The organism is Desulfopila inferna, from assembly GCF_016919005.1.
Classification (GTDB): domain Bacteria; phylum Desulfobacterota; class Desulfobulbia; order Desulfobulbales; family Desulfocapsaceae; genus Desulfopila_A; species Desulfopila_A inferna.
This window is the reverse complement of the sequence record NZ_JAFFQE010000009.1, coordinates 1-57,671: the sequence shown is the minus strand read 5'-3', so window position 1 is coordinate 57,671 and position 57,671 is coordinate 1. Positions and strand designations below refer to the sequence as shown.

Sequence of the window (57,671 nt, the reverse complement as noted above, 5' to 3'; positions counted from 1 at the left end):
TCCCGGGCAAAAAAAGCAGTTCCGTGATAAAATCGACATGATCGGACATGAGGCTGTCGATTATCTCCTCGAGAGCGACTTCTTTCTTAAAGATAATCGAGTTATAACGGTAGAGGCCACTTTCGCCAAACTGGACACGGGGGAATCTGCAGGCACTTACCTGATGACTGCCAGAGACATTACCGAAAAAAAGAAGATCGAGGCTCAGGCAAAGATGCAGCAGGAGCAGATGATGCAGGCAGACAAAATGGTATCTCTCGGAACGCTTGTCTCCGGAGTTGCCCATGAGATAAATAATCCCATATCCTCGATCATGCTCAACATCAAAGTCTTCGACAAATTCTGGCAGGCCGCCCAGCCGATACTCGACAGTCATTATCAGGAAAAAGGAGAACTTGACGTGGGCACTATGTCCTATCCGCAGTTGCGGGAGAGAATGCCCCGGCTGCTCTCCTTTTCGCACGAGGGGGTAGAGAGGGTTAAACGAATAGTCGGAGACCTGAAGGATTTTTCCGGCCAGAAACCTGCCGATCTCAGAGAAACCGTAAATCTCAATGAAGTTGTCGAGAAGGCGATAGGACTCATGTTCAGCCTTATCAAAAAGGCAACCCACGATTTCAGGATTGAATATTACGAAAACCTTCCCACCCTGCAGGGAAACAGCCAGCGTCTCGGGCAGGTGGTAATCAACCTTCTCGTCAACGGCTGCCAGGCGCTCACCGGGCCTCATCAGGGGCTCTACCTCAAAACCGGTTATCTGGAGGAATCTGAAGAAATCTTTCTGGAAGTCAAGGACTTTGGCGAAGGAATGGAGCCGGACGTACTCGAGCGCATTAAAGATCCTTTTTTTACCACTAAAAGAGACAGCAACGGCACGGGCCTGGGGCTTTCCATCTCCGATACTATAGTACGGAATCATGGAGGATGGCTGGATTTCAACTCGGAAGTCATGCAGGGAACGACAGCCGTTGTTTTATTGCCGCGGTACAGCCCGGATGAAGTGATAGGGAGGATGATATGAGCCGCAGACCATACCCGACACATCCGATTCTTGTTGTCGATGACGAGGAGGGCATCCTTTTCTCCATCGATACCACCCTGCAGCTGGCAGGCATCAACAATGTTCTTACCTGTTCGGACAGCCGGCAGGTCATGTCGATAGTCCAGCGCCGTGCTCCAAGCGTTGTTCTGCTTGATCTGAATATGCCGCATGTGGATGGTGAAGCCATTCTCGATCGAATAGCCGTTCGCTATCCGGAAATTCCGGTCATTATTATTACCGGCCGCATCGATGCGGAAACGGCGGTAGATTGCATGAAGACCGGAGCCTTTGATTATATCGTCAAGCCCGTGGATGAAAGCAGGCTGCTGGCAACGGTCAGAAAAAGTCTGCAGTTCGGGGAACTTCACCAGGAGAATCTGGCCTTAAACGATAAACTGCGCGAAGGTACTCTGAAGCATCCCGAGGCGTTTGCCGAAATGATAACCAGCTCTCCGAAAATGATGCTGCTGTTCAACTATGTGGAATCGGTAGCCGCCACCTCCCATCCCGTTCTGGTAAGTGGTGAGACAGGTACCGGCAAAGAGCTAATGGCCAGGGCCATACACCGGCTCAGCGGCAATCCCGGAGAATTTGTGGCCACCAATGTGGCCGGACTCGATGATAACGTCTTTTCGGATACGCTTTTCGGCCATGTCAGGGGAGCCTTCACCGGAGCTGAGGCCGAGCGTTCGGGCTTAATTGAAAGGGCCGCGGACGGCACCCTCTTTCTTGATGAAATAGGTGATCTGAGCTCGGGGTCTCAAATCAAACTTCTGCGCTTGCTTCAGGAAAGGGAATATATGCCGCTCGGCCAGGACGCCACCCGCAAGAGCAGTGCCCGTATTATTGCCTCGACCCATGTTGATCTCTGGGAGCTTCAGCAAAAGGAGCTTTTCCGGCAGGACCTCCATTATCGGCTGCGCACTCACCGTATTGTCATTCCTCCCCTGCGGGAGCGTAAAGAGGATGTTGCCGCTCTGGTGGAGCATTTTGTTCATAGTGCTTCAGCCTCTCTGGATAAGCCTGAGCCGCGTATTCCCCAGGAGCTTATGGTGGTGCTGGAAAACTATACGTTTCCCGGGAATATCCGTGAGCTGCAAGCCATGGTCTTCGATGCGGTTGCCTTAAGTGAAGGCGGCAGCCTCCCTCTCAGGGTCTTCCGGGAGCACATCGCCCAGGCACGGCAGGCTGAATGTCGGCATCACACAAGGGACAGCGCTGAAGGAATTCCCCTCAATTTCACCGACCCTCTGCCAACTATCAAGCAGGCAACACGGATGCTGGTCGAGGAGGCCATGTTTCGTTCGGGCAATAACCAGACTGCCGCGGCTTCGATGCTGGGAATCTCTCAGCAGGCGTTGAGCAAGAGACTGCGTCAGTGGAAAACAAGGAAATAGGCCTACAACCTTTGTTGTATTCACAACTTTTGTTGTCGGCGAGCTATGTCTTGGTGTGCCTGGCTTTTCCGCCATCTTCTCTCTTTTTCACAACTATGGTTGTAGTCGTATAGCGTGATTATGTTGCTCGTATGTCTTTGGAATACAACGTGTTGTTCGCTTTTCTGTATATGGCATGGGCTTTGCTTCTACCTTCAGTATCGATTTCGGATGATATTCAACAATCAACGGAAAATATTGGAGGAGACACAATGGCAGATACACAGACACCAACAGGCAACCCCGCAGTAGTAGGACTGGCAGGTTTTGGTCTTACCACCCTCATTCTTCAGTTTCACAACCTCGGACTTTGCGGTTTGGGACCGGTCATTGCCTGCGGCATTATTTTCGGAGGAATGGCCCAGCTTATTGCAGGCTTTCAGGAATTCAAGGCCGGCAATAATTTCGGGTACAGCGCCTTTGTCTCCTACGGGTCCTTCTGGATGGCGCTGAGTGTCATCCTAATGTTCAATAAATATGGAATCTATACCTCCAGCCCTACTGATATCGGCTACTTTCTTGTGGTCTGGACCTTGTACACCATAATAATGTGGGTAGCCGCAATGAGGGTTCATGGTGCGATGGCCTCGACCTTTACCCTGCTGGTGGCCGGTTTCATCCTCCTTGATTTGGCCCATTTCGGATATCCGGCCATGACCAAGGTGGCGGCGTATGTTTTGATCCTCTGTGCCCTCAATGCCTGGTATATGATGGCGCATGTGATTTTCATGCAGGTTTTCGGACGGGATGTGCTTCCGGTGGGCAAGCCCTGGATTCAGGCAAGAACCGTATCGCAGACGCAGTCGGTGAGAGTTCGTAACTGATAATTCTATTAAGCAACAAAGCGACAGGGGTGAAAGGCTTCATCGAAGATAAGATGCGGCAGGCAACCAACACTAGACTCCACACTCCCACAGAGTTGCTGCTGCTCTCTGTAAAGCCAAGATAATACAATTGCCGTATTAAACCTTCGATGAAGCCTTTGACATTGCCGCAGGCAGGTAGTGCTCTCAAAAAATGAAAGAGAATGGAGCCGCAATCCGAAGAAACCTCCGGATTGCGGCTTTTTGTTATCAGGGACTACAAAAAGGAGTCGCTCTGGTTGCGGAAGTTCTTTTTGGGGGTAATTTCCGTCAAAAAACCCATAATAAATGCGGTTTGTTTTTCTATATACTGCTCTATGGTAAAGACCGTGGTGAAATACCACCGGCGGAAGGCCCAGGCATGACCGATTATGGAAATATTATGGCCGATAAGGCTAATGGTTTCATCGTCCAGCGCCAATTTTCCCTCATGCTTCAGGAGCATCATCGCATCAATAAATAGATTGGTGATCTGTAGTTCCGCGGCAAGAACCTTTTTCTGCCATTTTTTGGGGAGGAAGTGGGTAACCTGATACATCAGCAGGACATGATCGCTCATGCGGTCGCAGACGAGCAGATGTCCGCGGATTATCTCCCTGAGAGCCTCCCGCCCTTCAAGCTTGCGGGACATGGCCTTCTTGAGACCATGCTCGACTTCTTCATGGATGGCAATACATACCAGGTAGAGCACATCTTCTTTAGTGGAGACATATTCGTAGAGTGATCCAATGGAGAGCCCCGTCTCCTTGGCTAGCGTTCTTGTGGTTGTCTTATGATAGCCGTATTTGATGAAAAGTTTTACCGCCCCATCGACAATCTGCCGTCTCCTTTCCTCCACCAGTTTCTTATTTTTAATTTGAGTGGCTACATCATGCGTATCCATTGCCCTTTTGCTCATCCGTATTGTGCTCCTTACTGTGCTGAAAATTTGCCCTGAACGTAGAGGATAATATTCGGGAATAGTACCATATTTCCCATATCGATAAACCTGTGATGTGTATCTTTCTCACATTCTTTTCGGAAAAACGGGAAAAGATGACCCTGGGTGCCTCAATTTTAATGATTTGTCTTGCTTCAGGCAAAAAAAACTGCATGAACCCGCAGCATCCTTTTAGGGAAAATTTGCTTGAGATAATTAATTGTTGGAGCGGATCGATCAATAACGTTTGAGCTTTCGTTCAAAAAACTTTATAGTTAATCAGGGTATGAATGAAGAGACTGATACAGTCTGGTGATGCCGTCAAATGATAATAAGAGGCATGGCAATGGATAGAAACTCCCTCGTTTTCTATATTGTGGTTGGAATTGGTCTTCTGTTCTTGATTCCGGTAGTAGAATCGGTTGATCAGAGCCTTGTCCCGATAGCGTCATTTCTGGTCATCGGATACTGGGGCGGAATGGGTTTTTGTTTTTTTCTCTATTTACTGAAAAAACTTTGTGCCGAATACGAGGTCGGCTTCATGCTCTATAATCTGTGGTTGTTTTTATCATTAATGTGTGTTGCAGTGGGGATCCTGGCAATTATCGATGACGGCGTCGACCAGGCCCGCTGGGGAGTACTGCTGATCTTTTATGGGAGCATTGTCGGCTATTACAACAGGAAGGAGTTGTGAAGGAATTAGCCCGGATGAGTCTCAAGTTTCCAAATCCCGATTTTTAATACATTTTTGAGTTTTCTTGCTATGGTGGTTTTTAATAGCCATCCATACGGAACCGTATATCTCCCGAACGAAAGATTACTCCCTTTGGAGTAATCTCTTCCAGGATATAATCTTTGGCAACAACGTCTTTTTCCCTGACGATCCTGTTATTGATAAGAATCAGACGCAGGGCCGGATCATTGGCATAGACATGACCGGCGAGTTTAAACTCGGGTACCGACTCCCGAAAAGGTGACTCCAGTTCATCCAGGTAGGGAACGGAGGAAAACTGCTCCGATGAGGGGAGTGAAGGCAGGGAGGCCCGTGAAACTCCCAGAGGAGCAGGCTCGAAAACATCACCACTTTCGACTGCAGATCCTGGATATTTCTTGTTGTTTACCGGGCGAAGCTCTGGAATGGTGCCGCTCTGTTCGACTTCAGCTGCATCTGCTGCCGGAATCTCCGGTTCTTTCTCCTGAAGATCGGCTCCAGCTGTTTCGGCAATGGTCGTATCGACATTCCGGCTATATTGCATAGTGAAGTGAGTATACAGAGGGTAGCTCAGCGGGAAGGCAATAATGATCAACCAAAAAAGAATCCAGAGCCGTGACCAGGTCCGTTTCGGAACCGCGGCAGGCGGTGAGGGGTGGGACTGCAGCTGAAAAGGAGCCTGCTTCTCCGCCCGTTTTACCTCCGATTTTTTAAGTGCATCCAGGATGTAGGACATGGGGTGGCCGGTCTCTTGATTTCCATTATTGATGGCGTCGCGAACGCAGATTTTGAGAAAGCCCGCTCTTCTGCGCCCTGTATATCGAAATTTTTATCTAGTGCCTGTCCATAAATGGCACTTTCGAAGTCTGTGCAATCTGTCCTGACTCGTGGTTGCTTTCAAAATTTAATCCTCTTTGTCGCGGCCTTACGATAAAATCATTCTTGTCCGGTATAAATGGAATCAGCGGAGAGAGCGTTATAATTTTTCCACCTGCTCCAGCTGGGCGGCGGCCGGTTTGGATCCATCGTTACTCTCGGATTGCCCCGCCTTCGTCGGAATCACATTGCTCCTAACGGAATCCATATTCAGAGAGTCCCGGCTGTTCTCTCGGGTGGCGGATATATTTTCAATAATTTGTTTGAATGGATTAGTTCTTTCGGAGAGCAGTAAATAGGCTGTTGTTCCCAAGGAAAGCAGGACCAGGCTGAAGATTACGGCTCTATAGGGAATACGTACAGGCCACTGACGCTTTTCAGGCGGTAATGGTGCCTCTCCCAATACCTCACAGCCGGACTTCAGCATGATCCTTTCAGTCACCTGGTCCTTTTCTTCCACGTATGCTCCCAGTAATGCGCGATCGCAGAGTATATTGATCAGTCGCGGTATGCCATTACTGAGCTGGTAGGCCTGCAGCAGGGCTTTATCTGTAAAGAACTGCATTCTGCCGCCGCCGGCAATAATGAGCCTGTGCTTGATAAAGCGAATGGCATCGTTCTTGCTCAGGGGCGCCAGGTGATATCTGCTGGTAATCCTCTGGTTAATCTGGGAAACTTCGGGGCTTTTCAGCTTTTCCTGAAGCTCCGTCTGGCCAATGAGCACAATTTTTAAGAGTTTGGCGGTGTCGGTTTCCAGATTGGTCAACAGCCGGAGCTGTTCCAACACATCCATGTCGAGATTTTGTGCTTCATCGATGATGAGCACCGTTGTTTTGCCCAGGGTATGTGAGGTGAGCAGGTGATTGTTGATGCCGTCGATGTAGGATTTGAGAGAGCTGCTGCTTTTACTGAAAGGTATCTCCAGTTCCTCGCAGATAGTTTCCAGAAGCTCCTGAACGCTCAGCTTTGGATTAACGATGATGGCCGTTTCGGTATTTTCAGGAAGAAGGGATAGAAGGCTCCTGCAAACTGTGGTTTTACCGGTTCCCACATCTCCGGTGAGAAGAATCAGGCAACCGTCACTGGAAATGCCGTAGAGCAGATGCGCCAGTGCCTCCCTGTGATGTTCGCTCATGTAAAGATAACGGGGATCAGGTGAAATGGTAAATGGCTTTTCTTGTAATCCGAAATATTCCGTATACATAGCGCGGCGCGGTTGAGGGAGATGTTTTATCGCATCCGTGAATTGTTTTTTCTGATTACCCCTGAAACTCAGCATTTTCTGGCCCAGGCCGGGACTGCTCTTTTCATCGGGACGCCATAAACCCGTCCAAGGGGGCTTCGCTGCAGCCGTCCGGGATTGCAGAGACCCGTGAAAAGAGCAGTCCCGACCTTGAGCTGAGGATTAGGGGCAATCAGGTTGTTTTTTTGTTGGACTCGGCAACTTCAAAGACATTTTACGAGATCATTTTTTTTACTATAAAGGAATTTTTTCTTATTTTCCATTTTTCTTTGTTTCTCGTTGTATTTCTATCGTAAGTTTCATAAAATGTACGATTCCCGTTAAAAGGTGTATCTATGCCCGTATATGAATATAAAGCCCTTGATAAGAATGGAAAAAGCCGCAAAGGCATTGTCGATGCCGACAGTTCGAGCACTGCCAGAAAAAAATTGCGCTCCGGCGGCAACTATCCGATTTATATAAAAGAGAGTTCTGCAAAAGCACAAAAAAAAGCAGGCGGCAGGGCCATTTCCCTGAGCCTCTTTGATCGCATCACCACTAAGGAGCTGCACATTTTCACCCGCCAGCTGGCGACGCTGTTGGGAGCCAAAATTCCGTTGGTACCTTCTCTATCCTCCCTTATTTCCCAGACAACCAATCCGGCTTTCAAGAAAATAATTGCTCAGATTAAGGAATCGGTCAATGAGGGTAATACCCTGACCAATGCCATATCCGAACACCCGAAGATATTTTCCAATATTTATATAAATATGATTCGGGCAGGCGAAGCTTCGGGATCGTTGGATATCGTCTTGGAACGACTAGCTGATTTTGGCGAGAAACAGGAGGTACTTAAGGGAAAGCTGACCGCTGCGCTCATCTATCCACTGGTTATGGCTTTGATTTGTGTCGGTGTCCTGATTATACTTATCACCTATATTATACCGAATATAACCCAGGTCTTTGTCGAGATGGACAAGGTATTGCCTCTGCCTACCCGAATTCTGATCGGGATGAGCGATTTTCTCAAGGACTATTGGTTCATTGTTGTTTTTCTGATGGCCGCGCTTGGCATCTCCCTGAAGATTTTTATTCAAAGTAAATACGGTCGCCCTCTCTGGGATTATATACTCTTGAAGATTCCTGTTATCGGCACTGTCTTGCAGAAAATTATTCTGGCCCGGTTTTCCTCGACGTTGAGCAGCCTGCTGGAGAGCGGCGTCGGCCTGATAGCTTCAATGGAAATAGTTAAGACCATAATGAATAATTCGCAGATTTCCCAAGTTGTCGACGATGCCATTGTGCAAATCAGAGAAGGCAAGAGTATGACGGTCTCGCTCGGTAATTCCCCCTGGTTTCCGCCGATGTTTGTGCAGATGGTCGGAGTGGGTGAGCAGGCAGGCACCCTGGAAAAAATGTTGAAGAAGGTGGCGGATGCCTACGAGCGGGAGGTGGAATCTGCAGTTGTAGGCATGACATCACTGATAGAGCCGATCATGATAGTAGGTATGGGAGGGGTTGTCGGGGCTATTATTCTTTCCATTCTTCTGCCGATATTTGAAATGAATCAGATGATCGGCTAGCATTAATTAAAAGACGTTTTACTATACGATTGACAATTGTGCTACTAACAAACCCAGCTGGGCTGGGTAAGAACCTTGAGACAGATAATCTTGCAAAAAAAAACAAGAAAACAGTCTACAGGGTTCCAACCTCCAATGAGGACAAAAAAATGAAGGACACAAAGTGCAGACTTGAATCTTTCTTTCCGGCGGTCCTGGGGATGATGCTTCTTTTATTGCCGGGCCAGAGCATGGGCGGCTATATACTCGACCCTGATTTTAATAATGGAGGAATCAAGGTAGACGATATCGCCAACGGCAATGACCAGGCAAACGCCGTCCTCCTCCTTGAAGACGGCAGGATTGTGGTGGCCGGTACCAGCGAGGTCGATCCTGCCGTTGAAGTGGCGGTGGTTCGCTATAACAGCAACGGCACCCTCGATACCACTTTTGCCAGTGACGGCAAGGCCACCTTTACGCTGGGCAGTGGTGATGACGGGGCCAACGATCTGGCGATTACGGAGAATGGCAATATAGTGGTTGCCGGCTACCTCAGGGAGACCATCGGAGGAGAAAAGAAATTCGCCCTGTTCCGCATCACACCCTCGGGAATTCTCGATATCGACTTCGGCATCTCCGGGATCGTTACCCTGCGGCAGGAAGAATATGACGGCGAAGCCTTTAGCGTTGTAATCGATTCGGAAAATCGCATAGTGGTCGGCGGGGTATTGCGCTCCGAGGCTCGGAACTGGGCGGTGGCTGCCAGATTTCTTGAAGATGGCACCCTCGATACCTCTTTTGGCGACGGCGGCTTTCGCCGCATAGTGACGGAGGAGTTCAATACCACGGCAAATTTTATTGCCCAGAATGATGACGGCAGCTTAATACTCGGCGGCGTCAAAGAAAGTGACGAATCACCGGCAACGGCTATTCTCTTTCGTCTCACCGAGAACGGCGACATTGATACTGCTTTCGGCAGCAATGGCGAGGCCGTCGGCGATCTTGGCGAGAATTCGCAGTTTTTTTCAGGCGTATTCCTTGAGGATTTCTCTCTTGTCGCCGCTGGATTTACCACAGTGGATGAGCGTCAAAGTATAACCACCGCCAAATTTTCCGCCGACGGTAAGCTCGACTCTTCCTACGGCACCAACGGTATAGCCGTCAATGACCTGGGTCCGGGAAATGCCGGAATTGCCCATTCCATAACCGCACTTGACGACGGTTCCCTTCTGGTTATTGGTGAAGGAGAAAACGGCGACAATACGGATATTGTCCTGGTTCATCTCGATGCCACCGGGTCTTTGATGAAAAGTACGGTTTTGAAGGTATCAGGCGAGAACGGCGACGAAACCGAAGATCCTGCAGAGATCGACAGCAGCCTCAGCCTGATGGAATCGGAACTGATCGCCGCCAGAGAGGGGAGTGAGCCTGTGCTTACCGACATCGATGGTGGAAATGATATCGGCCGTGGTGTCGTTGTTACCGAAAACGGCAGGGTGCTGGTGGCTGGCTTCACCAATGACGGTGCCGACGATGATATGGCCTTGGTGGCTTTTACCAGCGACGTTCCTCCGCCGGAGACACCGGGAGTATCAGATCTCTCCGAGATGCCTTATTTGATTGCCACCATGTCGCCGATCAATGTGACCCGCAACGGGGCATTATCAGGAGGCGCAATTAAAGAAAATAAAGAATTTGACTGCGAATCCTCAGATGTGGAAGATTGCCCTCTTTCAGTGACGGCCCGCGGCGTTGTCTTCGGTGTAGCCCCGTATCCCTCTGTCACTACGGCTGAAGATACCGATGACGGCAGTGCCATAGCCAACGGTGACGGTGATGCGGCAACATCAGTCTTTCCGGCCTGGGTGGAGGAAAAATCAAATAATTATGGTAGTGTACGCAGGGGACAGACCTCCGACGGCAGCGGTACAGGTGAGTTCGGCAGTGATATAACCGGAATCACTCCCGACACCTTCTATTTCGTGCGCGCCTATGCCGTTCTCTCCAACGATATGATAGTTTATGGTCCTCAGAAGACATTCAAAACGGATGATGCCTGTTTTATCGCTACCGCTGCCTATGGCTCTCTGCTGGAATCTCAGGTATCGGTATTGCGTCAGTTCCGTGATCGATATCTGAAAACAAATGAGGCTGGCCGGAGCTTCGTGCGTATATACTACCACTGGTCACCCGAACTTGCTGATTTTATCAGTCAAAGTTCGCTTTTGAAATTTGCGGCGAGATTAGTCATGCTGCCATTGGTTGCGTTCAGCTACTTTATGGTGTATTTCTCCCTGCAGATGAAGATTATGCTTCTTCTTCTGCTGCTGGCCGGTGTCGCATATTTAACTCACCCAGCTGGCCGGAAAAGAAACCCAGGACAGATTATTTGCCTGCAAAAAAAGACAGAGAGCAATCTGTAAAGTTCTAATTTATACTCTCAAGGAGTAATAACGATACAAATGAAGCATTGCAGAAAACCCAATACCATTCTCAGAAGAAACTCAGCCGAGCACGGCTTCACCCTCATTGAGCTTTTGGTGGTCCTTATCATCATCGGAATACTTGCGGGGTATGTCGGCCCCAAAATCATGGGACGACCGGAAGAGGCCAAAAGAACGAAAGCGGCCATGCAGATAAAAGGGCTGGAGACCGCCCTGCATCTCTATAAACTTGATAATGGCACCTACCCCTCCACCGAACAGGGGCTGCAGGCCCTAGTTCAGGCACCGGAAAGCGGTAGGCTCCCTCCAAAATGGAGAGAGGGAGGATACCTGGAAAAAGCAAGTGTTCCGAAAGATCCCTGGTCCAATGAGTTTGTCTATTTTAGTCCCGGTGTCAACGCCGACTTTGATCTCAGCTCTTACGGACCGGACGGCGAGTCAGGCGGTGAAGAGGAAAACGCAGATATCAATAGCTGGGAAATTGAGTAAGCAGGACAATACTCGGGTTGCTCTCCGCTGCGAACGCCGAGCGGTTTTTCCCGGCGGAGAGTCTGGTTTTACTTTGATGGAACTGATTATTGTCTGTATTCTGTCAGCACTCTTTCTCTCGGTAAGCATTCCAACATTAAGGAACAATCTGTTCACCAATGAACTGGATTCCACGGCACGGAAAATTATCGGCACGGTTCAGGAACTACGAAATCTTGCCGTTCGGGAAAATGCAGCCTACCTTCTCCATTTCGATATGGATGAAAACAGGCTCTGGTATGAACTCGATGGCACTCTGAACGTTTTTGACGACGAGCCGAAAACAGGCTTCCGGCTGCCGGAGAGTGTCCGTTTGAGCGATGTCCAGCCCTCTTCCCAGGATAAGGAAAATCGAGACACGATTACTCTGTGGATCAGTAAACAGGGATATATGGATCAGACCGTTGTTCATTTACGTGATCAAGGCGGAGAAGTCCTTTCCCTGTTCTTTTCACCCTTTTCCGGTTCGGCGAGAGTATATGAAGAATACCTTGAAGTCGAATAAGGCAGGAGAAAAAAAGATAAACTCCGAATCGGGCTTTACTTTGCTGGAGGTGATGATTGCCGTTGCCATACTGGCGATAACACTGACGGTGCTTTTCGGCTCGCAATCTCAGAGTCTGTCTTTGGCGACGGAGGCAAAGTTTAACACCAGAGCCACTTTCCTTCTGGAAGAGAAGCTTGCCGAACTGGAAGGAGGGATTCTGGAAGTGTACGATGCTGAAGGCGATTTCAGTGACTATCCTCAATTTAGCTGGAAAATTGAAATTGACGATGCCTTTCTGACGGAATCGCAGATCCTCGAGAGCCTGGAAAGGCCTCTCAAACGGGTGACGCTGACGGTCCTTTGGGATGACAGCCCCTTCACTCATAGTGTCGATTACTATATCCTGGAAAGGAATGCATTTTGAAGAGTTTCAGGTCGCTGAGTAATGGCCCTGCAGGGTTTACCCTGGCTGAGTTGCTTATTGCCATTGTGATTTTCTCTGTGGTAATCAGCCTGACCTATGCAGCGTACAACTCGACGTTCAAGGTTATCAGCAATGCCGGCGCAAGCTCCAAATACGGGGAACGTGCCCGCATAACCCTGGAGAGATTCAGCCGGGACCTGGGCTCCTTTTACCTGGGAAGCAGCGGTGAGCTGATCGGAGAAACCAATACCTTTGGCCAATATCGGGGAGACACGCTGCGTTTCACCTCAAGAGCTCATCTGGTGTTTAACAAGGATGAAGCTCCCCGAGGGTTTGCTCTGATTTCCTATTCCGTGGCGGAAGAAGAGGATTCCAGTCGCCTGCGCCTCTTTCGGACTGATATTCCGGTATTGCCGGGTGTAGCGGTTGATGAAGAGGAGCAGGGTTTTCTTCTCAGCGATGGGCTGCGTGAGGTACGTTTCACCTATATTGACCAGGAAGGCAATGAATCAGATACCTGGTCCACCCAGGAAAGGCAGGCCAACGGTAACGGCGATGCACCGCTGCCGGCCGTGGTAAAGCTAAAAATAGGCTTTGCCGCTGAGGATGCTGAAGACGATGAAGACCTGATTTATTTTTCAACGGCAGTCGCCATCCCCGGGGCAGGTAAAATATGAGGCGCAGTATCTGGGGCATACCGCTTAATAACAGGGGAGTCGCCCTGTTGCTGGCCGTGACGGTGATCAGCCTTCTGATAGCCGTGACTGTGCAGTTCAGCAAGGATATGCGGCAGGAACTCATCAGCTCCGCAAATCTGCGGGAATCGGGAAAACTGGGAGTAATGGTGAAATCCGGTTATAATCTTGCTGTGGCCGTGCTGCAACAGGATAGTGAAGAAAACGAATTTGATTCCTTCCATGACGGCTGGGCGGTCATGGGAACCGCTGATCTGGCCCAGCTTTATGGCGACGGAAAACTTGATATAATCATCAGCGATCTCAGCGGCAGACTGCAGATTAACAGCCTGGTTCAGGAAGGAGATGTTGGAGCAAAAAGTGAGCAAATCCTCAAGGCGCTGCTGGACTCCGGCAATTTGGGCGAGTTCAGTGAAGAAGAAACCAGCCTGATCATTAATGCCATTGTCGACTGGATAGATAAAAATGATGAAGAAAGCGGACCCGAAGAGACTGAGAGCAGCTATTACCTCTACAGGGAACCGGCCTATTCCGCTCGAAACGGTCCAATGGAATTTATAGAAGAACTCCTGCTGATCCGAGGCGTTACCTCGGAATTGTTTTACGGCAATGAGGAATCTCCGGGACTGAAAGATCTGCTTACCGTGCATGGCGAAGACGGCAGAATAAATATCAATACGGCCCCGATTCCAATCCTCAAGGCATTGAGCGAGGTGAATGGTGGAACGCCTATGAACGATGAAATTGCCGAAACCCTTATAACATATAGACAGAACAGCGAAAATCAAGATATGCTGCAGGAGGTTGCCTGGTATAAGAACATTCCTCTCGGAGGTGTAACTTTTGACGAAAAGACATTAACCACCTCGAGCAGCTTTTTTCATGTGCTGAGCAGAGCGGAACACAATACTATGGCAAAATCTCTTGAGGCTGTCGTGCAACGGCAGCAGGGAGAGGATATTGCCATGCTCAGCAGAAAGGTAGAATAATAGAATGGCACAGAAACTTGTATCCATAGATATCCGTGAAGATGTTGTCTGCGGGGTGCTGCTATCTGCAGGAGGCAATGCGGCAACCGTCGTCGGCTGCGGTATGGCCGTGCGCAGCGAGGAGAACTCTCTAGGTGAATCGATTGCCGAAGTACTCAATCACCTGGGGTATAGTAACGAACCCTGCAGGGTGTCCCTTGGTGCTGAAAATTTCTTTTACCGGAATCTTTCATTTCCCTTTCACGATAAGAGAAAAATTGACAGGATTCTTCCGATTGAGCTTGAAGATACTGCCGTCGTAAACATGGGAAATGTGTTGGTAGACAGTCTGGTTACCGGCAAGAAAGGAACACATTCTGCGGTGGTGGCGGCAATGATCGACAGAAATCTGCTGCAGCGGTATCTGGCGGAGCTGGCAGAGCTGCAGCTTGACCCGGAGATTGTTGCCATCTCCAATGTGCAGACGGCTTTACAGCTTTCCAAAAATCAGCCCAGATCACGATTCGTCCTGCTCGACGCCGGTTGTAGGAGGACAACCTTGTATGTCATGGCCGATGGGCGTATGCGGCTTATTCGCACCATGGTTTTTGAAAACGGCGACGGGGCGAATTTTCGGATAGACAGGAATTCCCAGCAGGTGTTTGCCAAAAAGCCCGAAAAAATTGGGCAGACCTTCGGCATGTTGTGCAAAGAAATACGGCATACACTCTACACCCTTGATGATATCGACTCCGATACCCCGCTTTTTCTCACAGGGGCCCTTGCTGATGTCCCGGAGAGCAGCCGTCGTATCGGCGAGAATCTCGGGTGTGAGGTGCTGCCCTGTGATCTTATCCGTCCGCCTGTCGGTTTAAGCCGGGAGTGTGGGGTGTGGAGAGGAGAGCTGATGACGGCTGCCCTTGCCCTGGGGATCCGCTCAGGAAGGAAGCAGGCGGGTTTTAATTTTCGCAAAGATGTATTTTCCAGAAAAGCGTCATACCGGAAATATCGTAAGCTTGTTCCGCGTCTGGGGCTCCCCCTGCTGGTCATCGTGCTGGTTGCGATAGGATATCTCTGGAACGATTATAATCTGCGGGAGAAAAGGTTGCTGGACCTGAAGGAACGTGGAGAAGAAATATTTGCAGCAAGCATGCCGGAGGTTACCCGAATCGTTGACCCGGTCAGGCAGCTCCAGGTTGAAATCACGGAAATGAAGAAAGGAATGCTGGGAGACGCCAAACTTGAGTCTGATTTGAAAGTGCTTGACCTGATGGCGGAAATATCAGTCCGTATTCCACAATCCACTAATGTACATGTGGTAAGAATGGTCGCCGACGGCAACAGTGTTCTGCTGCGCGGTCTGACCGACAATTTTAACAGTGTGGATAGCTTGAAAAGAGTACTCGAGAGATCAAGCTATTTTAGCAGCGTCACCATCAATTCAGCCAATCTGGCAGCCCAGAGCTCGGATATTCGCTTTGAGCTCAGGCTGGAGTTGAGGAGGGGCTGATATGATAGGGAAATATATTGGTGGATTGCGGGATAAATCAGGTTTTGACAAACTTGAGAGGCGGGAGAGGCTGGTAATAGTCATCGGTCTTGTCTTTCTGATCTCTTTTGTTGTGCTTCAATTCGGTGTCGGGCCTTATCTTGAGGCCTCCAGGCAGCTCGATACTTCAATAGAGAAAAGGCGCTCGGATATCGCCGAACTCCAGGTTCTGCAGCAGGAATACCGCAAGCTGCAGGCTGAAGCCGGAGGCATCAAAGAGCAGTTGAGCAAGAGAGCACCGGATTTTTCTTTGTTCTCTTTTCTGGACAGACAGGCAACAGAGGCAGGGGTAAAAGAATTCATCGCCTACATGAAACCATCGACCTCGGAAGAAGAAGGCGAATTGATCGAGTCGCTGGTGGAGATGAAGCTGCAACAGATTTCTCTGGAAAAGCTTGTTACTTTTTTAGAGTTGGTTGAATCACCCGAACAGGTTGTTTCAATTAAAAGGATTTCGATCCAGGAGAGTGGTAGGGAGAGTGGGCTTCTCGATGTTATAATCCAGATAGTGACCTTTGTGGATAATGGTTAATATGACGAGTTCGAAGAAAGAGATAGCATATTGGTTGTCGCTGGTTCTCTATGGCATACTCCTTGTCGGTCTGCTTCTCTATTTGCGTTTTCCCGGAGGGAAATTCCGGCAGTTCAGCTGCGATTTGATAGAAAAGAGAATTCCCGGTGTGACCTGTTCCATCGGAAGCACCGGTTATGGCTTTCCCCTGAAGATCCGGTTCGGGAATGTGCAGCTGAGTGACGCAGTAAATTCCGAGGTGAAGTTTTTTGAAGATTCGCTCCTGGTAATCGAGCCGGTCTGGCGAAATCCGACCCGCGCCATCTCTCTGCAAAGCAATGCCTTTGGCGGCAGTCACAGTGGCTTGGTGCTGATTGAAGACGAGAACGACACCATTGAATTGAGAGATCTGCGAATAAACAATCTTGATTTAGGAAAACTGCAGTTTTTGCAGGGAAAGCTGGATAGAAACCTTACAGGATTGCTTGAGGCGCAGGTTTCATCTGTCCTCGAAGCACAAGATTTTACCATTGTGACAGCCCAGGGAAGCATTGGTGTCAGCGAAGGAACCCTGGAATTGAAAAAACCGATATTGGAACTTACCACATTTGAAATTCAACAGAGTTCCTTCGATTTCGATATGAAAGGGAAAGAACTGAAGATTTCCAATGGGGAAGTTACAAACCCGAAACTTAAGGTAAATTTTGCCGGTGAAATGACTCTGGCCGAGCCGATACTTGCAGGAGCGATCAGTCTTCGGGGTGGCATAACTCCGCAGGCCCATTTATTTCAGGGCAAGAGAGAACTGAAAACAATCGTTACCCGAATGCAAAGACGTTATGGTGATGTATCGCTTCCCTTCAGGATTGACGGGACAATAGGCAGGCCGACATTTGTGTTTGAAAGATGAGCAGCCCCGGAACTATATAGGAAATGCTAAAAAATATTACAAGAATACTCCCGTTTTTTATTGTAACTCTGCTGAGCATTGGCGCTGTAGAGCTTTTCTACGGGGTGGTGGAGCATTATCTGCTTCCTACGGATAGAAAAACCGCACAGAGAGCTATTGAGCAAGACATAGCGGCACAACCCGCGGAAAAACTGGAAAAACATACCAATTACGACGTCATTCTGCAGAGAAATCTTTTCCAGTCCTATGCTCCGGAAGAGGAGGAGCCGGCTCCTGTTACGGAAAATCCCCTGGAAGGGCTTGAAGCCACCAGCCTTGAACTGGTGCTTATGGGGACGGTAAGCGGAACCGACAATAGCGGCAGAGCTATCATCCTGAACAAAAAAAACAACGAGCAGGATATTTACTATAGGGGTGATGTCGTCGAGGACGCAGAAATTAAGGAAATTCTTCGCGGCAAGGTAATATTGAGCTATCAGGGAAAGGATGAGGTACTGGATATGAGCGAAGCGGCCAGTATGAGGCCGCCGGCTGCTGTTGCTCCCACTCCGGAGAGGAGACGGATTGTGATGCCGCAGGATTCTTCATCTCCCCGTAGAAGGGTGGTGCCCTCTGATTTGCAAAGCGGGGATTTTGCAACCGATCAAAACAGTGAGGAAGAAATGAATGGCGGACCCGAGGATTTCGGAGGTGAAATCCCCGAAGAAACCGGGATCGGCCAACCTGATGAGAGCGTGATGGAAACAGGGAATCAGCAGGATATACCCGAGCCAGCTGATGGTGCAGAACAGGTATATGAAGAAAGCAACCCCGATACGTTAGTAGAAGATCCGGTTAACTGAGCTGAATAGTCTACACCGAAGTTGTTTCTCCCTAAAAACGCAGGAAAAAATTTTCTGGAACCACTTGCGTGGTAAACAACAATGTGAGACAATGGAGCCGACACATAGTATTTTCCATGGTGAGAAGATCTTCTGTGCCCGGCACTGGCACCCAAGAATCGCTTACCTCTTTGAGGGCGTAATTTCCAAGCCCATCGCACGGACCATTTACACGATTTATTATAGAGGATTCTAAACGAGATGCAGATAAGACCGTCTGGTAGAATATTGATCTTGCTTGTCCTGATTTTGCCGCTGCTGTTATATAGCAGGGCGGGGGCTGCCCCCGAGGAATCCGCCGAGAGAGGCCAGAGGTTTATCACAATAGATTTCGAAAACGTTGACATCAATTTATTCATAAAATATATCAGCGAGTTAACCGGGAAGAACTTTATCGTCGACAAGACCGTAAAGGGGAATGTCACCATAATTTCTCCCACAAAAATTTCGGAAGACGAAGCTTACAGGGTTTTTGAATCGGTTCTTGACGTTCATGGCTATACAACCGTGCAGTCGGGGCCGGTCATCAAGATCATTCCTGCGGTCAGGGCACGCTCTGAAAATATCCGGACATTCCGTTCCGGCGAAGCACAATTCCCAGAAGATCAGATAGTAACGCAACTGATACCGCTCAAGCATACATCGCCCAATGAAATTAAACAGATACTGGCTCCACTGGTCTCCAAGACCTCGGTAATGATTGCACATACCCAATCCGGTATTCTTATCGTTACCGAAACGCTTTCCAATATACAGCGCCTCATCGCTATCATTGAGGCAATCGATGTAGCCTACACCGGTGAGGACATAGCTGTTCTGCCGCTGCAATATGCTTCTTCCGAAGCGGTAAGCCAAGTGCTGAATTCGTTGTTTCAGCAGCAGGCCCGGTCGGCACAGCAGCAAGGCGCAAGAGTGGAGATACCTATCAAGATTGTTCCCTATGATCGGATAAATGCGATCATTGTGGTGGCAACGCCTTCCGATATAGAGCGTGTCAACCGCCTGGTAAAGACTCTTGATTCAGAGATGCAGAGAGACAGCGGCAATATTCACGTTCACTATCTTCAGCATGCCAATGCGGAGGAAATGACCACTGTCCTTAATTTTCTGCCGACTGCGGCAGCCACCGAGGATGGACAGGGCCGGGCTCCGGCAATTTCCGGAGATGTCAAGATCATGCCTGATGTAGCGACGAACTCTCTTATTATCAATGCTTCGCGCAGCGAGTACAATACCCTCTCCGAGGTTATCGGCAAGCTCGATATTCCCAGACGCATGGTCTATCTGGAAGCCCTTATCCTTGAAGTGAACACCACTAAAAACTTTGAAGTTGGTGTGGAGTGGGCTCTGGGAGGAAATTTCTCCGATGAGACCGGTACCGTGGTCAGTGGATTCAGCAGTAGTCCTCCCTTTGGTCTGCTCGGTGGAGTTGGTGAGTCATCTCCACCTAGCGCCACAGGGCTCACATTTGGTCTGATTAAGCAGGGAATCAAAATAGGCGGTATTACCTTTCCCAATATCGGTGCCGTCCTGCGGGCATATAGAAATGATTCTGATATCAACATAGTTTCCACTCCGCAAATTTTGACAACGGACAATACCGAAGCGAAAATAAGTGTTGGTGAAAACCGACCCTATATCACCAGCAGGAATACCACGGAAAGTCAGCAGGATTATACCAACTATGAATACCGTGACGTTTCGACGACCTTGACTATTACCCCGCAAATCAATCAAGCGGAAACACTTCGTCTGGAAATTGCCACGGAAGTGATCAAGCTGCAATCTGCTGAAGATGATACCCCCACCACATTTAAGCGCACTGCCAATACCACTGTCATAGTTAAAAATAATGAAACTGTGGTGATAGGCGGCATTATCGGAGAGGACAGCACCAACTCCGCCACCAAGGTGCCTCTTCTGGGCGATATTCCTTTGCTGGGTCGATTGTTTCGCAGCAATACCGATTCAGGGACGCGCACCAATATGTTCATCTTCATTACTCCACGCATTATCAAGAATCCGGCGGATCTGGCAGGTGTGACCTTGAAGAAGGAAGAGCAGATGGGTGATGTCATGCCGCAGTTAAAGAAAGAACTCTTCCGCGAGGCGAATGCTACCCATGCCGTTCGGCTAGCTGAATTAGGCTTTGAAAAGATGAAGGCCGGGTTGAATACCGAGGCCAGGCAATATTTCCTTGAGGCGCTTGATATCGATCCGAATCATCCTTACGCTCTGTACAATCTTGGTGTGATCAACGAGCAGGAGGGCAACGAGCAGGAAGCTGCCAAGAATTATCAAAAAGTCATATTGACGGGAACCAGCATGACCGCAGTCAATGCTACGGACCCGAGTAAGGTCGGAGTTCCACTGATTCAGCTTGCCCGGGAAAGGCTCGAGGAAATGCGGAAAATCAAGACCGAACCGGAATCGTTATTCGAAGAGAACCAAGGAAGATAGAAAGTATATATGATACGACCTGAAGAAATAGCAATAGAGGAAAAAGTCAGTCATCCGCCAATCAAAACTCTTGCGGATATCCTCATAGAACAGGTGGGTCTCACTCCCGCCCAGATCGCCGGGGCTGCCGAAGTTCAGGAGGAAACCGGCGAAGATCTCGGCCAGATCCTGTTGAAGCAGAAGGTCATCGATGAAATTGAATTGCTCAGAGCCCAGGGGGCGCTGTTCGGTCTGGATGTCAAAACATCCCTGCCCGCGGATATACATACCGAATTCACTTCGGATGTGTCCATAGGGTTTCTCAAGGCCAACCGGATAGTGCCGGTTCAGACAGAGGAAGATCTCTTTTTTGCAGTTAACGATCCCTATGTCTTTCAACCTCTCGACGATCTTCGCAAGGTATTATCCCTGGAAACGGCGCGTTGTGTGCTCTGTCCCAATGCAGCGATTGTCAGCGCCATAAATTTTGCCTACGATATGACCAGGGACAGTGCCGAAGAGGTGATGCAGGGTATGGATGAGGAAGATGCCGAGGCTCTGTTCTCCGAGATCGAAGAGACCGGCGACCTGCTGGACGATACCAGTGATGCGCCGGTCATCAGATTGGTGAACCTGATGTTTGCCCAGGCTGTGCGGGATAATGCCTCAGATATTCATATCGAGCCCTACCAGAACAGCCTGAAGATCCGGCAGCGGCTTGATGGTATCCTTTATGATATGCTTTCTCCGCCAAAGCATGTGCAGTCGGCCCTTATATCCCGCATCAAGATCATGGCGAAATTGAATATTGCCGAAAAGCGCCTTCCCCAGGATGGCAGGATAGAGTTGAAAATCGCCAATAAGGAAATTGATGTCCGTGTGTCAACCCTGCCCACCGCCTTTGGTGAACGGGTGGTGCTGCGGCTTCTCGATAAATCATCCATTCTCATCAGCCTGACTGATCTCGGCATGCCCAGGGACAGGCTGGATAAATTCTCCTCCGAGATAAGGGCGGCCAACGGCATCATTCTGGTAACCGGGCCGACAGGCTCGGGAAAGACAACCACACTATATGCGGCGCTCACAACCATCAACAGCACCGATGTCAATATTATCACCGTCGAAGATCCTGTGGAATATCGGATCAGCGGGATCGGGCAGGTCCAGATCAATCCCAAGATAAACCTGACCTTTGCCTCGGGACTTCGGTCCATTGTTCGTCAGGATCCCGATGTCATTCTGGTTGGTGAGATCCGTGATACCGAGACCGCCGAAATTGCCATCCAGTCGGCACTGACGGGACATCTGGTTTTTTCCACTCTGCATACCAACGATTCCGCAAGCGCCGTCACCCGGCTTCGGGATATGGGAATCGAGCCTTTTCTCATCTCTTCATCGGTCAACGCCATTCTGGCCCAGCGGCTGGTTAGAATCATCTGCAGCGATTGCCGGGAAGAGTATATCCCGGAGGCAGAAGAGCTGAAAAAGCTCGGTATCGCTCCCGAGGAGGCAGTTGGTAAAAAGGTTTACCGTGGACGAGGCTGCGGCAAATGTCATCATACCGGTTACCGCGGCAGGTGCGGTATCTTCGAATTGATGCTGCTCGACAAGGAGATGAAAAATACCATTCTCAAAACCTCCGATTCCAATACCATCAAAAGACTCGCCGTGGAAAAAGGCATGACTACCCTGCGCCAGGATGGAGTCCAGAAAATATTCGACGGAGTGACCACCATCGAGGAAGTATATCGGGTGGCCCACGAGTAACCTTCCAGATACCTCCAGAGCTTCAGACTAATCTGCTAATCCGCCACGGTATGACGATAGAGCTTTTACCACTGCGGAGCGTGTGAATATATGAAATATATACTAGTAAATTCTGTCAGTTCCATGCTGATTATCTGCTGCCTTCCGTTGTACTCTTTTGCCACAGATTCACTGGAAAAACTCTCCCCGGAGTCATGCCTTGCTGAAATGATTCTCACCGCCCCTGACGATATGACGGCAGGTGAGATGCGTTCACGCTGTCAGGAGCAGGCGGCGGGTACCGATGCCGCAGTCGGTGATGAAGATGCCGGAGAGATAAATGCCGTTGAGCGCAGGTTGTCCGTGGATGAGCGCAACATCTTAAGGCCTTTCACGATCATGGCCCATCGGCAGAATTATTTTCTTCTGGCCGGCCATAATTTTCAAGGATACTCCGAAGCAGGGTATCCTAATGCGGGCGATGAGGATCTCTCTTTCAAAAATACGGAAACACATTTTCAGCTGAGTATTAAAACACCGCTTGCTGCAGATCTTTTCGACAGGAATGTTAATGTCTTTGCCGCTTATACCTTACGCTCGTTCTGGCAGCTTTATAATGGAGACGCCTCTTCACCCTTCAGGGAAACCAATCATGAACCGGAATTGTGGCTGCAGGCCCATCCCGATTTCGAGATATTCGGGTTCAGCAACACCGCAGACGTCTTCGGTATTGTGCATCAGTCTAATGGGCAGTCGGGGAGACTTTCCCGCAGCTGGAATAGAATTTATGCCGATTTTATATTCCACAGAGGTGATTTCGTCGTTTCAATAAAGCCCTGGATCAGACTTGAAGAAGATGAAGATGATGACGATAATCCTGATATTACCGATTATCTCGGGCATGGAGAACTGAGACTTGCCTATCGGCTAAATGACCAAACCTTCACGCTGATGAGCAGAAATAACCTCGAGTCCGGTTTCTCTAAAGGATCTTTGCAGTTGGGCTGGAGTTTTCCCCTGTTAGACTACCCCTACATCAGAGGCTATGTCCAATACTTTTCCGGATATGGTGAAAGCCTGATCGATTACGATAATTACGTCAACAGGATAGGTGTCGGCGTCCTGCTCACCGATCTTCTCTGAAATGCTTGATTTTCTCTGCCTCCTCACGGCGGTTATGCAGCAGGATCATTCCTGAGGCAGCAAGCGAAATGAGAAAAACCGCGCAGCTGGCAACGGTATACGCAAATACGATGCCCCATATGTCCATACTGACCCCGGAAATCACGGCACCCGTGAATACGCCGATACTCATGGCAAAGCTGAAGACACCCATCATGGTGCCATGTCCGTAATTTTCCTTGGCCTCGATTGAGGCATAGGCGCCAAGGACGGCCCAGACGGCGGCCTCTTCGGCACCGAGAAGAAGATACAGGAGGAGCATTTTGGGAAAGGTGTCCATCCAGGGAATGAATAGAACCGTCAACGCCAGACAGCAGCTGCCGACAACTAGAATGATGAGTTTGTTGAATCGATCGGAAAGCTTGCCGAAGGGCACCTGCAGCAGGGCGTTTATCAGAGTTCTTGCGGCGATGACAATGCCTATCTGCAAGCCGCTGCTGTTGCCCCACCCGGCCATGAGCAGAGGGAGAAAGGCCATGGTGGGTACCATGATAATCATGGTGCCGTAGCGGGCCAGAAGAATTCCGCCGGTTTTTAAACTGCCTGCCATTTTTTTGAAGCTCTGCAGCATTCCCGCAACATGGCGTGTGTCTGAAGGAACATGCGGGGGCATGTAGGAAAGAACCAGAAGAAAAGCCATAAGACTCAGGACCGCCATGAGGTGAAACACCGCGGGGAATCCCGCGGCATCGTAAATCAGACCACCTATAATGGGACCGCAGCCGATTCCGGAGAAAATCGCTATGTTGAGATAACTCATATAGCGTCCCTCTTCGCCGCGGGGGGCGAGCAGGCTGAGGTAGGCCATTGCTATGGGAACTATCATGGCGGAACCGACGCCGTGAAAACTGCGGATGGTAATGAGCTGACCGATATTCTCGGCCTGCGGAATCAAGAGTCCGACGATTCCATAGATGAGGAGTCCGGTGGCGAGAAAACTTTTTCGGCCCCAGCGGTCCGAGAGATTGCCCACCAGCGGAAGCAGCAAACCCCGGGTCATTGAAAATGCCGCTATTATCATGCCCAGGGAGAATCCGCCGGCCCCGAGTTCTCCAGCAAATACCGGCATTATGGGAACAATGATGCCGATACCGAGAAAAGCGATAAAAACCGAGAGCAGCAGGGTGATGAGGGTATTGTTTTTCATCCGCACTGCGCTACAGTTCTTCTGGATATTAACGGTTCGGCAGGAAGAGTCATCTCGGGATAAAGGCTATAGGGAATTTTCAAAATACAAATCTGTCTTGGTTTTCTTTTCAGATACACCATAAGTGCAGTGTGCAAAAATAACAGGGGCTTCAGGTTCAGTTTTTAGTGTCTTGCTCTCGAAACGATATTAAAAACCAGCAGGTTGACTACTGCCAAGGTACTTATGCCCCTCAAGGAGGGGACCGGACAGAGTCCCGGCCGGTTTACCGGCTTTCAGGGATTAGTAACTATTCAGCAAAGAGCTGACAACAGCAGTTTAACTTGAACTGGATGGACGTCTTCCGCTCATCTATTGGGAATAATCGGGCAGTAAGGGAAAGCAGGCCTTTACCTCTTCAGGTATGACGCAGGGGCGGCCCCCGGAGTTCACATGAACCCAGTCGGTTTGGCCCCGTGCCAGCACCCTACCATCCTTTTTGTTGAGGAACTGATATTTGCGAAGGGAGCGGACCTTGCGGAAATCCACAACCCAGGTGACGGCAACTATTCGATCACCGGCAAAAGCCGGTCTAAGATAATCAATGGCGTGCGAGCGCACTATCCAGCTGCATCCCCTTTCTTCGATTGCGGCAGTGCCGCCGCAGACCTCTGAATGACGCACGGCAATATCCTGCATCCACTGGATGTAGACGACATTATTGACGTGTCCGTTTTGGTCGATGGTCTCAGGGGTTACGGTAAATTCATGACAAAAAGGTGCATCTGTATGAGTAGAACTGCTGCCTGTTTTCATTGTTCGATGATCCAATTTTTTATCTGACTACCAATGAATTTCAGCCAGTTTCATTCTGCTTCCCTTGGAGATCTTACAAAAGCCCATTTTCACCGTCGTTCAGGAATCGCTTGATCGGGAAGGAGAAACTATACAACCGAAAATATACTAGATTACTTGCCTGAAAGACAAATATTTTTTGCTGAATTTTATGGTAATAAAAATCTTATGTATAAAGCAGTTATGAACTATATCGTAGTCGGATTAGAGCATCCATCCAAGTAATAAATGATTAAAACAAGATGTCCATGAGGTGATTCGTCGCTCATTGTAATTTTCAAAAGGCCTAATACTTAAAATATTACTTGATATTGCGGCGCTCGAAACTTCCTGCAGGCTAAGTTCAAGCAGGATCTATGAATTATCTGCGCTATCCTGCTATCGCTCTTTCTGCATTGCCGATCAATATTTTCTCGGTCAGATAGCGAAGAAGCACACCGTACAGAGGAAGAAAAAGCAGCATGCTCACCGTGATTTTGAAACCATAATCGAGTGCAGCTATTTCCGGCCAGTGCGCCGCCATAAAACTATCCGAGGATGCCCAGAAGGCTACTCCGAAGAAGATGATGGTGTCCAGCAGGTTGCCGAGCAGGGTCGAAGCGGATGGAGCAACCCACCACTTGCTGCTGCGGCGCAGTCCGGCAAATACCTTTATGTCGAGAAGCTGTCCAAAGACATAGGCGGTAAAACTTGCCAGGGCGATACGAAAAACGAAAAAATTGACTTCTGTAAGTCCTTGCATTCCCTGAAAAATTCCTTCAAAAAAGAGTACCGAAAAGAGATAGGAGACGGCCAGGGCCGGAAGCATCGCTCCGAAAATAATCCTTCTGGCTTCAACCGCACCGAAAACACGAACGGTCAAATCGGTTGCCAGAAAGATGAAAGGAAAACTAAAGGTTCCCCAGGTACTATGCATGCCGAAGATTTGTAAGGGCAGTTGCACCAGATAGTTGCTCAGGGCAATGATGAGAATATGAAAACCGATGAGAAAAAAAAGAGCGCGCCGCGTCTGCGCTGCGGTAAGAGAAAGCATGGAATTCCTTTTTGGTTGTCGGGGTGAGGGAACCCGAATGTTGTTTTAATGCCTCTGGATCATATAACAGTTGTTCTGTTTCACCTTACATTGAAGAATGGGCATTGTACCTGATTTTTAAGCACTGACAAGGAATTTTACCATACCTTACACTAAAAAAACGACAACCTTCTTTTTGCCGGAACAAGGCCATTGGCTTAGCAGAGGGAAGGGTGAGCCAATGCCGGCGGGCTTTGATATTCTGCAATCTTAAATAATCTCGAAAAAAGTTGCCACGATGCCAGGTGGCTGGATAATAATTTCGATATACAAGGTGCAAAATATTTGGCAGGTGTTCGACCAGTATACCGAACACCTGCCAAAAACTCAGCAACACGGGAGATCGAGCTTTCTCGAAGTCGGAGTTTATGCCCGTATGGGTGCTTATCGCGCCGCCATCAATCTTGACCAATTGGAAATCCATGTATATTGTCGCAATGAGTCGTATTTTTGCGATTGCCGGAGATGCCCGTGAAATCTTTGGCGATATATAAGGATTCTGCGGCTTATGATTCTGTTTTTCTGTTGCGAGGGCAGGAGAGAAATTTTGCGCGACAGTGAAGTCCTTTGCTGAGTCTTCATCCTATCCAAGATTTAATCCGAACTACTTTACTGGAGAAATGCAATGAAATGGCTTGTTGTTCTCGATCCCATCGAAGGACTTGCTCCTAAGACAGACACCTCCATTGCCCTTATCAATCAGGCTCGAAAAAACGGCATTTACGTTGATACAGCAACCATCGAGAAGCTCTTTTTTGAGACCCAGGCCGCTGTACTGGCAACAGATGCCGCAGGGTTTGAGGAAGTAAAACCCCTGCAAAGCTACAATTTGATTCTGATGCGTAAAGAACCTCCATATGATATGGCTTTTCATTATGCAACCCAGATTCTCTCCTTGTCCGGTACGCTGGTGGTCAATGATCCTGCCTCGCTGCGCAATTTTAACGAGAAGCTGATCGCTCTTTCATTTCATAAATTCATGACACCGACACTGGTAAGTTCGGATATCGGTGTTATCGAAGATTTTCTGGAAAGGCACGAGAGCTGCGTGGTAAAGGCCCTCGACAGTTTTCAGGGTAAATCGGTAATGAAAATTAATGCCGCAGATACCACCAGTCTGCCTGCCCTCACCGGCGGCGGCAAAAGCCCGGTCATGGTGCAGAAGTTTCTCGATCGGGTTTATGAAGGCGATAAGCGGGTCTTCATGCTGGGCGAGAGCTACCTCGGCGCGGCCATGCGCCGACCGAAGAAAGGATATCACGCCAATTTTGCCAACAGTGAAGCACTCAAAGCCGATCTGACGGCACGTGAGCGCGAGATCATCGGGGAACTCGGGCCTTGGCTGGTTGAACGGGGAATACACTTCGTCGGCCTTGATTTAATCGGAGAGCACCTCACTGAAATAAATATTACCTGTCCTACGGGCATCGTGCAGATTTCCGAGCTTGAAGGGAGAAATCTGGCCCAGGAAACTATCGAGTACTTTATCAAACTGGTTAAATAAGCAAATGAATGCCTTATCGATTACCGATCTTCACAAAACATACAACAGCGGAGTCACGGCACTCGAGGGAGTAAGCCTGGATGTCGGCGAAGGCGAGTTCTTTGGTCTTCTTGGGCCCAATGGGGCCGGGAAGACAACGGTTATCGGCATTGTCACCTCTCTTGTTATAAAAAGCAGCGGCACCGTCAAAGTCTTCGGAGTGGATATTGATCAGGATTTCCCGGCGGCCAAGCGCCTTATCGGAGTTGTGCCGCAGGAATATAACTTCTCCATTTTCGAGAAGGTGCTGGACATTGTCACCCAGCAAGCCGGCTATTACGGCATGCCCCGCGGCGAGGCGATGGTCAAGGCTGAAAAATATCTGAAGAAACTCGGTCTTTGGGATAAGCGCAATGCCGTTGCCCAAGAGCTTTCCGGGGGAATGAAACGACGGCTGATGATCGCCCGTGGCCTGGTTCATGAGCCGAGGCTGCTCATTCTCGATGAACCCACAGCCGGTGTTGATGTCGAACTTCGCCGCGGTATGTGGCGGTTTCTTGAAGAGATAAATAAAGAAGGTATCACCATTATCCTGACAACACATTATCTTGAGGAAGCGGAACAGCTCTGCAGCAGAATCGGGATTATCAATCACGGAAAGCTCATATCCAATACAAGCAAGCGGGAATTGCTGCAGAAACTTGATTTTGAAACCTTTATTTTCGACACCAGAGAACCTGTGAGAGATATAGCCCCGCTTGACGACATGATTTTCAGGATGGTTGATGAAACAACGATCGAGGTCACCAAGAGCAGAGCGCAGTCGGTCAATAGTATATTCGAACACTTTATCCGCCAGAACATAGTCATCGAGAGCATGCGCAATAAATCAAACAGGCTGGAAGAATTATTCATGGGGATGGTAGAGCAATGAAGAAAGATCTGATTTCCCTGGGGAGTATTGCCCGAAAGGAGATGATCCGGATATTTCGAATCTGGATACAGACCCTGGTGCCTCCGGTAATTACCATGACCCTCTATTTTATCATATTCGGTAATTTCATAGGTTCTCAGCTGCGCGATATCGGCGGTTACGATTACATGGCCTTTATCGCCCCCGGCCTCATTATGATGTCGATTATCACCAACTCCTATACCAATACCGTATCCAGTTTTTTCAGCACCAAGTTTCAGCGCAATATAGAGGAACTGCTGGTCAGCCCGACCCCGAGTTGGGTCATCGTCATGGGATACGTTGCAGGTGGCATGACCCGTGGACTGAGCGTCGGGATATTGGTTTCCATAGTAAGCCTTCTTTTTGTAAGGCTGCCATTGTACAGTGTCTTCTTTAGCCTCCTTTTCGCGGTTCTTACCAGTTTTGTCTTCTCCCTGGCCGGCATGATAAATGGTATTTTTGCCCGAAAATTCGACGATGTTTCCATTATTCCAACCTTTGTCATAACGCCGCTTACCTATCTTGGTGGAGTCTTTTACTCAATATCATTGCTGCCTGATTTCTGGCAGACAATATCAAAGGCCAATCCCATTATCTACATGATAGATGGTTTTCGTTACGGTTTTCTGGGTATTGCAGATATCAATATCTGGGGAGGTCTGGGAATGCTGGTGCTGTTTGCAGTACTGCTTTTTTCGGTCAACATTTATCTGCTGGAAAAGGGGACGGGAGTAAGGACCTGAAATAACAAAAAAATCAATAGAAAATAGTGGTGATGTAATGATTGATCTGTATATGTGGGAAAGTTGCCCTTTTTGCCGGAAGGTATTGCAGGCCGCGGATAGAATGGGATTACGGGAAGGTGAGCATTATAGAGTGATAAATGCCGCACCGGGTACTCCAGGAAGAGATGTGGTAGCCCAAAAAGGCGGCAAGGCCATGGTCCCTTTTCTGGTCGATGGCGCCACCTATATGTATGAGAGTGATGACATTATCGAGTATCTCCGAAAAAACGCCAAGGGATAAAGCATGGGCAATACCCCTCGCGTTATTCTGATCTAACCCCGGGAAGCCGGTAAACCGGCCGGGACTCGGTTCAGTACCCCCTTGAGGGGTATAAGTGCCTTGGCTATAGAGGCTAATTCACAAAAACTAATTCATCTCTTTTTCTTGTTTTTGTTACAGCTTTTAGCCAGTAAGGTACTAGATCGGTTCCTTTCCGCCCTCCGGTGAGCTGATCCAGCGCAGATCGTAGAGATCTGTACGTCTGCTCTCCGCGTTGCGTACACTTCCCTTGGCGCGCAGCTCTTTGAGAAGATCCAGGTCCAAATCGGCAATGAGGGTTGTTTCAATGCCCGGTGTGGCTTCGGCCGCGATGGCGTCATGGGGAAAGGAAAAGTCGGACGGGGTGAAAATCGCCGACTGAGAATATTGGATTCCCATGGTTTCCACTTTGGGAATGTTGCCGACGCTGCCCGAGATTGCCACGAAGCATTCGTTTTCTATGGCCCGCGCCTGGGCGCATCTTCTTACCCGCAGGTAGCCGGTTTTGGTGTCCGTCCAGAAGGGAACCAGTAGAAGCTTCATGCCTTTGATGGTCTGCAGTCGTGCCAATTCCGGAAATTCTATGTCATAGCAGATAAGAACCCCGACCTTGCCGACGTCGGTGTCGAAAACCTTGAGTTCGCTGCCGCCCGAAAAGTTCCAGTAGGTATCTTCCTCCGGGGTAATATGAATCTTCGCCTGGCTGTCCCAGGTGCCGTCCCGCCGGCAGAGGAAACAGACATTGTAGAGTTTGCCGTTTTCATGCAGGGTCGGCACACTGCCCGCCACTATATTGATATTGTAGGCAAGGGCAAGATCAACCATGGACTGCTGCAATTGCTCGGTAAAGCCGGCTAGCTGCCGCATGGCGTCAGCCGGATTGTTGCCATGGTAGGTGTGGATCAGGGGAGCGTTGAGCAATTCCGGAAAAAGAATAATATCGGCCTTGTAATCGCTGACGGTATCAACGAAAAACTCGACCTGCTGGAGAAAATCCTCAAAGGAGATGAACCTCCTCATCTTCCACTGCACTACCCCCAGCCTGGTGATGGATTTGGCTCCGCCGATCAGCTTGGTTTTCTTCTGATAATAGATATTCACCCATTCCAGCAGCACCGCATGGCCGCGGGAGCGATCGTCCTCAGGCCAATAGTTGTCGAGCAGGTTTCTGACATGAAAGTCATTGGAAAGCTGAAAGGTGAGCACAGGATCGGTCAACTCACGGTTCTTTACCTTGAGGATATATTGCTGCGGCGACATTTCGTGTGAGTGCTTGTAATACCCGGGAATGCGGCCGCCCAGCAAAATCCCCTTAAGATTGAGATTTTCGGCAAGCTCCTTGCGGACATCGTAGAGCCTTCTTCCCAGACGCATCCCCTGGTAATCGGGGTCGACAAACACTTCGATGCCGTACAGGTAATCGCCTTCGGGATCATGGGTTCTGAAGGTCCCTCCCCCGATTATCCGGTCATAGGAATGCTGTTCGCCGAAAAGGCTGAAGTCAATGATAAGGGAAAGGGCAATGGCCACCGCTTTGCCATTGTCTTCTATGCAGATCTGACCTTCGGGAAATCGCCTGATCAGTGTGGCAATTTCATCTTTTTCCCAGGAGGCGTCGACTCGCTTATAGGCGCGGTGGGAGATATCACGCAAGACTTCAAAATCTTCGAGACGAAGGTTTCGGGTAGTGAGTTTGTGTTCAAATTGATCGACCATAATTTGTTACCTGAATGAGAGAATATTGTTCTGCCTGGGGGCCTAGGACGAATATATAAACATCGAATCTCAGAAAAACAATCGGAGATTGTTTCAGCAAGAATAAGAAATCCTTTTCTATCTGCATGCACGAAATCTACAGAATTTTTTAACTAAGTGGATTAGGTAGTCGGTTTCTTGCGAGATTCATGGATCTCTGCAGCTGTTTTTTCAGGAGGAAGCGGTTGATATAGGTAAACGGCGGTTTTGCTGTTTTCTCTTTATGATGCAGTGTCTGTTCCGGAGCAAAGAGAAGGTCGAGGATATGGCTGCCGGCAACCTTGCCTGCCAGGGAGGTTGAGCAGCCAGCGCAATAGGTCACTACTCTGCATCCCCGGGCTTCCTGTTCCCTGATGCTGCTCCACCCTGCAGTGATCTCTGGTGCAATACCTGCAGCCCCCGCACCCTCGCCACAGCAGATGGCTCTTGAGCGGCTGTGCGGCATCTCGACGATGTCGGCGCCGGCGTAAGACGCAAGGATGCGGATGGAATCATGGATCTCCGGGGAGAAACGGGCTGTACAGGTGTCATGTATGGAAATCTTCAGGGCACAATGATTGTGCAGCGGCGGCGGGCTTTCGGCGAGCACCTGATAGACGGTCAAGGTATCAAATTGCGGGGCATGGTTTTTAAAGGTGATGTAGCAGCTGGGGCAGGCGGTGACGATTTTTTTAATGCCCCTGTCCTGCAGCTTGTTGATCAGAGTGGTAAAAGATGTATGAAATCTTTCATTTAAACCAAGGTCGTGAGACGGCTTGGTGCAGCAGTCAAGGACGATACCCATAGTCGGGGTGATGGTTCTCAGATGTTCGTAGGTGGCGCGGGTAACGGATGAGCGTGTAGCTGTCAGTGTGCACCCCGGAAAAAAGATCGTATCGCAACTATCCGGAAGAAGGTGCAGGGAGAGCAAAGAAGATGTGCCCAATGCCTCATAACGGCAGATCGTCCTATGCCCCTGAAGGACAGAGTCGCCGTTATGGCGGCTCCCGGAGGTACTCTGCACCGTTTCACGCATCAGCAGAAATGCTGCGGAACAATCGAGTTTTTTCGGACAGACCGCCTGGCACAGGCCACAGAGATTACAATGAAAGACCATGGTAAACTCTGCCGCCGGGCCGGCAAGAAAATTTGTGCTGATTTCCCCGGGGCTGCCGTTTTCCCGGAGAAAGGCACACTCTTTTCGGCAGAGTTCGCAGGAGACACATTCTTTCGCTATTTTTTGTATTGCCTGCACGTTTGTTCTTCCTTCGTTTTATTACAGGCCAGTCTCCATCGGCAATTCGTGAAGGGCGGACCATTCATAGATAGATGCTTCGTAGTTTCGTACTTTTTCAAAGCCAACTGCTTTGAGGATCATGGCTGTGTAGCCCGATCGAATACCCATGGTTCAGTAGAGAACGAAATCATCATCCGGATTCACTCCCATTGCCGCCAGAAGAGCGATAATCTCCTTGGATGATTTGGGAGTGGAGTCGGGATTAAGCAGGGTTGTCCATTCAAGCCATTCGGCATTTTTAATATGACCCCCTCGTGCTTCACCGCGTGAGGTGTCATCTCCGCTGTATTCCTTTTTGCTGCGCACATCGATAATCTTGAGTTTATCCAGGTGAGTCGAGACAAAGTGAAGGTCGGCGCGATAATTTTCATTGTATGGCTGCAGCACCAGTCCTGCTGAGGGAGTGATTTCCGGAATCTCCCGGGTCAACTCGTAGCCCGCTTGGCGCCACAGGGACATGCCGCCATAGAGCAGCCTGACATTGTCGAGCCCGGCCATACGCAGCTGCCATACGGCCCTGCCGCCGGCTCCCGGACCCTTGAAAGTATCAGAGTAACAGACAATCAATGATTCCTTGGTTATTCCGAAGGATTCAAGTTTTGCCTTCAAATCTTTGGGTGGCAGAATCGTTCCCCATCCCGCATCACCGGGCTTTCCCTGAGATCCCGAAAGACCTTTGAAGCCGATATTTATAGCCCCCGGGATATGACCTTTGGCGTAAACCTTTGGGTGATTTCCATCAAGAATGACAAGGTTTTTATCCAGCAGCTTTTCGAGGAGTTCTTCAGGGGTGATAAAAATATTCGCTCCATTTTTGTAAAGAGACAGGTCGATCTCGTTAATTGCGGCCGGGTTCGTTTCCGGAGGGTTGTTCCTGGCGGACCATGAAATAAGGCCGACAGCGGCGACAATTGCAATAGCCGCCCCAGTAATAATCAGATGTTTCATTTTTCAAAAATACTCCTGTTTATGAGATTTGTGCCGGTTGTTTTTTCGACCAAACTTTTTTGAGAAGAACGATCAGGACCGAGAAGGCAAAAAGGCTGAGCAGGCCAAGTACGAAAGTTCGACTGTTGCCGCTAAGCATTCCGCCGGCGTAGGAATAGATAAGAGTTGCCGGAAGCTGACCGATGCCCGTGGCCCAGAAAAACGAACGGAAGCTCATGGAAGTTAGACCGGCGGCGTAACTGACAATGTCAAAAGAGACAAAGGGGAGGAGGCGGGCAATCAGAATGGTATATTTTCCATGCTGTTTGAAGAAACGGTCGACTTCGCCCAAAGCCATTTTGGATGTCAGTTTTTCCGTCACTTCCCTGCCGAAATATCGGGCAATACCAAAACAGAGGGCAGCACCGGCCATAGCGCTTGCCCATGAAAGCAGCGCGCCGAAAATCCAGCCGAAAATAGCGGCGTTGGCAAAGGTTATCAGGAACGCAGGCAACGGGGCGATGAGTGACTGAAACAGCATTAAGGCAAAAGATATCAGAGGTGCCCATATGCCAAAGCTCAGGATGTAGCCTTTAATGGTGTCGACATCACAAAGACTGAAGAGGAAGAAAAGCTGTTCGATGGTTGAACGCACAGGCTCTACAAAAATACATATCAGAATAACGGCGAAAAAAGGTGGTATGGCTCTTACAGTTTTGCTCATGGGTAAGTGATTTATAATACATTGGTAAAAGCTTTGCGCTTCCGGGAAGTTAAGGTGATGAGCGGTTTGCATCGTCGGAGATACCGCTGTTTTCAGAAATTAGTATCCTGAATGATTCAATGTGTCCAATACTTATAACCTATCAGAAGTGCTCTAATTACAGGAAACTCCGATATCGGATTGGGGAAGGAGTGGGAGAAGGTTTTTCAGGCCAGGGGGAGAAACCTGCCGTGCTTCCTTTTCTATGGCAATTTATCAGGCACTGCCTTAATGTTTTTGTATATAATCGTCGTATTTCTTCAAATAAATCTCTGAGAGCGTCAGGAAGGCGGTGACAATCAGAGGACCGTAGATAATACCCAGGACCCCGTAAACACTGAGGCCGCCGATGATAGAAAGGAATACCAGCAGTGTGTGCATTTTCACCTGGTCGCCGACAAGCTTCGGTTTGAAGAGATACTCCATGGCAAGTGAAAGTATCAGGTAGAAAAAAAAGAGAAAAATTCCTTGTCCGACATTGCCGTTTACCACCAGAATAATGGCGGCAGGGATCATCACCAGCCCAATTCCAAAGATGGGCAGGAAGGCGAGGACGACCATGACTCCACCCCAGAGAATGGGGGAATTGAGACCGAGAATTGAAAACATGGCGCCGCCGAGAATACCCTGGATCAGGCCGCAGATACCGTTTCCCTTGAGAATGGCATTAGCGATTTCTTCAAATTTTCCGAGTAGAAGTCTATCTTCATCATCCGGAAGAGGGGATAATCTGATGATGAACTCAATGAGCCTGGGCTGATCGATGAGGAGAAAGAAAATCACCAGAATCATCATAAAAAAGAGGACCACGAACTGGAGAATATTGGCAGCCCAGCTGCTCGCCTGATTGTAGAGAAATAATCCTCCAGTTTTGGCAAGATAGGACAAGGTGTCGGTCACCTGAGAGGGCCTGAAGTCAAAGCCGACTTCACCCAGGTAGTTCCTCAAGTTGACGATAATAGGGCTTTCCTGAATAAATTCCTGCAGTTTGAGACCAACCCGGCTGTCCCTGCCCCATTGATAAAGCCCCAAGGCCTCTTCGGTTAAGGCAAGGGTAAAGAAAAGTAGAGGGATAAAGACAATAGTGACGACCAGAAGGCAGGTGAGTACCGAGGCCGACTTCGGCGGCAGTTTCCTGTTAAATAAAGCATATATCGGACGAAACAGGCTGGAGAGCAGGAAGGACAGCACCAGAATGGACCAGAATGGCCAGAGTATCTTGCCGAGAAAAAAAATGGAGATGAAGAAGACCAGCAGAAAGAATTTGACTCCCATGGGACTGAGTCCCTGGGGCTGTTGGTCATACGGTGTGAGTTGGTTATCCATTAAAAGGTGTCGAGATCAGTAATGCTAGGGGAAAATGCAATTACCATTGCCAAAATAAAGTCAGCTGGAGTATCCTTAATGTTTTGTGAAGTACCATCCGGTGGAAGACACCGGACGTGCAGTAGTATATAATGTATGGTCCATTTAGAAAAGGAAAATAACGGCATCTTAAGGAGATTGGATCGATGTGGCAAGATCTTGAGGTTACTCTGAAAAAATTAGACAAGAAGCAGCTGAAGCAAAAACCTGATCAGGGCAATCTCGGCTTTGGCGTTCATTTTACAGATCACATGTTTCTGATGAAATGGAACAGGGAACAGGGCTGGCACGACGCGGAAATCTGCCCCTTTCAGGATTTCAACATCAGCCCGGCGGCCATGGTATTCCATTATGGCCAGGCCATCTTTGAGGGAATGAAGGCTTATCGCGGAAAAGATGAGCAGATCTTCCTGTTCCGGCCCAAGGATAACTTTGAACGTATGAATTCCTCGGCGGTGCGTATGTGCATGCCCCGCCTTCCCGTGGAGAAGGTATTTAAAGGCCTCAAGGCTCTGCTTTACCTGGAACGGGAATGGATACCGTCGGCACCCGGAGCGACGCTCTATATCAGACCGACCATGGTTGCCATGGAACCGATGCTGGGCCTCAAGCCTTCAGGCAGTTACTATTTTTTCATTATCCTCTCCCCCGTCGGCGCCTATTACGCCGAGGGATTCAATCCGACAAAAATCTACGTCTCCGACAAATATGCCAGAGCCGTTAAAGGTGGGGTCGGTGAAGCCAAAACAGCCGGGAATTATGCCGCATCCCTGATGGCTTCGGAAGAAGCCAGAAACGCCGGCTATACCCAGGTGCTGTGGCTGGATGCCTGTGAACACAAATATATTGAGGAAGTCGGCACCAGCAATATCTTTTTCCGCATCAATGGCGAACTGATCACTCCTCCCCTTGGAGGATCGATCCTTCCGGGGCTAAGCAGAGATTCGGTCATCAAACTAGCAGGCCAGTGGGGTATTCCTGTAGTCGAAAGGCGGCTGACAATCGATGAGGTAATCGCTGCTTCCCGGGACAACAGTTTGCAGGAGGCCTTTGCTACCGGAACCGCTGCGGTAATATCTCCAGTGGGAGAACTCTCCTATAAGAGCGAGACCTACCTCATCAATGAGGGCAAAACCGGTGAACTTGCCCGGAAATTTTATGATGAGCTGCAAAAAATCCAGTTTGGTGAAAAAGAAGATAGTTTTAACTGGTCAGTGCGTGTCTGCTAAAGGCTTTCGGCATTTTTCTCCTCATCATTTTTACAGAATTACAATTGGTTGAGTCGTAGTAAGGGGCGGCAGCATTTTTTTGCAGCCGCCCCTTGATTTTTAATTTTCCAACCATATATTTTGGCCAGTCTCAAATTTGTGACCCGGGTCCGGGTTATTTTTTTAACTGGGAGGTCGATGTGCGGCCACTCATCATAGTAGAAATTAATGTAGATAGGAGGAAGTAATGAAAATTCGTCCATTAAACGATCGTCTTCTGGTCAAAAGATTGGAGGAAGAGGCAAAAACTGCAGGTGGAATTATTATTCCTGACAGTGCAAAAGAGAAGCCGGCAGAGGGCGAGGTTGTAGCGGTTGGGCCAGGAAAAAATAACGATAAAGGTGAACGTGTTGCCCTCCAGGTGAAAGAGGGTGATCGTGTACTCTTTTCTAAATACGGCGGAACAGACGTAAAGCTTGATGGTGAAGACTATCTCATCATGCGTGAAGATGACGTTCTTGGAATTATAGAATAAGTAATTATACCCCTCATATCCGCCCTTGCACCGCAGGGAAGATAACAAAAGGAGAATAAGATAATGGCTGGAAAAGATATCATTTATGGAGTCAAAGCCCGTGAACGCATCCTCACAGGCGTCAACACTCTTGCCAACGCTGTCAAAGTAACTCTCGGTCCCAAAGGACGCAACGTTCTCATGGAGAAATCCTTTGGAGCGCCCACTATTACTAAAGATGGTGTGACCGTTGCCAAGGAAATCGAACTCGAAGATAAATTTGAGAACATGGGCGCCCAGATGGTGCGTGAGGTTGCCTCGAAAACTTCCGACGTGGCTGGTGACGGTACCACCACGGCAACCCTTCTCGCTCAGGCTATCTACAGAGAAGGCGTCAAGCTGGTTGCTGCAGGCGGAAACCCCATGGAAATCAAACGCGGCATTGACAAAAGTGTAGAGCTTGTTGTCAGTGAGCTTGCTAAAATCGCCACCCCGACCAAAGAGCAGAAAGAGATTGCCCAGGTCGGTACGATTTCCGCCAACAGCGACGAGACCATCGGTAACATCATTGCCGAGGCCATGGATAAGGTTGGTAAAGAGGGCGTTATCACAGTGGAAGAAGCTAAGTCCATGGATACCACTCTGGACGTCGTTGAAGGTATGCAGTTTGATCGCGGCTACCTCTCTCCCTATTTTGTCACCGATCCCGACCGTATGGAAGTTTCCATGGAAGATCCCTATATTCTCCTGGTGGAGAAGAAGGTATCCAGCATGAAAGATCTCCTGCCGGTACTTGAGTCCGTAGCTAAAATGGGCAAAGGCCTTTTCATCATCGCTGAAGATGTAGACGGCGAAGCGCTGGCGACTCTGGTTGTCAACAAACTGCGCGGAACCCTCAATGTTGCCGCGGTTAAAGCTCCCGGTTTCGGTGATCGCAGAAAAGCTATGCTCGAAGATATCGCCATTCTCACCGGTGGACAGGTCATCACCGAAGATCTCGGCATCAAGCTCGAGAATGTTACCGTCAATGACCTCGGAACCTGTAAACGCATCGTGGTTGATAAGGACAATACCACAATCGTTGACGGCGCCGGCGACAAAGAGGCACTGGCCGGCCGCGTCAAGCAGATCCGTACCATGATCGAAGATACCACTTCCGATTATGACCGCGAGAAGCTCCAGGAGCGTCTGGCAAAACTGATCGGCGGTGTTGCCGTCATCAATGTCGGAGCTGCAACCGAGATTGAAATGAAAGAAAAGAAAGCTCGTGTTGAGGATGCTCTTAATGCTACCCGTGCAGCTGTCGAAGAGGGCGTTGTTCCTGGCGGCGGCGTCGCCTATATTCGTTGCCTCGCTGCCCTCGCTGCCCTCGAGCTCAAGGGAGAGCAGAAGCTTGGCAGGAACATCCTGCTGCGTGCACTTGAGGAGCCGGTTCGTCAGATCGCTTCCAACGCCGGGCGTGAAGGTTCCGTTATCGTTGAGCATGTTAAAACCCTCACCGGCGCGGAAGGCTTCAATGCGACCTCCGAAGAATATGAAGACCTTATTAAAGCCGGTGTTATCGATCCGGCTAAGGTTACCAGAACCGCTCTGCAGAATGCTGCTTCAGTTGCCGGCATGCTGCTGACCACGGAGTGTGTCATCGCTGAGATTCCTGATGAGAATGCAGGCGGCGGTGGTGGAATGCCTCCAGGAATGGGCGGCATGGGCGGAATGGGTGGAATGGGCGGAATGATGTAAGCCAGTTCCAATCAGCCTGAACTCACATAGTGAGTGTAGTATATAAAGAAGGAGGACCGCTCTTGCTGTGGTCCTCCTTTTCTAATATCGGTAGAGATATTATCGCCTTATTTTATACCGCCGTCCGGTCTTTGAGCCAGGGAATCCGGCCGGCAAATCAGGTGAAAGAGAGCGGAAAAAGATGTTGACACTCTTTCTTGAATAGAGTAATTATTTTCCCCTTATTGAATGGCGATGTAGCTCAGATGGTTAGAGCACACGGCTCATATCCGTGTTGTCCGGGGTTCAATTCCCTGCATCGCCACCAAGTTAATGATATTGCTGAATAAATTCACAAGTCAGCGATTTTAGGCCCATCTTTATCCACCCTCGTTATACACACGAGAGGAGGTAAACGATGGGCTTTTCTTTTTCCGCACAACCTGCATTCCTGTATCAGTCATCTTCCGGCTATATCTTCAGCTTACGTATTCCAAAGGACTTGAAAGCTCTTGTCGGCAAGACTGAGTTCAGATATTCTCTCCGTACTGGGGCGCTACGAGCAGCCAGATTTAGAGCAAGAAGCATCGCTTCCTTTATTCAATAATCAGAAGCACCTTGGATTACTTTTGTATTCAACCCGAGGAGACAAGAACGCATACATGCAGCTTTTCTTGCTCCCCTCGCATCAACTCTTCGGCCTCAGCGAGAGTGGTTCACTCCGCCAGGTAGTGTCAAATATTTTTCGCACATTTGATTTTGAGGTAGCCGTTTAATTCATTTTTTTCCTTTTCTTTCAATTTCTGGTCAAGCGCAGCAAAGGGGCAAAATACAAGGTTGTGAGCGAAGCGAGCACCCGGAGGGCTTGATCTTGTATTTTGGCACTGCTGTGCTCCTCACGCTACCTCCATCTGCTTTTCTATCTCCAACTCTCTCAGCAACTGCATATTCAGATAGCGCTTAGTACTCCACTTGGTTCCAGCTATATGACGAAGCCGTGCAGCAACCAGCATCAGTGCGGAATTGCCATCGGGAAAGGCGCCTACAACATTGGTCCTGCGGCGGATCTTCCGCATGATCCTTTCCAGAGGATTGTTTGTTCTGATTCTACGCCAGTGTTGGCTTGGAAAACTGTAATACGTCAATGTCTCGGCAATGCCTTCCTTGAGCTTATCAGCCGCCTGGTAGAGCTTCATTTTTCTCATCTTTACCTCTACCGCTGCAGCTTTTTCATGTGCCGCCTGGAGATCTTCAGAGGCATGAATTGCCTTGAGCATGATGGTCACCTCTTTCATCTTGGCCTTTGGCACTACGCTGAAGATATTGCGATAGAAATGAACAGTGCATCGTTGCCACATCGCTTCTGGAAAATAATCACCAACCGATTCAACCAGCCCCATACAGGCATCGCTGATGATTAACCTTGCTCCTTGCAAACCACGCTCTTTCAAATGCTGCAGGAAACCGGACCATCCGGCTCTGTCCTCCTTGGCTCCTTCGGCAACTCCCAGTATCTCCCGGTGGCCGCTGTGTGATACTCCAACGGCAACAAGGACAGAAACGTTTCTTACCTCACCAGCCCAGGTGCGCTTAAGCACAATTCCATCGAGATAAACGTATGGATGTTCACCCTTGATCGGACGATTCCGCCACTTTTCGATACGGGCATAGATCTTTTTGTTCAGGTTTGAGACTGTACCAGGGCTGACCTTTGTTCCCCATAGAGCCTGCGTTATATCTTCAACACGACGAACAGAGACACCTGCCAGGTACATCTCGATCATGGCCTCTTCAACGGAGGATTCCCGTCTTCGGTAACGTTCGATAATCGCTGTTTCGAACTTCTGCTGCCGGAGTTTGGGCACTTTTAATTCCACCTCACCGGCTTTAGTGTGCAGGTTTCTCTTGTAATATCCGGCTCGGGTGTCTTTGCGAGCCTCACTGCGTTCATATCTTGAGGCGTTACAGAGGGCATCTGCTTCGGCGTCAAGCATAGCATTGATGGTCTCCTCAACAGTTCCGCGGACGAGTTCTCCAAGATGATCTTGAATCTGAGATTCGTTAATCTCGATGACATTGCTTAATTTCTTTGTATAATCTCTTCTCATGGTGGCCTTTTCCTCTGGTTGATGGTTAACGTTTGGCGACTGCCAATTAACCATGTTGAGGCCACCTCTTCATTCTAAATGTGCGAAAATTATTATACGTTATCGTCCGTTCAGGTATACGTCAGGCCAAAACCTGTAAATGTGTTGACATAGGCAAATCTCATCGACTATTGGGTTTTACTTGCAAGATCCTCAGCAACGCTGCTCACAAAGAGATGGAAGGAAGTTTGTATGAATTTTGGACAGACACTAAGTAGTGCTGATGCTGGCTTTATTTTTTTGGTAAATAATTCGAATATATGCGAAGTTTTTGTTCGTACATGGTGCTAGGTTGAAAAAAAATGGGAGACAGCTTTCTTATATAATGAATATACATAGACGAAAGAATTAAAACTTTTTAAAAAAGGAGCATTGTTATAATACTTTGAGTCCTTGATCGATTCCCAATATTGCATCATTTCATTTTCTGCATCCCTATTATTTATATCTAAATGTGTACTTTCAGCAATATCATTGAAAATCCCTTCTTTGCTTTGAAAAAATGTCTTACCCATACATCTATTGCATTTTTTATAATATTCCAAAATCTGTTTTCGCTGATCAAGGCTAAGTAATCTGTATTTTTGCCTGCTAATATTTTCCTGCTCCTGGTGTGTCAAATTAGAAAAAAAATCCCTTACCGCCTCTAGCTCCCTTTTGTTTCGGGCTTTTTGATTACACAGTCTCATTACTTCAACATATTTATTATCAATCCGTGGGTTCATTCTGATTTCTTTCAGCGTCTCGATGTCATCTATTTGTAAAATATCAGCAAAATCAACACTCACACCGTGAGGCAAACTTTCTTTATCAAAAATTCTCATTATTATATTGTTTTTACCGAAAATTTCTGACCATATTGAAAGGCATTTATGATAATCGTGAAATCCTCCGAGAAAAGGTTTTCCACCATTCTCAGAAATATTGACTGGTACTCCTCCACATTTAACGATTTCATTATACATTGACTCTATGTAATCATCTTGACGACGTATATAGCAGACGATCTTTATCTCATATTTATCTAAATATTTTCTTAATCTACTAAGATGTGCCTGTCCTTCTGCAACTCCTAAACGCACAAATTCTTCAGAACTCAAAACAACAGTATCTCCAGCAAAAGAGTCAATTTCAGAAACAAGTTTTTTTATCAAAACTTCAGGGTCGGCTTTAAGAGAGAAGGAATTTTTGAACCATGGAGGACAATGAAGTCCTGCTTTTACACACATTAAAAGAGGAATGGCACTATGATGTTGCCCTTTGTATCCTCTTCTGCCTGTTTTTGGATAGAGAACGCCTTTTTTTAACAACCTTTTATAATTCTGACTCAATAAAAATTGAATCGAAGTCGAACCAGTTTTAAAATATCCAATATGTAAATATATAGTTTTCTGCATCTATTTTTTGAAAATCGATGGGAAAATTCAGTTTGTTTGAGAATGGGTGTGGTCTATCAGCGCTGTGCGCTCAATAATTCCACCTTGGTGAGCAAATCTTCTAAAAATCATTTTCCAACGTCAGCTGCCCAATCTTTGCAGGCAGCATCTTCGCTCAATTGCTTTTTATAAGTGGTGATCTGATTAGGATGCATTTCAAAATGCTGAGCTAGTTCTGCCAGTGTTTTATCTCCAGGCATCGCTGCTGCCATAGCGACTTTTGCCTTAAATGCTGCTGAGTGTCTCCTTCTCGTTCTTTTTGCCATTTTCTGCGACTTCATTAGAGTCCTATATTGGGTACTATAAGTAGCAGATTTGCAACTTAACAGCTTGTTCAATTTTTGGGAACTACTTCTAATTTGGAATTTATGCTGAATATTTACCGAAACCCAATCTGCACTCCGAAGTGCAGTCCATAGCCCGTAACCTCGAACCTCCTCTGATGGTGGAGTGTGAAGAGGTGGCAGGTGTTCTTGTCGTCTCTGTCCCGGCGAGTCGATTCAAGCCACACAGCTCATCGGGTAAATTCTATCTGCGTGAAGGCGCAACCTGCCAGCAGATGAATCGGGATGAGATCAGGGAGTTTTTCTATCGCGAGGGTCTGGTCTATTTTGATGAGAAGACAAATGACCGCTTTAATTGGCCCTCAGATCTGAACCGAGTCGCCTATGATGAACTGGTCCGGATTTGCGACATCACGCCTGCGCTGGACTCAGAGAGGCTGCTCGAAAATCTGGGCCTGCTCAAACAGCGACGGATGACCTATGCCGGTTCTCTACTCCTTTGTTCTACCTCCTCCTTGGTGGTGCCAGGATCCGCCGTCAACTGCTGCCTGTTTCAAGGCAGGACAACAAGCCGCATCCTCGACCAAAAGGTTTATGACGCAGATTTCCTAAGCAATTATCAGGCGGCGGTCAATTACCTGCTGGCCCATCTCAATACAGCCTACGAAATCGGCTTTGAACGTAAAGAGCGGCTGGAACTGCCGGAAGGCGCCCTCCGCGAGGCCCTGCTTAACGCCATGGGCCACCGGGATTACCTTCTTGCAACAGGGCTGCGATACCGGAAAGAATTCCGTCGGTAAAACAATCAATTTACCTGGTGAAACTTCTGAAACGCCTCGAACTTGAAGGGTTGAAGTTGCGGGAAGACTAAAAACGGAAGTGAAGAATTGCAAAGATGATCACTATTAAAGATGATTTAGGCAGGTGCTCTACTATTCAGAGATGCTCGATAGCGTCAAGAGCCCGAGTTTCATTGCCGTATAATTGATAACGAGTGTTGGAAATGTGATCTCAAGATATGAAGCTGTGTATACTCAGCTTGTTGTAGAAGTTACTTTTAATTGATGGGTAATTGCAGGAAGTATCTGTCTGCCTGTTACAGATGGGGCCTTCGAAAGTGGCGCAGATTCTTCCTTGAATCCACTGGATATACCGAGCATTGATATCATTTTAATGAATTCAAAAGACCGCAATAAACCTCATCAAAAAAAGTCTTGACTTGTAAATCATAGTATTGTAGAAAGACCTTTCTTTATCCACACGAGAGTGGGATGGAGATTATGATCACCTAAAAACAATAACTTAGGTGAGGCGAGATTCGATCCGGTGTAATTCCCTGCATCGCCACCAAGTTTCCAACAGCCCGATCTGGGCTTTTACATATTGGCCCTGTTAACGGAACATTGTTGCAGGGCCCCTCTTTTTTTAAACCCGAACACATTAAGCACCTTGTAGAGAGTGACTTGATGGTTCGGGTTTTCTTTTTTTATCCCTTCGGCACCAGAACACAGATGCTAAGCTTACCCGGCAACTCATTAAAAGTGCTGATCCGGAAAAGGCGGATAGAATGAGAGTAATTCTTTCAAGCCTGCAAATCCTGGACATAAAGAAATAGTTATTCCTCCTTTCGGCGCCCAGCTGATCAGTCGGGCAGCACCAACGGCATACCTTTTACGGCTCCGATGATTCGATCAGGGCAGAGACATCGCTGCCGATGAGACCGGCCCAACATAAGTGTGAGGTATTGAGATATAAGATTGTTGCGACTCTGAGAATTATCATGCAAAAAAAAATATTTCAAGACTAGATAAACACTCTTTCTCTGCAATTACAATGCATTTACAATAACATAATGCTTGCGCATTACGTCATGATTTGGCATGTTGAACTAATTATCTAACAACGGAACGTATTGGTTTGCAGATAGATGCACAGATCGGCCTGGTAACAGTCTGTTCTCGGAATTCACAGGATTCGTTTATAGTTTTGCTTTGGCTCTCGAACGAGAGGTAAATCATTCTTCTTCGTGATAAAGGAGACCACGATGGGAAAAGCAAAGATAGTTTTGTGTTTCGTATGTGCCCTGTTCCTGGCTTGTTGTAATGCCTTCACGGCGAAAGCAGGACATCCCTTAACTTTCATGGACACAGGTAATTCCCTTTCATCTGGTTTCCCTGGACATGGACAAAAATTCGGTGAACCCGACAAGACGATTCAAATGGAGTCGAAACGCCATGTGATCGGTTTTGCAAAAGATCGAATGTATATTGCAGGAAATGGGTAGGTATTGACGGAAATTTACCAGGGAACGACTGGAGCGGATCCCCGACGAGAAAATAGTGAAGTAGTGGAGTATCGAAATCTCTGGCCTGGTGTCGACCTTCGGTTTGAAACAAAAGATTCTGAAATCATGGAAAGCCTGTACCGTATCCAAGCGGGAACGGATCCACGTGCTATTCGTTTCAGGTATGATAGAGTCGCTAGCGTTACTGAAAAAGGTGTGCTCCAACTCTCGGATTTTGGCGAAAAGGGAATGTTTACCCTCAGCCCACCAATAGCGTGGCAGGAGCATGAGGAAGAAAAGCGACCGGTAGACGTCCGGTTTGCAATGCACAAAGACGGCAGTCTGGGGTTCGAGGTCGGCAAATATGATTCTACCCGGCCATTGCTGATAGATCCGGTTTATGAGTGGCATCTGTTCCTGGGATCGAGCGATACAGATAGCGGCCAAGATGTGGCGGTCGACAGTGACGGCAATATCTATGTCGCTGGATACAGTAATGATTCCTGGATTTTTGCGCCTTGGGGCGGATTTGGGAGGACGCCTCTCCATAGCCATAGTGGTGGTTCTGATCTCATGGTTGTCAAGTTTAACAGCGCCGGCAAGTATTTGTGGCATACTTTTTACGGCTCTCCAGGTGATGATTCCGGCACTGAAATCCAGGTAGGTGCCGACGGCGGTATCTATGTTTTAGGCTCCAGTGGAGCCTCCTGGGATGGCCCGTTGGGATGGTTATTTGACAGCAGCCCTATCAATTCGTTCAGAGGCGGTCCCAAAGATGGTTTCTTGCTCAAGTTGGACAGTGACGGCAACTACAAATGGCATACCTTCTTCGGTGGACCGGGTGATGACAGTGGCAGGAGCCTGGCCCTGAGCGACGACTCTTTCTTTATAACGGGAAGCAGTAGCGCGGATTGGGGCGGACTGGCGGCCCCCCTCAACAGCTATACCGGTTTGCTGGACATCTTCGTGCTCAAACTCGACGCCAATGGCCATGATGTCTGGCACACCTTTTACGGGAAGGGTGACTCTCCTGGTTGCTCTTCGGCCCAGGATGGTGGGTTTGATATCCAGGTGGATAGCAATGGTGATCCTATTGTTCTTGGCGAGAGCTATTGCACCTGGAGCGGGCCAGCCGGTCAGAGCCCTTTGCATGCCTTGAGCACATTTTATGACATGCTGGTACTCAAGTTGAACAGTAACGGTACTTATCAGTGGCATACCTTTTATGGTTCTGAGTCCATCGATCCTGCCTATGGCGGCCTGGTGCTGGGCAAGGATGACGATATTTACTTCACCGGGCGCAGCGATAACAGCTGGAACGGACCCGGAGCAATTCCGCCGCTCAACACCTACACCGGCAATTATGATACCGTAGCCGTCAAGCTGACCAGCGAAGGAACCTATCGTTGGCACACTTTTTATGGTTCAGCCGACTTTGAGCAAAGTCTTGGCATTGCCATCGACGAAAGGGAAACGCTCTATCTTACCGGACAAAGCGCTTCAGGGTGGCTCGGGCCTGGCGGTATCCAACCGGCACTGACTCATGGAGGACAGGTATCGAATGATATTTATCTGCTGATACTGAACGGGAACGGCGGTTACATCTCACACGGCTTCTTCGGATCTACGTTTGATCTCGGAGTAAATGTGACGACTGGTCGGAGCGGGGAAATCTTCATTACCGGTAAAAGTGATGCTCCATGGCTGGGGCCAGAGGGTGAGCAGCCTCTCTATCCTTATACGAATACGAGCGGATCAGGGGTTGGTGATTTTTTCGTGCTTCGACTTACTCATGACGGTGTGTTTCCATGGCCACTCTTCCTACCTGCCATTCAGGGTGGAATTATTCATGACCAGTAGGGGACCCCGGAACAGACCAGAAGCAAGAGTAACTATCTGTGTGAGGCAAGAAAACGACAGCAAAAAGACGACAATTTGCCGTTAAATTCAGGCTATTCTGGCTCGTTTTCAGCTGATTTGGTTGGTTTTCCTGGATAAGAATGGTATCTTTAGTTCAGGAAACGTATTCAACTATCAAATAATCGATGAGAATCAGCCGAAGGCCGACACCATGAAACTGGCTGAGTCTCATTTATAATCAGCAAAGAATTAAAATGAGTGATATACCGGAAACTCCCAAGCCTGTTGTCCCTATAGTCTCGTCCGAGCATCTCACTTCGCCGGATAGCTGGCACCTCAGTGAGTTTGAATACGGCATGATCATTGCCTACAATGCCTTTTCCCGTTGGATGATACGCTGCATGAACGCCGCAGGCTATAGAGATTTCAGCCCCCTCGATGTTCTTGTTCTCCATAATGTCAATCATCGCAGCAAAGAAAAGAGGCTTGTCGATATCTGCTTTGTCCTGCATATTGAAGACCACCATACGGTCAACTATTCATTGAAAAAATTGGTGAAGCTCGATCTGGTTCACAAAGAGAAGCGGGGTAAGGAAATATTTTATTCCACCACCACGGAAGGCTCTGAAGCCTGTAGAATATACCGGGAGATCCGCGAGCGCTGTCTTACTTCGGTCTACAGAAATCTGGAGCAGGACGGCGGCGAGGTGAGCGAAACAGCATCCCTGCTACGTCTTCTCTCCGGCCTTTATGACCAGGCCTCCAGGGCTGCCGCCTCGCTGTAGATTGCCTTCAGTTTCCTCCTGCCCCAATCTCCACTCAGGCTGGAACCTGTCGAAATTGGGACATTAAATCAGCCTCTCAGCAATCAGCCTCCCATCATATTGGGAAGCACGGTGACGATGGAGGGGAACGCCACGATGAGGATCAGGGCGACCATCAGCAGGAGAAAGAAGGGAATGGCAGCATAGGCCACCTTGAGAATATTCAGCCCGGTCAAACCCTGAATGACGAAGAGGTTGAAGCCGACGGGCGGGGTTATCTGAGACATCTCCACCACGATGACAATAAAAATACCGAACCATAGCGGGTCGATTCCAGCCTGCTCCACCATAGGCATGATCACCGACGTGGTAAGAACCACAACCGATATACCATCGAGAAAACAGCCGAGTATGATGAAAAAGACGGTCAACGCACCAAGAAGAGCATAGGGCGAAAGACCGAGTGTGGCAATCCAGACGGCAAGCATTTTGGGGATGCCGGTAAATCCCATGGCAACCGTAAGAAAAGCTGCACCCGCCAGAATGAAGGCGATCATGCACGAGGTTTTGGTGGCTCCCATCAATCCATCGAAAAAGGTTCGCATGTTCAACGTCCCCGTATATTTGGAAAGAAGGAGGGACAGAGCCACACCGACGGCGGCTGCGTCGGTAGGTGAAGCAATACCGGAGTAAATCGAACCTATAACTCCGGCAATCAGCAGGACTACCGGAATGAGGCGTCGTGAACGTTTGATTTTTTCGGCAAATGAAAGCGATGTCTCGCCGGGTGGGATCTTTTCCGGATTGGCAAGCGACCAGATTACGACATAACCGACAAACAACCCGACAAGCAGGAGCCCCGGGAGCAGGCCGCCGATAAAAAGTCTGGCGATGGATTGCTCGGTGGCCACCCCGTAGACGATCAGGATAATGGATGGCGGAATCAACAGGCCGAGGGTGGCTGATCCGGCCAGGGTACCTATCAGCATGTGTTCCGGATACTTGCGTTTGGAAAGTTCCGGGATCGACATTTTGCCGATGGTAGCGGCGGTTGCCGCCGATGATCCCGACACCGCGGCAAATATGGCGCAGCCCAGGATATTGACATGAAGCAGCCTGCCCGGAAGATGGGTAAGCCAGGGAGAGAGCCCGGAAAACATGTCCTCGGAGAGCCGTGAGCGGAAAAGGATCTCGCCCATCCAGATAAAGAGGGGTAATGCTGCCAGCGACCAGGAATTGCTCGCTCCCCAGACTGTTGTGGCAAGAACATCCCCCAACGGTGCTTCGGTAAAAACCAACATGCCGACCATGCCGACACTCAACAGTGAAAAAGCAACCCAGATCCCGCTGCCCAGCAAAGCAAAAAGGATGAGCAGCAAAAAAAGGGTCAGAGCTACTTCAGACATGCATATCTCCGGAAAAGTTATGAGGTGGGATCATCATCGTCAAGAAGCCTTTCGCCGGCTCCCGCATAGCTGGGCTTGCCGCCCCTTAAAGTAGCAAGAAGTTCATCGATGAGGGCGATTGTCAATATTGCCAGCCCCAGAGACATGGCTGATTGAGGAATCCATAGGGGTACGGCAACCATGCCGGGGGAGAGATCGTGGTAGGTATATGATTCACGGGTGAGCGAAATGGTGTACCAGGTGAAATAGGCAGAGACCGGTGTCGTCAGGAGCAGGCACCAGATTTCAAAGATATGGCGCATCTTTCTGTCGAGCTGAGCGATAACAAGACTGACCCGGATATGGCCGCCCTGGCGCAGGGTATGGGCAAGGGCCAGAAAGGATGCCGCAGCAAGAAAAAATCCGGTGAAATCAGCATAGGAAGGGATAGTTAAGCCGACAGCCTTTCCTGTCATCAAACCGCTCAGGCGGTCAATGAGGTTCAGACCCACCTGACACAGCACAAGAAGAAAAATGGCGGCAATAAACGCCCCGGCAAGCCATCCACTCCATAAATACAGTCTGTTGAGGTTTCTGCGCAGCAGGCTCTCCTTAACTTCCCACATACTTTCTCCGCTGAACTAAGGGGCTTCCCAGGGAAGCCCCTGGATTTATCTTATTTTTGGAAAGCCTCGAGAAGAATCTCGCCTTCGGGACCCGCCTCTTTCTTCCAGTCCTCCAGCATCTTATCACCGACTTCATGAAGTCCCTGCATCAGCTCATCGCTAGGGGTGACGATGATAACTCCGTTTTCCTCGAGAATAGCCGTTTTGGCTTCGGTTTCCTCCTTGCTCATTTCCCAGCCACGCTTCTCGGCATTGGCCGCGGCTGTCAGAACTGCCTTCTGATCCTCATCGCTCAGTTTGCGGAAGGCTTTTTTGTTGACGAAAACGATGTTTTTCGGAAGCCAGGCCTGGATATCGGTATAATAGGTGACGAAGTCCCAGGCATTGGAATTGGCGCCGGTTGAGGGTGAGGTGATCATCGCCTCGACTCTACCGGTGGCAAAAGCCTGAGGGATATCAGGTACCTCTACTTGCGTTGGAGCTGCACCGACCAGATTTGCAAATTTTTCCAGAGTAGCGTTATAGGCTCTGAACTTGATGCCTTTGAGATCATCGACGCTCTCAATCTTTTTCTTTGTATAGAGTCCCTGAGGTGGCCAGGCCACGGAAAAAAGCGGCATCAGTCCCTGTTTGTCGAGCAGTGTTTCAACTACGCCTTTCTGGGCATCCCACAGCTTCTGGGCCTGGTCGTAATTGGTGGCAAGAAAGGGCTGGGAATCGGCTCCGAAAACGGCATGTTCATTGGAGAGCAGTGAGACGAAAACTTCTCCGATAGGAACTTGACCGCCACGAACCGCATTTTTAATTTCAGGATGCTTGAAAAGAGATCCCGCGGAATGTACCTTGATCTTGAGATTGCCTGAGGTTAGCTCATCAACCTCTTCGGTAAACTGAATAATGTTCTGGGTATGAAAGGTTTTGTCGGGATAGGGAGTAGGCATATCCCAGGTTGCTGCGGAGCTCAATGTCGCCAGACTGCAGATTCCCACCAAACTGGTGAATGTAAGAAAAAATTTGCGTCCAATAGATTTCATTTTGTTCTCCTTTTCTGAATTCAATTGTTGCTCAGGCGGATAGCCGCCTATCTTGAGACCCTTCGAATAGTATTCCTCCCTTAAAAATCTATAGAAATTTCCGTAATGAGATGTTCGCTGTAATTGTTTGTTATATTCCTCGACGGATAATGATATAGTGATATTATCGTAATGAATTACAAACCAATTTACAAATTATTACTTCCACCTGGGCGATTAAATCGCTCTGAACAACCGATGGGAGTTGACATATTCATTATTCCTCGACATATTGTCATATTATTGACAATATGTCGATAAAAAATTAACATGATTGCTTTGATAGAGTTTCAGATTTTGTGAAGTGAGAGTAACTACGATCGCTTTTTTCGGGATCACCAATAGTAACAACTCGACTTTAACCAGGAGTCAGGCAGATGAGCAAATGGCAGGTCTGGATAGACCGTGGCGGTACCTTTACCGATGTAGTGGCAAAAAGACCGGACGGCAGTCTGGTGACACATAAGCTGCTTTCGGAAAATCCGGAACATTATAGCGACGCGGCAGTTCAGGGGATTCGCGAACTGATGGGACTGCGCCGGGATGAAGCCATCCCTGAAGATCTGATAGAGAGTGTGAAAATGGGCACCACTGTGGCCACAAACGCTCTGCTGGAGAGGAAGGGCGACCGTACCCTCTTCGTGACCACCAAGGGGTTCGGCGATGCCCTGAGGATCGGCTATCAAACCCGGCCGAAACTGTTTGAGCGTCATATAGTTCTGCCGGAGTTGCTGTACGAGGAGGTTGTCGAGGTTCAGGAACGTCTGGATGCAGCCGGAAAGGAACTTATCCCTGTAGATCTCGACGCTGCACGAAAAGATATGAAAAAGGCCTATGAGAAGGGTATCCGTTCGGTGGCTATCGCCTTCATGCATGGTTACCGCAATCCGCTCCATGAGCAGCAGGTGGCCGCCATCGCCAAAGAAACAGGCTTCACCCGGATATCAATCAGCAGCGAAGTAAGTCCCTTGATGAAGTTGATTTCGCGGGGAGACACCACAGTTGTCGATGCCTATCTCTCGCCCATTCTCAGGCGTTATGTCGAACAGGTGGCGGCTCAGCTTGGAGAGGGGCCACGGCTCATGTTCATGCAGTCAAACGGAGGGCTCACCGACGCCAAGATGTTCCAGGGCAAGGACGCCATCCTTTCAGGACCGGCAGGTGGAGTAGTGGGCATGGTGAGGACTGCCTCGATGAGCGGTTATGGCAAAATAATCGGCTTTGATATGGGCGGCACCTCCACCGATGTCGCGCACTACAATGGTGAATTCGAACGGAGCTTCGAGACTATGGTTGCCGGTGTACGCATGCGGGCGCCGATGATGCATATCCATACCGTTGCCGCAGGCGGAGGCTCTATTCTCCATTTTGATGGCTCCCGCTATCGGGTGGGACCGGATTCGGCAGGGGCCAATCCGGGGCCTGCCTGCTATCTGCGGGGAGGCCCGCTGACGGTTACGGACTGCAACGTGATGCTCGGCAAAATCCAGCCGCATCATTTTCCCAGTGTCTTCGGGCCGAAGGCAGACCAGCCGCTTGACGTCGAGGTGGTGCATAAACGCTTTGCCGAACTGGCTGAGAATATCAGCAAGGCCACCGGCAAGCCGCTGCAGTCTCCGCAGAAAGTTGCGGAAGGGTTCCTCACAATCGCGGTGGAGAATATGGCAAACGCCATCAAGCAGATTTCTGTGCAGCGGGGCTATGACGTCACCGAGTATACACTCAACTGCTTCGGCGGCGCAGGTGGCCAGCATGCCTGCCCGGTGGCCGATGCCCTGGGTATGAAGAGGGTGTTCCTCCATCCCTTTGCCGGAGTACTTTCCGCCTACGGCATGGGTCTTGCCGATGTCCGCGCCATGCGGGAGGTTCAGGTGGAAAAGAATTTTGACGCAGATGCGGCCGCAGTCGTCCGCCGTATGGCCGAACCACTGGAAAAGGAGGTGCGGGATGAGGTTGCCAGGCAGGGAGTCAGCGAGGATGTAATCAAGGTTGAAGTCAAGGTTCACCTGCGCTATGAAGCCACCGATACCTCGCTTCTGGTTGACGAAGCCTCGGTGGAGGAGATGCAGGCAAGCTTCGAGGCCGCGCATAAGCAGCAGTTCGGCTTTGTCGCCCGCGAGCGGGGGCTGGTGATCGAGGCGGTGTCGGTTGAAGGAATCGGAGTCAATGAACCCTTGATCGATCCCGAAAGCGATGTGTCTGACTGCTCCGAACCTGTTGCCGCAGACCACGTCCTGATGTATAGCGGTGCAAAAATGGAAGATGTACCACTCTATAAACGGGAGAAACTCCTGGTCGGCCAGTTGCTCAAGGGCCCTGCCATCATCAGCGAAAGCACCGGCACCGTTATTGTCGAGGAGGGCTGGCAGGCGCAGCTCAATTCGCGAAGCCACCTGATTCTGACGCGCTATAAGGAACGCCCCAAGGCCATGGCCCTCGGCACCGAGGTCGATCCGGTGATGCTTGAGGTATTTAATAATCTTTTCATGTCCATCGCCGAGCAGATGGGCGCGACCCTTGCCAAGACCTCGTATTCCGTCAATATCAAGGAACGCCTGGATTTCTCCTGCGCCGTTTTTGACGCTGAAGGGCAGTTGGTGGCCAATGCTCCCCATGTGCCCGTGCATCTTGGCTCGATGGGCGAGTCGGTGAAAACCATCATCCGCGAAAACCAGGGCACCATGAAGCCCGGTAATGTCTACATGCTCAATGCTCCCTATAATGGAGGCACACACCTGCCTGACGTTACAGTGATCACCCCTGTATTTGACGAGCAGGGCAGATCAGTGCTTTTCTATGTAGGTGCCCGCGGCCATCACGCCGATATCGGCGGCAAGACGCCCGGATCGTCCCCTCCTGATTCAACCCATATTGACGATGAAGGTGTGCTGATCGATAATTTTCTGCTGGTGGAGGAGGGCGAGTTTCGGGAGAAAGAGACCCGTGCCCTGCTGGCCTCGGGGAAATATCCCTGCCGTAATATTGATCAGAATGCCGCCGACCTGGCAGCCCAGATCGCTGCCAATGAGACTGGTCTGCACGAACTGCTCAAGATGATTGATCATTTCGGACTCGATGTTGTTCAGGCATATATGGGGCATGTGCAGGATAACGCCGAGGAATCGGTGCGCAGCGTGCTCGATGTGCTCAAGGATGGTGAATTCGTCTATCACATGGACGGCGGCAATGTCATCAAGGTTAAAATCACGGTTGACAAAAAGGCGCGCCAGGCGAGCATTGACTTCAGCGGCACATCTCCGCAGAACAGCGGCAATTACAATGCCCCGACGGCCGTCTGCAAGGCTGCCGTGCTGTATGTCTTCAGGACCCTGGTCAACGATCAGATACCTTTGAATGAAGGTTGTCTCAAGCCGCTCACCATCACCATTCCCCCACGGACCATGATCAGTCCTGAGTATCCGGCTGCCGTGATCTCCGGGAATACCGAGGTATCCCAGATGATAACCGACTGTCTTTTCGGGGCACTGGGAGTATTGGCTTCGTCTCAGGGAACCATGAATAATTTTGTCTACGGCAATGATGTCTACCAGAACTATGAAACGATCTGCGGCGGGACCGGAGCAGGGCAGGATCATCACGGCACCAGTGCTGTCCATTCACACATGACCAACACCAGAATGACCGATCCGGAGGTGGTGGAATGGCGTTTTCCGGTGCGGCTCGAATCCTTCAGCATCCGTCATGGTTCAGGCGGCAATGGTAAATTTCACGGCGGTGACGGCGTAGTGCGGCAAATACGTTTTCTCGAACCGATGACGGCGACGGTCCTTTCATCTCACCGGGAAACTGAGCCCTACGGACTTTGCGGAGGTTGTGCCGGCAAATGCGGGGAGAACAGCGTGATCAGAAAAGACGGCAGCATCGTCAGGGTCAAGGGCAATGATCAGGTGGAGATGCAGCCGGGTGATATTTTTCGTATCGAGACCCCGGGCGGAGGTGGTTTCGGCAAACCGCCGCAGGGGTGCTGACCTTGGTTTGCAAAAGATCGAAAGAAGAGTAAAAAAGGTTTAGTTTCGTTCTCATTTAGGGTAGAAAATGATGGCGTCGCAAAAAAAGTTCGACTTGGGACGTTTCGGGTCGGAATCAATTCCGGCCTCTGCGACTGCATTGGTTCTGTGCAGAACGAATGCAGAGGAGAGTTTTCAGGAAACTGCCAATAAAGGAAGATCTTCTTTTCACTTACGAGCCTGTCATGCATTTTCTCGATGTTCGCGACTCCCGCTACCTCTCTGTACGGGAAGAAACCTCTTTTCTCAGTAAGGTTGCTCCATCTCTTGTTTTTTATCCCCAATTAATCAGCGTGGTCTACCAGGCGGCCGCAAAAGCAAAAAACGGCAGCTATTCAGAAAACGACTGGGCCCTTGACAGCCTGCGGGTGCTGAGGCTTTTGGAGAAAGCGGGATTGCAGTTCAGTATCTCCGGTCTGCAAAATCTGGAGAAGTTGGACGGACCGTGTGTTTTTATCGGCAATCATATGTCGATCATGGAGACGCTGATCCTGCCGGTGATTATCGTTCCGTATACCAAGGTCACCTTTGTGGTGAAGGAGAGCCTGCTGGACTATCCTGTGTTCAAGTATGTGATGCGCTCACGAAATCCAGTGGCGGTAACCAGGACGAATCCGCGTCAGGACCTCAAGAAGGTAATGTCCGAAGGGGTTGACCGGCTGCAAAACGGTATTTCCGTGATTGTCTTTCCCCAGACCACGCGTTCCACCACTTTTGATCCACTTCAATTCGGCAGCATTGGTACCAAGCTGGCAGGAAGGGCGGATGTGCCCATCATCCCAATGGCCCTGAAGACCGACGCCTGGCGCAACGGCAAATTTACCAAGGATCTGGGTAAGCTTTGTCCGGAAATTCCGGTAAAAACAGCTTTTGGCGAACCGTTACGGGTCAGTGGTAAAGGTGCTGAGCAGCACCAGCAGGTGGCGGATTTCATCCAGAGCAAACTGCAGGAGTGGAAATAAAAAAGCGAAACTTGCGTTCCGCTTTTTTAGTTTCTCGGTATTTCTGTTGGAACCAAAGAAGATCAGTCGAGATCGTCGAGATCGTCATCCTCGATATCATCGTCGTCATCCATGTATTCTTCTGTTTCTTCCTCTTCTTCTACGGTGTCTTCGTCTTCATCTTCATCGTCACTTTTTTCGCCTTCCTCAGCTTGCTCTCTGGCAGCATTCTCCGCGATATCATCCTGTTCCTGCTGCAGGCGGACAGCCTTGGGGATTTTGCTTTCAGGAAGTATAATTTCGGTGATTTTTTCTATCTCACTCTCAATATCCGGATCTGTCTGACAGATTTCGCAGGTAGAGACATGATTTTTAAGGAATTGGACCATCCTGGCGGGAGCCATGGTCTCATCCCTTACGTGGATGTACCATTTTTTTGTTAAACCAACGAGCCTTTCACACTTCATAGCAACTATTTTTCGAATACTTAAAGGTTTGTCGTAATGCTGTAAAAAATAAACATAACGGCAGATAATACCCGCTAAATTATTCTTTGTGAATAACGAATTCGATATTATAGTAAAAAGTTGTTTTCAAGGTCAATAGCGAATAGTATAGTCTCCTCCGAATGTCACTCGGAAGTGGATAGGGCACTGGTGGCTCTCCCGGACTTCAAATCCGGTGTGGCGGGTTAATAGCCTGTCAGGTGGGTTCGATTCCCATGCACTTCCGCCATTTTATTTCTCATTCCTTCCTCTTGTAATTGTATAGTCGTATCCCGGGACTGTCCCGGAATAATGAGGTTGAATGGTGTGTTATAAAGATTGAGTCGCGATAAAACTATAGATAGAAGAAATTTTAAGCTATTACATTATTTTACATTCAAGGGATGGATCTCTGTATAGCTATTTGAGGTTCGACACTTTAATTGAAAGTAGGCCGATGCCCTCATTTTTATCTAGTCGATGTACAGAGGAACCTTTGCATGGCGCAACTATTTTTACGATAATAGTGCCTGTGAATATATTAAAAATCAAGTGGGCTCCTTGCTTCTTTCTTCGTCATACTTTTCACCGTATGAGTATAAATCATGGTTGTCCTTACATCTGAGTGGCCCATCAACTCCTGAATGGTTCGAATATCATAATTTGCCTGCAGAAGGTGACTGGCAAAGGAATGGCGAAAAGTGTGTGAAGTAACCCGCTTGGGAATCTTGGCTTTCTTTACGGCAGTCCTTAGAGCTTTTTGCAAAAGTGACTCGTGTACATGGTAGCGCCTTAGTTCATTGTTATTTTCAACAACTGTGAGTTGTTTTGCCGGAAAAAACCACTGCCATACCAGTTCCCGTGCTGCATTTTTGTATTTGACTTCCAGCTGGTTTGGAA

50 protein-coding genes, 2 tRNA genes and 1 pseudogene (1 of these 53 running past the window's edge) are annotated in these 57,671 nt (G+C 49.0%); 34 read left to right on the top strand and 19 right to left on the bottom strand.

From position 1 onward, the window contains the following. The 3 genes from JWG88_RS18875 to JWG88_RS18865 form a co-directional block, all read left to right on the top strand. A protein-coding gene (locus JWG88_RS18875) for a cache domain-containing protein (protein ID WP_205235354.1) crosses the window boundary here: on the top strand, positions 1-1,021 show its 3' portion. Its footprint begins 878 nt before the window's first position; only the last 1,021 of its 1,899 coding nucleotides appear in the window; the start codon falls outside the window, past its left edge; its stop codon occupies positions 1,019-1,021. Then, positions 1,018-2,439 (top strand): sigma-54-dependent transcriptional regulator, encoded by a 1,422-nt coding sequence (locus JWG88_RS18870; protein WP_205235353.1) that lies wholly within the window; start codon positions 1,018-1,020, stop codon positions 2,437-2,439. Before JWG88_RS18875 ends, JWG88_RS18870 begins: the two co-directional genes overlap by 4 nt. 251 nt (positions 2,440-2,690) lie before the next feature. Then, positions 2,691-3,302, top strand: a complete 612-nt coding sequence (locus tag JWG88_RS18865; protein WP_205235352.1) for an acetate uptake transporter — start codon at positions 2,691-2,693, stop codon at positions 3,300-3,302. A 256-nt stretch (positions 3,303-3,558) separates the two neighbouring features. Here JWG88_RS18865 and JWG88_RS18860 read toward each other — a convergent pair whose 3' ends face one another. After that, complete coding sequence (locus JWG88_RS18860; protein WP_205235351.1) at positions 3,559-4,239, bottom strand: TetR/AcrR family transcriptional regulator; 681 nt, start codon at positions 4,237-4,239, stop codon at positions 3,559-3,561. A 367-nt stretch (positions 4,240-4,606) separates the two neighbouring features. Between JWG88_RS18860 and JWG88_RS18855 the strand changes: the two genes are divergently transcribed. After that, entirely contained in the window at positions 4,607-4,954 is a 348-nt protein-coding gene (locus JWG88_RS18855) for a hypothetical protein (RefSeq protein WP_205235350.1), read from the top strand. A 79-nt stretch (positions 4,955-5,033) separates the two neighbouring features. Here the strand turns inward: JWG88_RS18855 and JWG88_RS18850 are convergent, their stop codons facing one another. Beyond that, positions 5,034-5,708, bottom strand: coding sequence for a general secretion pathway protein GspB (locus JWG88_RS18850; protein ID WP_205235349.1), 675 nt, complete (start codon positions 5,706-5,708; stop codon positions 5,034-5,036). 240 nt (positions 5,709-5,948) lie between these two features. Beyond that, positions 5,949-7,127, bottom strand: a complete 1,179-nt coding sequence (locus JWG88_RS18845; protein ID WP_205235348.1) for an ExeA family protein — start codon at positions 7,125-7,127, stop codon at positions 5,949-5,951. A gap of 299 nt (positions 7,128-7,426) precedes the next feature. Here JWG88_RS18845 and gspF point away from each other — a divergent pair, with 299 nt between their 5' ends. The 14 genes from gspF to JWG88_RS18775 all read left to right on the top strand — a co-directional run bounded on the left by gspF (position 7,427) and on the right by JWG88_RS18775 (position 23,357). Continuing rightward, a complete protein-coding gene (gene gspF, locus JWG88_RS18840; RefSeq protein ID WP_205235347.1) occupies positions 7,427-8,653 on the top strand; it encodes a type II secretion system inner membrane protein GspF in 1,227 nt (408 codons plus the stop codon). 149 nt (positions 8,654-8,802) lie between these two features. Then, entirely contained in the window at positions 8,803-11,055 is a 2,253-nt protein-coding gene (locus tag JWG88_RS18835) for a delta-60 repeat domain-containing protein (RefSeq protein WP_205235346.1), read from the top strand. A gap of 39 nt (positions 11,056-11,094) precedes the next feature. Further along, on the top strand, positions 11,095-11,565 hold the full coding sequence (gene gspG, locus JWG88_RS18830) for a type II secretion system major pseudopilin GspG (RefSeq protein WP_205235345.1): 471 nt from the start codon (positions 11,095-11,097) through the stop codon (positions 11,563-11,565). Between the two features lie 76 nt (positions 11,566-11,641). Further along, positions 11,642-12,109 carry a pilus assembly FimT family protein gene (locus tag JWG88_RS18825; RefSeq protein WP_205235344.1) on the top strand — a complete coding sequence of 156 codons (468 nt, stop codon included), beginning with the start codon at positions 11,642-11,644 and terminating at the stop codon, positions 12,107-12,109. Beyond that, positions 12,084-12,515 (top strand): type IV pilus modification PilV family protein, encoded by a 432-nt coding sequence (locus JWG88_RS18820; protein WP_205235343.1) that lies wholly within the window; start codon positions 12,084-12,086, stop codon positions 12,513-12,515. Before JWG88_RS18825 ends, JWG88_RS18820 begins: the two co-directional genes overlap by 26 nt. Further along, positions 12,512-13,192: a PulJ/GspJ family protein gene (locus JWG88_RS18815; RefSeq protein ID WP_205235342.1), complete on the top strand. Its 681-nt coding sequence runs from the start codon at positions 12,512-12,514 to the stop codon at positions 13,190-13,192. Before JWG88_RS18820 ends, JWG88_RS18815 begins: the two co-directional genes overlap by 4 nt. Further along, positions 13,189-14,199 carry a type II secretion system minor pseudopilin GspK gene (gspK, locus tag JWG88_RS18810; protein WP_205235341.1) on the top strand — a complete coding sequence of 337 codons (1,011 nt, stop codon included), beginning with the start codon at positions 13,189-13,191 and terminating at the stop codon, positions 14,197-14,199. The genes JWG88_RS18815 and gspK overlap by 4 nt, the downstream gene beginning before the upstream one ends. 4 nt (positions 14,200-14,203) lie before the next feature. Beyond that, positions 14,204-15,688, top strand: coding sequence for a PilN domain-containing protein (locus JWG88_RS18805; RefSeq protein ID WP_205235340.1), 1,485 nt, complete (start codon positions 14,204-14,206; stop codon positions 15,686-15,688). Between the two features lies 1 nt (position 15,689). Continuing rightward, positions 15,690-16,259: a type II secretion system protein M gene (locus JWG88_RS18800; RefSeq protein WP_205235339.1), complete on the top strand. Its 570-nt coding sequence runs from the start codon at positions 15,690-15,692 to the stop codon at positions 16,257-16,259. 1 nt (position 16,260) lies between these two features. Beyond that, positions 16,261-17,148: a type II secretion system protein GspN gene (gene gspN / locus JWG88_RS18795; protein WP_205235338.1), complete on the top strand. Its 888-nt coding sequence runs from the start codon at positions 16,261-16,263 to the stop codon at positions 17,146-17,148. Positions 17,149-17,171: 23 nt separating this feature from the next. Then, positions 17,172-17,990 carry a type II secretion system protein N gene (locus tag JWG88_RS18790; RefSeq protein WP_205235337.1) on the top strand — a complete coding sequence of 273 codons (819 nt, stop codon included), beginning with the start codon at positions 17,172-17,174 and terminating at the stop codon, positions 17,988-17,990. 273 nt (positions 17,991-18,263) lie between these two features. Continuing rightward, positions 18,264-20,489 carry a type II secretion system secretin GspD gene (gene gspD / locus JWG88_RS18785; RefSeq protein WP_205235336.1) on the top strand — a complete coding sequence of 742 codons (2,226 nt, stop codon included), beginning with the start codon at positions 18,264-18,266 and terminating at the stop codon, positions 20,487-20,489. A 9-nt stretch (positions 20,490-20,498) separates the two neighbouring features. After that, positions 20,499-22,235 (top strand): type II secretion system ATPase GspE, encoded by a 1,737-nt coding sequence (gspE, locus tag JWG88_RS18780; RefSeq protein ID WP_205235335.1) that lies wholly within the window; start codon positions 20,499-20,501, stop codon positions 22,233-22,235. A gap of 90 nt (positions 22,236-22,325) precedes the next feature. Next, positions 22,326-23,357, top strand: coding sequence for a phospholipase A (locus JWG88_RS18775; RefSeq protein ID WP_205235334.1), 1,032 nt, complete (start codon positions 22,326-22,328; stop codon positions 23,355-23,357). Here the strand turns inward: JWG88_RS18775 and JWG88_RS18770 are convergent. The 3 genes from JWG88_RS18770 to JWG88_RS18760 all read right to left on the bottom strand — a co-directional run bounded on the left by JWG88_RS18770 (position 23,341) and on the right by JWG88_RS18760 (position 26,410). After that, the gene (locus tag JWG88_RS18770) at positions 23,341-24,543 is read right to left on the bottom strand and encodes an MFS transporter (protein WP_205235333.1); all 1,203 of its coding nucleotides are present in this window, start codon (positions 24,541-24,543) and stop codon (positions 23,341-23,343) included. The genes JWG88_RS18775 and JWG88_RS18770 overlap by 17 nt on opposite strands. Before the next feature lie 351 nt (positions 24,544-24,894). After that, positions 24,895-25,338, bottom strand: coding sequence for an acyl-CoA thioesterase (locus JWG88_RS18765; RefSeq protein WP_205235332.1), 444 nt, complete (start codon positions 25,336-25,338; stop codon positions 24,895-24,897). 409 nt (positions 25,339-25,747) lie between these two features. Continuing rightward, positions 25,748-26,410, bottom strand: coding sequence for a 7-cyano-7-deazaguanine/7-aminomethyl-7-deazaguanine transporter (locus JWG88_RS18760; RefSeq protein WP_205235331.1), 663 nt, complete (start codon positions 26,408-26,410; stop codon positions 25,748-25,750). Between the two features lie 664 nt (positions 26,411-27,074). Here JWG88_RS18760 and JWG88_RS18755 point away from each other — a divergent pair. From JWG88_RS18755 to JWG88_RS18740, 4 genes are read left to right on the top strand one after another with little or no spacing between them, the layout of a single operon-like run. Further along, positions 27,075-27,953 carry an ATP-grasp domain-containing protein gene (locus JWG88_RS18755; protein ID WP_205235330.1) on the top strand — a complete coding sequence of 293 codons (879 nt, stop codon included), beginning with the start codon at positions 27,075-27,077 and terminating at the stop codon, positions 27,951-27,953. A gap of 4 nt (positions 27,954-27,957) precedes the next feature. After that, positions 27,958-28,866: an ABC transporter ATP-binding protein gene (locus tag JWG88_RS18750; protein ID WP_205235329.1), complete on the top strand. Its 909-nt coding sequence runs from the start codon at positions 27,958-27,960 to the stop codon at positions 28,864-28,866. After that, positions 28,863-29,630, top strand: a complete 768-nt coding sequence (locus tag JWG88_RS18745; protein WP_205235328.1) for an ABC transporter permease — start codon at positions 28,863-28,865, stop codon at positions 29,628-29,630. Before JWG88_RS18750 ends, JWG88_RS18745 begins: the two co-directional genes overlap by 4 nt. Before the next feature lie 37 nt (positions 29,631-29,667). After that, a complete protein-coding gene (locus tag JWG88_RS18740; protein ID WP_205235327.1) occupies positions 29,668-29,913 on the top strand; it encodes a glutathione S-transferase N-terminal domain-containing protein in 246 nt (81 codons plus the stop codon). A gap of 177 nt (positions 29,914-30,090) precedes the next feature. Here the strand turns inward: JWG88_RS18740 and JWG88_RS18735 are convergent, their stop codons facing one another. From JWG88_RS18735 to JWG88_RS18715, 5 genes are all read right to left on the bottom strand, one after another. Further along, positions 30,091-31,647, bottom strand: coding sequence for a GNAT family N-acetyltransferase (locus JWG88_RS18735; protein WP_205235326.1), 1,557 nt, complete (start codon positions 31,645-31,647; stop codon positions 30,091-30,093). Between the two features lie 148 nt (positions 31,648-31,795). Continuing rightward, positions 31,796-32,920 (bottom strand): heterodisulfide reductase-related iron-sulfur binding cluster, encoded by a 1,125-nt coding sequence (locus tag JWG88_RS18730; protein WP_205235325.1) that lies wholly within the window; start codon positions 32,918-32,920, stop codon positions 31,796-31,798. Positions 32,921-33,073: 153 nt separating this feature from the next. Next, complete coding sequence (locus tag JWG88_RS18725) at positions 33,074-33,910, bottom strand: sulfurtransferase (protein ID WP_205235324.1); 837 nt, start codon at positions 33,908-33,910, stop codon at positions 33,074-33,076. 19 nt (positions 33,911-33,929) lie between these two features. Then, a complete protein-coding gene (locus tag JWG88_RS18720; protein ID WP_205235323.1) occupies positions 33,930-34,613 on the bottom strand; it encodes a TVP38/TMEM64 family protein in 684 nt (227 codons plus the stop codon). A 267-nt stretch (positions 34,614-34,880) separates the two neighbouring features. Beyond that, entirely contained in the window at positions 34,881-35,978 is a 1,098-nt protein-coding gene (locus JWG88_RS18715; RefSeq protein WP_240194611.1) for an AI-2E family transporter, read from the bottom strand. A gap of 185 nt (positions 35,979-36,163) precedes the next feature. On the opposite strand from JWG88_RS18715, the gene JWG88_RS18710 reads away from it, so the two are divergent. The 5 genes from JWG88_RS18710 (at position 36,164) to JWG88_RS22250 (ending at position 40,065) form a co-directional block, all read left to right on the top strand. Continuing rightward, positions 36,164-37,246 carry a branched-chain amino acid aminotransferase gene (locus tag JWG88_RS18710; protein WP_205235322.1) on the top strand — a complete coding sequence of 361 codons (1,083 nt, stop codon included), beginning with the start codon at positions 36,164-36,166 and terminating at the stop codon, positions 37,244-37,246. A 226-nt stretch (positions 37,247-37,472) separates the two neighbouring features. Next, positions 37,473-37,760 carry a co-chaperone GroES gene (gene groES / locus JWG88_RS18705; protein ID WP_205235321.1) on the top strand — a complete coding sequence of 96 codons (288 nt, stop codon included), beginning with the start codon at positions 37,473-37,475 and terminating at the stop codon, positions 37,758-37,760. Positions 37,761-37,823: 63 nt separating this feature from the next. Next, positions 37,824-39,479, top strand: coding sequence for a chaperonin GroEL (gene groL / locus JWG88_RS18700; protein ID WP_205235320.1), 1,656 nt, complete (start codon positions 37,824-37,826; stop codon positions 39,477-39,479). A gap of 230 nt (positions 39,480-39,709) precedes the next feature. Continuing rightward, positions 39,710-39,786, top strand: a tRNA-Met gene (locus JWG88_RS18695). A 90-nt stretch (positions 39,787-39,876) separates the two neighbouring features. After that, positions 39,877-40,065: a DUF6538 domain-containing protein gene (locus JWG88_RS22250; RefSeq protein WP_353740704.1), complete on the top strand. Its 189-nt coding sequence runs from the start codon at positions 39,877-39,879 to the stop codon at positions 40,063-40,065. 289 nt (positions 40,066-40,354) lie between these two features. Here the strand turns inward: JWG88_RS22250 and JWG88_RS18690 are convergent, their stop codons facing one another. The 3 genes and pseudogenes from JWG88_RS18690 to JWG88_RS18680 all read right to left on the bottom strand — a co-directional run. After that, on the bottom strand, positions 40,355-41,566 hold the full coding sequence (locus tag JWG88_RS18690) for an IS256 family transposase (protein WP_205235319.1): 1,212 nt from the start codon (positions 41,564-41,566) through the stop codon (positions 40,355-40,357). A gap of 326 nt (positions 41,567-41,892) precedes the next feature. Next, on the bottom strand, positions 41,893-43,002 hold the full coding sequence (locus JWG88_RS18685; protein ID WP_205235318.1) for a hypothetical protein: 1,110 nt from the start codon (positions 43,000-43,002) through the stop codon (positions 41,893-41,895). A 42-nt stretch (positions 43,003-43,044) separates the two neighbouring features. Next, a pseudogene (locus tag JWG88_RS18680) lies at positions 43,045-43,307 on the bottom strand (IS3 family transposase); the annotation flags it as partial. Between the two features lie 140 nt (positions 43,308-43,447). Between JWG88_RS18680 and JWG88_RS18675 the strand changes: the two are divergent. The 4 genes from JWG88_RS18675 (at position 43,448) to JWG88_RS18660 (ending at position 48,254) form a co-directional block, all read left to right on the top strand. Further along, the gene (locus tag JWG88_RS18675; RefSeq protein ID WP_205235316.1) at positions 43,448-44,125 is read left to right on the top strand and encodes an AlbA family DNA-binding domain-containing protein; all 678 of its coding nucleotides are present in this window, start codon (positions 43,448-43,450) and stop codon (positions 44,123-44,125) included. Positions 44,126-45,369: 1,244 nt separating this feature from the next. After that, complete coding sequence (locus tag JWG88_RS18670) at positions 45,370-45,609, top strand: hypothetical protein (protein WP_205235315.1); 240 nt, start codon at positions 45,370-45,372, stop codon at positions 45,607-45,609. A 3-nt stretch (positions 45,610-45,612) separates the two neighbouring features. Next, on the top strand, positions 45,613-47,469 hold the full coding sequence (locus tag JWG88_RS18665) for a DUF7948 domain-containing protein (protein ID WP_205235314.1): 1,857 nt from the start codon (positions 45,613-45,615) through the stop codon (positions 47,467-47,469). A 254-nt stretch (positions 47,470-47,723) separates the two neighbouring features. Further along, a complete protein-coding gene (locus JWG88_RS18660; protein ID WP_205235313.1) occupies positions 47,724-48,254 on the top strand; it encodes a winged helix DNA-binding protein in 531 nt (176 codons plus the stop codon). Positions 48,255-48,337: 83 nt separating this feature from the next. Here the strand turns inward: JWG88_RS18660 and JWG88_RS18655 are convergent, their stop codons facing one another. From JWG88_RS18655 to JWG88_RS18645, 3 genes are read right to left on the bottom strand one after another with little or no spacing between them, the layout of a single operon-like run. Further along, positions 48,338-49,639 carry a TRAP transporter large permease gene (locus JWG88_RS18655; RefSeq protein ID WP_205235312.1) on the bottom strand — a complete coding sequence of 434 codons (1,302 nt, stop codon included), beginning with the start codon at positions 49,637-49,639 and terminating at the stop codon, positions 48,338-48,340. Between the two features lie 17 nt (positions 49,640-49,656). Next, positions 49,657-50,244, bottom strand: coding sequence for a TRAP transporter small permease (locus tag JWG88_RS18650; RefSeq protein ID WP_240194610.1), 588 nt, complete (start codon positions 50,242-50,244; stop codon positions 49,657-49,659). 50 nt (positions 50,245-50,294) lie between these two features. Further along, positions 50,295-51,278 (bottom strand): TRAP transporter substrate-binding protein, encoded by a 984-nt coding sequence (locus tag JWG88_RS18645; protein ID WP_205235311.1) that lies wholly within the window; start codon positions 51,276-51,278, stop codon positions 50,295-50,297. A gap of 416 nt (positions 51,279-51,694) precedes the next feature. Here JWG88_RS18645 and JWG88_RS18640 point away from each other — a divergent pair, with 416 nt between their 5' ends. Further along, complete coding sequence (locus JWG88_RS18640; RefSeq protein ID WP_205235310.1) at positions 51,695-55,306, top strand: hydantoinase B/oxoprolinase family protein; 3,612 nt, start codon at positions 51,695-51,697, stop codon at positions 55,304-55,306. Between the two features lie 158 nt (positions 55,307-55,464). Beyond that, positions 55,465-56,307 (top strand): lysophospholipid acyltransferase family protein, encoded by an 843-nt coding sequence (locus tag JWG88_RS18635; protein ID WP_240194609.1) that lies wholly within the window; start codon positions 55,465-55,467, stop codon positions 56,305-56,307. 62 nt (positions 56,308-56,369) lie between these two features. Here the strand turns inward: JWG88_RS18635 and JWG88_RS18630 are convergent, their stop codons facing one another. Next, positions 56,370-56,690 carry a hypothetical protein gene (locus JWG88_RS18630; RefSeq protein ID WP_205235309.1) on the bottom strand — a complete coding sequence of 107 codons (321 nt, stop codon included), beginning with the start codon at positions 56,688-56,690 and terminating at the stop codon, positions 56,370-56,372. A 233-nt stretch (positions 56,691-56,923) separates the two neighbouring features. Here JWG88_RS18630 and JWG88_RS18625 point away from each other — a divergent pair. Further along, positions 56,924-57,021, top strand: a tRNA-Sec gene (locus JWG88_RS18625). Between the two features lie 291 nt (positions 57,022-57,312). Here the strand turns inward: JWG88_RS18625 and JWG88_RS18620 are convergent. Then, positions 57,313-57,671: tyrosine-type recombinase/integrase (locus JWG88_RS18620; protein ID WP_240194608.1), on the bottom strand; the 359-nt coding region annotated here is incomplete at its 5' end.

Excerpts from the sequence above, each read along its gene's own strand:
- JWG88_RS18670 (WP_205235315.1), top strand. The coding sequence starts at position 45,370 with ATGGGAAAAGCAAAGATAGTTTTGTGTTTCGTATGTGCCCTGTTCCTG.
- JWG88_RS18845 (WP_205235348.1), bottom strand. The coding sequence starts at position 7,127 with ATGCTGAGTTTCAGGGGTAATCAGAAAAAACAATTCACGGATGCGATA.
- JWG88_RS18800 (WP_205235339.1), top strand. The coding sequence starts at position 15,690 with ATGATAGGGAAATATATTGGTGGATTGCGGGATAAATCAGGTTTTGAC.
- JWG88_RS18820 (WP_205235343.1), top strand. The coding sequence starts at position 12,084 with ATGAAGAATACCTTGAAGTCGAATAAGGCAGGAGAAAAAAAGATAAAC.
- JWG88_RS18640 (WP_205235310.1), top strand. The coding sequence starts at position 51,695 with ATGAGCAAATGGCAGGTCTGGATAGACCGTGGCGGTACCTTTACCGAT.
- JWG88_RS18710 (WP_205235322.1), top strand. The coding sequence starts at position 36,164 with ATGTGGCAAGATCTTGAGGTTACTCTGAAAAAATTAGACAAGAAGCAG.
- JWG88_RS18725 (WP_205235324.1), bottom strand. The coding sequence starts at position 33,910 with ATGAAACATCTGATTATTACTGGGGCGGCTATTGCAATTGTCGCCGCT.
- JWG88_RS18735 (WP_205235326.1), bottom strand. The coding sequence starts at position 31,647 with ATGGTCGATCAATTTGAACACAAACTCACTACCCGAAACCTTCGTCTC.
- groES (WP_205235321.1), top strand. The coding sequence starts at position 37,473 with ATGAAAATTCGTCCATTAAACGATCGTCTTCTGGTCAAAAGATTGGAG.
- JWG88_RS18740 (WP_205235327.1), top strand. The coding sequence starts at position 29,668 with ATGATTGATCTGTATATGTGGGAAAGTTGCCCTTTTTGCCGGAAGGTA.
- JWG88_RS18715 (WP_240194611.1), bottom strand. The coding sequence starts at position 35,978 with ATGGATAACCAACTCACACCGTATGACCAACAGCCCCAGGGACTCAGT.
- JWG88_RS22250 (WP_353740704.1), top strand. The coding sequence starts at position 39,877 with ATGGGCTTTTCTTTTTCCGCACAACCTGCATTCCTGTATCAGTCATCT.
- JWG88_RS18745 (WP_205235328.1), top strand. The coding sequence starts at position 28,863 with ATGAAGAAAGATCTGATTTCCCTGGGGAGTATTGCCCGAAAGGAGATG.
- JWG88_RS18635 (WP_240194609.1), top strand. The coding sequence starts at position 55,465 with ATGCAGAGGAGAGTTTTCAGGAAACTGCCAATAAAGGAAGATCTTCTT.
- JWG88_RS18760 (WP_205235331.1), bottom strand. The coding sequence starts at position 26,410 with ATGCTTTCTCTTACCGCAGCGCAGACGCGGCGCGCTCTTTTTTTTCTC.
- groL (WP_205235320.1), top strand. The coding sequence starts at position 37,824 with ATGGCTGGAAAAGATATCATTTATGGAGTCAAAGCCCGTGAACGCATC.
- JWG88_RS18805 (WP_205235340.1), top strand. The coding sequence starts at position 14,204 with ATGGCACAGAAACTTGTATCCATAGATATCCGTGAAGATGTTGTCTGC.
- JWG88_RS18865 (WP_205235352.1), top strand. The coding sequence starts at position 2,691 with ATGGCAGATACACAGACACCAACAGGCAACCCCGCAGTAGTAGGACTG.
- gspF (WP_205235347.1), top strand. The coding sequence starts at position 7,427 with ATGCCCGTATATGAATATAAAGCCCTTGATAAGAATGGAAAAAGCCGC.
- JWG88_RS18765 (WP_205235332.1), bottom strand. The coding sequence starts at position 25,338 with ATGAAAACAGGCAGCAGTTCTACTCATACAGATGCACCTTTTTGTCAT.
- gspE (WP_205235335.1), top strand. The coding sequence starts at position 20,499 with ATGATACGACCTGAAGAAATAGCAATAGAGGAAAAAGTCAGTCATCCG.
- JWG88_RS18685 (WP_205235318.1), bottom strand. The coding sequence starts at position 43,002 with ATGCAGAAAACTATATATTTACATATTGGATATTTTAAAACTGGTTCG.
- JWG88_RS18870 (WP_205235353.1), top strand. The coding sequence starts at position 1,018 with ATGAGCCGCAGACCATACCCGACACATCCGATTCTTGTTGTCGATGAC.
- JWG88_RS18655 (WP_205235312.1), bottom strand. The coding sequence starts at position 49,639 with ATGTCTGAAGTAGCTCTGACCCTTTTTTTGCTGCTCATCCTTTTTGCT.
- JWG88_RS18835 (WP_205235346.1), top strand. The coding sequence starts at position 8,803 with ATGAAGGACACAAAGTGCAGACTTGAATCTTTCTTTCCGGCGGTCCTG.
- JWG88_RS18790 (WP_205235337.1), top strand. The coding sequence starts at position 17,172 with ATGCTAAAAAATATTACAAGAATACTCCCGTTTTTTATTGTAACTCTG.
- gspN (WP_205235338.1), top strand. The coding sequence starts at position 16,261 with ATGACGAGTTCGAAGAAAGAGATAGCATATTGGTTGTCGCTGGTTCTC.
- JWG88_RS18855 (WP_205235350.1), top strand. The coding sequence starts at position 4,607 with ATGGATAGAAACTCCCTCGTTTTCTATATTGTGGTTGGAATTGGTCTT.
- JWG88_RS18720 (WP_205235323.1), bottom strand. The coding sequence starts at position 34,613 with ATGAGCAAAACTGTAAGAGCCATACCACCTTTTTTCGCCGTTATTCTG.
- gspG (WP_205235345.1), top strand. The coding sequence starts at position 11,095 with ATGAAGCATTGCAGAAAACCCAATACCATTCTCAGAAGAAACTCAGCC.
- JWG88_RS18775 (WP_205235334.1), top strand. The coding sequence starts at position 22,326 with ATGAAATATATACTAGTAAATTCTGTCAGTTCCATGCTGATTATCTGC.
- gspK (WP_205235341.1), top strand. The coding sequence starts at position 13,189 with ATGAGGCGCAGTATCTGGGGCATACCGCTTAATAACAGGGGAGTCGCC.
- JWG88_RS18645 (WP_205235311.1), bottom strand. The coding sequence starts at position 51,278 with ATGAAATCTATTGGACGCAAATTTTTTCTTACATTCACCAGTTTGGTG.
- JWG88_RS18690 (WP_205235319.1), bottom strand. The coding sequence starts at position 41,566 with ATGAGAAGAGATTATACAAAGAAATTAAGCAATGTCATCGAGATTAAC.
- JWG88_RS18860 (WP_205235351.1), bottom strand. The coding sequence starts at position 4,239 with ATGAGCAAAAGGGCAATGGATACGCATGATGTAGCCACTCAAATTAAA.
- JWG88_RS18660 (WP_205235313.1), top strand. The coding sequence starts at position 47,724 with ATGAGTGATATACCGGAAACTCCCAAGCCTGTTGTCCCTATAGTCTCG.
- JWG88_RS18650 (WP_240194610.1), bottom strand. The coding sequence starts at position 50,244 with ATGTGGGAAGTTAAGGAGAGCCTGCTGCGCAGAAACCTCAACAGACTG.
- JWG88_RS18850 (WP_205235349.1), bottom strand. The coding sequence starts at position 5,708 with ATGTCCTACATCCTGGATGCACTTAAAAAATCGGAGGTAAAACGGGCG.
- JWG88_RS18770 (WP_205235333.1), bottom strand. The coding sequence starts at position 24,543 with ATGAAAAACAATACCCTCATCACCCTGCTGCTCTCGGTTTTTATCGCT.
- JWG88_RS18630 (WP_205235309.1), bottom strand. The coding sequence starts at position 56,690 with ATGGCTCCCGCCAGGATGGTCCAATTCCTTAAAAATCATGTCTCTACC.
- JWG88_RS18750 (WP_205235329.1), top strand. The coding sequence starts at position 27,958 with ATGAATGCCTTATCGATTACCGATCTTCACAAAACATACAACAGCGGA.
- JWG88_RS18755 (WP_205235330.1), top strand. The coding sequence starts at position 27,075 with ATGAAATGGCTTGTTGTTCTCGATCCCATCGAAGGACTTGCTCCTAAG.
- JWG88_RS18825 (WP_205235344.1), top strand. The coding sequence starts at position 11,642 with ATGGAACTGATTATTGTCTGTATTCTGTCAGCACTCTTTCTCTCGGTA.